We start from the raw sequence: 56,433 nt of genomic DNA on the forward strand, positions 1-56,433 counted from the left end.
GCCGCGGTCGCCCGCGCCGCCGAGGGCGGCATCGACGTCGTGCTGATGGACCTGCAGTTCGGCGCCGGCATGAACGGCGCCGAAGCCACCGCCGCGATCACCGGCCGGCCGGGTGGCCCGCGCGTCCTCGTCGTCACCACCTACGACACCGACGCCGACACCCTGCCCGCCATCGAGGCCGGAGCCACCGGCTACCTCCTCAAGGACGCCCCGCCCGAGGATTTGGCCGCCGCCGTGCGCACCGCCGCCGCCGGACGCACCACCCTGGCCCCCACCGTCGCCGATCGGCTCATGAACCGGCTGCGCACCCCCGACACCGCCCTGACCCGGCGCGAGACCGAGGTCCTCGTCCTCGTCGCCGAAGGCCTGTCGAACCGGGCTGTCGCGCAACGGCTGCACCTCACCGAGGGCACCGTCAAGTCACACCTGGCACGGATCTACACGAAGCTCGGGGTCGACTCACGCACCTCCGCCGTCGCCAGTGCCACCGGCCTCGGTTTCATCCGCCGGTGACACGGAGGAACCAGGGCCTAGGCTGGGTGGGGTGACCACGACGTCTCTCGCCACGACGATGAAGATCGGCGAACTGGCCCGGCGGACGGGGGTCAGCGCCCGCTCCCTGCGGTACTACGAGCAGCAGGGCCTGGTGCACAGCACGCGGTCCGCCGGCGGGCAACGGCACTACGCGGCCACGGAGGTCGAGCGGGTCGAGATCATCCGGCGGTTGTTCGACGCGGGCCTGAACAGCAAGGTGATCGCCCGGTTGCTGCCGTGCGTGGACAGCGACGACAAGAACGTCGCCGAGGACGCCTTCACCGCGATGCTGGGGGAACGCGACCGGCTGACCGCCGGCATCACGCAGCTCGTCGAGGCCAGGGCCGTCCTCGACGAGCTGATCGAGATCAACACCCGGTACCGGACGGGTGCCGGGTGAACGCGCTCAGAGACTCAGGTCGATGACGACCTTGCCCGTGGCGTGCCGGGACTCGACGAGTGCCAGCGCCTCCTGCGCCCGGGCGAGCGGATAAGTCCGCGTGATGTGCGGATCCAGCCGCCCGGTGACCATGAGTTCGGCGACGCGTTCAAGGCCCAGCCGGTCGAGGCGGCGGTGGACCGCCACGCCGCCGAGTTCGGTCACCGACGGGTCCCCGACCGAGACGAGCTTCGCTCCCAGCGGGGCGACCTCGCGCAGGGACTCGCCGCCGACGGTGTCGGCCACGGCGTCGAAGCCGTTCGGGGCCTGCGCGCGGAGCCGGTCCACGACGTCGCCCTCGGTGTAGTCGACGAAGGTCGCGCCGGTGGCCGTGACGAGGTCCCGCTTCGCCGCGCCGGCCGTGCCCGTCACGACCAGGTTCCGGTCCCGTGCGAGCTGGGCGAGGGCGATGCCGACGCCACCGCCGATCCCGTTCACCAGCAGCGACGCTCCGGCGGGCAGGCCGAGCTGGTCGAGCACGTCCAGCGCGGTGGTGGCGGCGACGGGGATGGTCGCCGCCCAGGTGTCCGGCAGCGCGTCGGGGATACGGGCCGTGGACTCGCCCAGCAGCAGCGTCGTTTCCGCGTACGTGCCCGCCCCGGTCAGCGCGAACCCGGTGACCCGGTCGCCGACGGCCAGGCCGGTCACGTCGGCACCTACCTCCAGTACCGTCCCGGCCGCTTCCATTCCCAGGACCTGAGGAAAGGGCAGATGGCCGTTCAGGGCGGCGGCGTGCCCGGACCGCAGCTTGTGGTCGAGCGGGTTGACCCCTGCGGCCGTCACGCGGACGAGAACCTCGGCGGGACCCGGCGAGGGGGCCGGCCGCTCGAAGAACTCCTGCACTTCGGGACCGCCGAAAGCCTTGTACCCCAACGCCTTGTTCATCGCGAACAGCTCCTTCACCGTCGTGTCTCAGACGGTTCGACGCTATTCGTTGACACCGGTGTCAGCTTCTACCCGATGTGACGGGCGACTCAGTTGCCGGCGTCCTCGAAGATCAGGAACGTCTTGGTCGACAGGACGCCGGGAATCGTCTGCAGCTGTTCGAGCACGACGCGCCGCAACGCGTTGTTCCCCTCCGCCCTGACGAGCAGCATCACGTCGAACTCGCCGCCCATGAGTGCCATGTGCCGTACCTCGGGGATCGCGCGGAGCTGCGTCTGCAGGTCGCGCCAGTTGTGCTGGCGCACCGTCATCGCGACGTAGGCCGACGTGGTGAGCCCGACCTTGACCGGGTCGACGCGCGCGGTGAAGCCGGTGATCACCCCGTCGGCCACCAGCCGTTCGAAGCGGGCGTAGGCGTTCGCGCGCGAGATCATCACTCGTTCGGCCAGGGCCCGCCCGGACAACCGGCCGTCCGCCTCCAGTTCACGCAGGATCCGGCGGTCGATCTCGTCCAGCTCCGTGTCCACGTGTCTCGCTTCCCAGGTCGAATGCGCCAGATGCCGAGCCAACTGGACCCGCTGAATCGGAGCAGTTGACCAATCGTCTCGCTCTCTCGCGTGGATATGGCCGAATGGCCATAACTCTAGGCAACATTCGGACCAACTGAAACTGCTCGCGGGAGGTGCGGATGAGTGCCGGTCAGCTCAAGGCGGCCATCACCCCGGCCCGGTGGCTGGACGAGTCCGGGCGCCTGGTCCGGGGTACGCCGGCACCCGACGCCGAGGCTCTGCTGGAGGGATACCGCAGGCTCGTGTTCGCGCGCAGGCTGAACGAACAGTGCGGGGCGCTGGTCCGTCAGGGACGGCTGGCCGTGTACCCGTCGTCGCGCGGTCAGGAGGCCTGCCAGGTCGCGTGCGCGTCGGTGCTCGCGGACGGCGACTGGTTGTTCCCGACCTACCGCGACACCGCCGCCATCGCCGCCCGCGGGGTGGATCCCGTCGAGGTGCTCACCCTGCTGCGCGGGGACTGGCACTGCGGCTACGACCCGGTGCGGCACAAGGTCGCCCCGCAGGCGACACCGCTGGCGACCCAGCTGCCGCACGCGGTCGGTGTCGGTCACGCGGCACGGCTCAAGGGTGAGGACACGGTGGTGATGGCGCTGTGCGGAGACGGCGCGACCAGCGAGGGCGACTTCCACGAGGCCTGCAACTTCGCCGCCGTCTTCCGCGCTCCCGTGGTGTTCTTCGTGCAGAACAACAAGTACGCGATCTCGGTACCGCTCGCCCGCCAGTCCGTCGCGCCGTCGCTCGCGGCCAAGGCGATCGGGTACGGCATGCCCGGTGTGCGCGTCGACGGCAACGACCTGCCGGCCCTCGAGAAGGTGCTCGGCGAGGCCGTCGCGCGGGCACGTGCGGGTGAGGGACCGACGCTGGTCGAGGCCGACACCTACCGGATCGAGTCCCACACCAACGCCGACGACGCCAGCCGCTACCGCACCGAGGACGAGGTCGCGGACTGGCTGCCGCGCGATCCGCTGCTGCGGGTGCGGACCTACCTGACCGGGATCGGCGCGCTCGACGACGACCGCGAACGGGAGATCGCCGCCGCCGCGGAGGCGATGGCGGCAGCGGTCCGGACCGGCGTCAACGCCGAGGCGACCGCCGATCCCGAGGAACTGTTCGCCCACGTCTACGCCACCCCCACGCCGCAGCTGGCCGGCCAGCGTGCGGCTCTGCGGGCCGAGCTCGACTTCGAGGAGGCGTGATGAGCTCCGCGACGACCCCGAAGATGACCATGGCGCAGGCGATCAACACCGCGCTGCGGGACGCGATCGCCGAAGACGACTCCGTCGTCGTGTTCGGCGAGGACGTGGCCCAGCTGGGCGGCGTGTTCCGCGTGACCGACGGGCTGCACCGGGACTTCGGCGAGAACCGGGTGTTCGACACCCCGCTGGCCGAGTCGGGCATCGTCGGTATGGCGGTGGGAATGGCCATGAACGGCATGCGCCCGGTCGTCGAGATGCAGTTCGACGCCTTTGCGTACCCGGCCTTCGAGCAGATCGTCAGCCACGTCGCGAAGATGGGCAACCGCACCCGCGGCAAGGTGCGGCTGCCCATCGTCATCCGCGTCCCCTACGCCGGCGGGATCGGCGGTGTGGAGCACCACTGCGACTCGTCCGAGGCCTACTACGCGCACACCCCCGGCCTGACCGTCGTCGCGCCGGCCACCAACGCCGACGCCTACGGCCTGCTGCGCGCGGCGATCGCCAGTCCCGACCCGGTGATCTTCCTCGAACCCAAGAAGCACTACTTCTCGAAGGAGGAGGTCGACGTGTCGGCCGCCGTCCCGCCGATCGGGCGCGCGGTCGTCCGGCGTCCCGGCAAGGACGCCACGCTGATCGCCTACGGCCCCTCGGTGCCGGTGGCACTGGCCGCCGCCGCGCAGGCCGCGACCGAGGGCCGGGACCTCGGGGTGGTCGACCTGCGGTCCATCGTCCCGTTCGACGACGAGACCGTGTGCGCCGAGGTCCGCCGGACCGGCCGGGCCGTGGTGGTCGCCGAGGCGCCCGGTTTCGCCTCCGTGGCCTCGGAGATCGCGGCACGGGTGGGGGAGCGCTGCTTCCACCACCTGGAGGCGCCGGTCCGCCGGGTCACCGGGTTCGACGTGCCCTATCCCCCGCCGAAGCTGGAGCACCACTTCCTGCCCGGCGTGGACCGGATCCTGGACGTCGTCGACACGCTGCAGTGGGAGGACGCCGCATGAGCCCCCGGGTGTTCGAGCTGCCCGACCTCGGCGAGGGACTGACCGAGGCGGTGCTGGTCCGGTGGCTGGTCAGGGCCGGTGACGCGGTCGCCGTGGACGAGCCCGTCGCCGAGGTCGAGACGGCCAAGGCGATGGTCGAGGTGCCCTCACCGTTCGGCGGTGTGGTGGCGCGGCTGCACGGAGAGGAAGGCGCCACCCTCCAGGTGGGCTCTCCGTTGATCTCGGTCGACGCCGTGCGGTCAGCGGTGGAGACCTACGCCGAGGAGGAGCGCGCCGGTTCCGGCAACGTCCTGATCGGCTACGGAACCTCCGGGGCGAGCACCTCCCGCCGCCGAAGGAGGGGCGTTCCCCGCTCCGCCGTGCGGTCGCCGGCGCGGAACGGGGAACGCCCCGCCGTGCAGTCGCCGATCGTGCGCCGCCTCGCCCGTGACAACGGCGTCGACCTCCAGGCGCTGACCGGCACCGGACCGGACGGCCTGATCACGCGCCGCGACGTCGAAGCCGCCGCCGCACCGGTGGCCGTCGTGAGCGACGTGGACCAGCGCACGGGCTTGCCGATCCGCACCCGCGTGCCGTTGACGGGCCTGCGCAAGGCGGTCACCGCGACCTTGACCCGCAGCCGCACCGAGATCCCCGAAGCGACGACCTGGGTGGACGTCGACGCGACCGCGCTGCTGGAGCTCCGCGCCGAGCTGAAGGAATCCGGTGCGGCACCAGGGATCCTGGCCATGATCGCCCGCTTCGTCGTGGCGGGGCTCGCCCGCTTCCCCGAGCTGAACTCCCGGGTCGACACCGGGCGCGGCGAGATCACCCACCTCGACGGGGTCAACCTCGGCATCGCGGCGCAGACCGGCCGCGGCCTGGTGGTCCCGGCGATCAAGGACGCGCACCGCCTGAGCATGCGCGGTCTCGACGCCGAGATCCGCAGGCTCACCGCCGCCGCCCGCGAGGGAACCGCCACCGCGGCCGAACTGGGCTCGGGTTCGTTCACGCTGAACAACTACGGCGTGCTCGGGGTCGACGGCAGTGCCGCGATCATCAACCACCCCGAGGTCGCGATCCTCGGCATGGGCCGGATCCTGCCCCGGCCGTGGGTGGTGGGCGGTGACATCGTGGTACGGCACATCGTGCAGCTGTCGCTCGTGTTCGACCACCGCGTGTGCGACGGCGGCACGGCGGGCGGTTTCCTCCGGTTCGTCGCCGACTGCGTCGAGGCTCCGGCGTCGGCGATGGCGGACCTGTGACAGTCCTAAGAGGACCATGGCGCGCGCCATGGTCCTCTTAGGACTGAACGATCAGATCTTGCCCACCACCACGTCGGCGAGGTTCACGCGCGACGACTTGTAGTTCGTCACCGAGGGCTTGCCGTCCGATCCCGCCGCCGGGATGACCTCGGAACGGATCGGCAGACCGTTGCCGGCGTTCACGGTCAGCACGTGCGAACCGGTCCCGCCCTGCAGGGAGGGACCCGCCGTGAGGGTCAGCGCGGACTGGCCCTCGGCGTCGGTCTTGCCGATGGTGACGTCCTTGATCGTGGCGAGCAGCTTCAGCACGCCCGAGCGGACCTCGGCGTTGGCCGCGCCGATGAACAGCGCGTACGTGGTGTTGCTCCACAGGGTGTTGTTGACGCCGTCCTCCAGCTCCTTGCCGGTCGGGCGCGGCTTGGGCGGGGGCACCGGCAGGCCCTTCATGCGGTAGACCTCGGCGGTCGCCTCCTGGCGCTGCGCCCACGCCTTCTCCTGCTCGGCGGCGCTCTGGCCGAGCGCCCAGCCGGTGGGCGAGGCGTTGACCATCGCGTTCCTGGCCTTCTCCAGGTCGCCGTTCGCGGCGAGACGGGCCGCCGCCATCACGTTCGCGTCGAACGGGGTGGCCTGGTTCTCCCCCTTGGCGACCGAGGCCGACACGGTCTTCACCGAGTCGCCGTGGAAGGTATGCCCGTTGTCGGTGTAGATGGTGTAGAAGACGTACGGCGAGTTGTCCGGCGCGGTCGTCGAGCGGATGATCAGCGACGCGTCGCCGGACAGCGCGCCCGCGTCCTTGACGTCGGAGGCCAGCTTCACCAGCGGGGAATCGACCGCCTGCGGGGCAGCGACCGGGGACTCGGCCGGGACGGTGCCGCCCGTCGTGCCCATCACCACCGCCGTCGCCACGGCTGCCGCGCCGACGGCGGCGATACCGGCCTTGGGCCAGGAGAACCAGCGCTTCGGTCGCACGACCGTGGCGGTGGGCTCGGCCATCGCGGTGCTCAGCGCCGTGCGAGCACGGTCGTACGCCTCAGGGCGTGGGGATGGCACGTCACGCATCTTCTTCATCAGATCCATCTCATCCATGGGGTGTCTTTTCACGTTGTCGGGACTTGCAGCAGTGCGACGACCTCTGGGGCGTCACGCAGTGCCTTGCGCGCCTGGTGCAGCAGACGACGGGCCGTGCCCGCCGGCATGTCGAGCACCCGTCCTGCTTCGGCGACCGTCAGGTCCTCCCAGGCGACCAGGCCCAGCACTTCGCGCTCGTCCGCCTTGAGCCGTGCCAGTGCCTGCCGCAGCAGTGCCTGCGTGTCCACGCGGGCGTCCACTTCGGGCCAGGGGTCCCACTCGTTCGCCAAGCGGGTGATGTCCGAGGCCGGCTCTTCGGCCGGTTCGGACCGCCAATGCCGCCGCAGCCTGTTCAGCGCGACGCCGTACAGCCACGGCCGGGCCTCGGGGTACGAGCGGTCGTAACTCGCCCGCGACTCGAAGGCCGCCACCCACACCTCACCGAGCACGTCCTCGGCGGTCTGACGTCCCACTCGGCGCGCGAGGTAGTTCCCGATCGCGGTCTCGTGCCGGCTGACCACTTCGACGAAGGCATCGGTGTCTCCGCTCAGCGATCTGCCGATCAGTTCCGCGTCTGACGACATGAAGCTCCTCGGGTTTCGCTTCGCCTTACACCCCGTCTTTGCCAACGCGCGCCGAAACCGTTCAGGTTGCTTCGGGTGTTGACGAAGATCGCAGGTGGAAGAGCCCGCGCGAGGGCTAGCCGTGCGCCCGCATTCGCCTGAGGAGATGCTGTTCGGCGACGTCGAAGTACTTCCGCAGCGCCTCTTCCGCCTCGCTGACGGCACCACCGTCGGCGAGTTCGAGGATGTCGCGGTTGAGCTGCACGTAGTTCTCGTAGAACTCGCGCTGGTCGCCCATGTGGTGGAACACCAGGCGCATCTCCGCGAGCAGCCGCCGCACCTCCTCGTCGAGGCGGGCGCTGCCGGCCAGGCCGGTGATCGCGAGGTGGAACCGCACGTTGCCGGTGGCGACGTCGCTCCAGCGCTCCGCCCGCGCCGACTCCCGCTGGAACCGCACGGCGTCGCGCACCGCCTGGCGCTTCTCCTCCGGCGCCGTGGGCCACGCGGTGAGCGCACCGCCCTCGATCACCCGCCGGGCGGCGTAGAGATCCACGATGTCCGCCGCGTCCGGCGTGCGCACGAAGACACCTCTGCTGTGCTCGTGCACCAGCAAACGTTCGCGCGTGAGGAGCCTGAACGCTTCTCGCAGCGTGTTGCGCGCGACGCCCAGCGCGGTGCGCAGTGCTTCCTCGGACAGGCGGGTGCCCGGCGGGAGGTCGCCCTCCATGACGCGGGTCCGGACGAAGTCGGCGACGCGTTCCGCCGTGCTGACCCGGCCGAGCGCGACGCCGTCGGCGGTCAGTGAGTCAAGCCAGTCCGCGCCCGTCATGCGATCACTTTATGGGCTCGAGGTGGTCGTCGCCTCAGGCGACGACCACCTCGACGCCCGCCGCGCGCAACCGGTCCAGTTCCGCAGCGGGTGCCGAGGAATCGGTGATCACGACGTGGACATCCGCGATCCCGGCGATGCGCGAGAACGCGCGCTTGCCCACCTTGGAGCCGTCCGCGAGCACCACCACGCGGTCCGCCGTGCGCAGCAGACAGTGGTCGGTGTGGGCCTCGACCTCGTCGTGGGTCGTGATGCCGCCGCGCGCGTCGATGCCGTCGACGCCGAGGAAGACCAGGTCCAGGCTGATGCCGGCGAGGGCCCGGTCGGCGATCGGGCCGACCAGTTCGTAGCTCTCCGGGCGCACGCCGCCGCCGGTGACGACGAGGTCGATCGTGGGGCGGGGGCACAGGTCCGAGGCGATGTTGAGGGCGTTCGTCACGACCTTCAGCTGCCTGGTGCCGGCGAGGAGGCGGGCGAGTTCGGTCGTCGTCGTGCCGCCGTTGAGGCCTACCGAGTGGACGGACTCGGTGACGAACTTCGCCGCTGCCTCGGCGATCTGACGCTTTTCCTCGCGGCGGCCCACCCGGTAGCGCAGCGGCAGTTCGTAGATGACCTCCGCCGCCACGGCGCCGCCATGGGTGCGCTTGAGCAGCTTCTGCTCTTCGAGCGACTGGAGGTCGCGGCGGATCGACGCGACCGACGTGCCCAGGTCCTCCGCGAGCCCGGTCACCGTCACCGAGCCCGCGTCCGCGAGCTTCCCCAGGATCGCCGCTAGGCGCTGCTCTTGACGCACACGATCAGCATAACGCACCGATCATGCTCGATTTGGCGCCACTTGAACCTGAATCAAGCATCCTGCGTGCTCGTTATCTCGACGGTCGACACGAACGCCGTCGCCTCGGCCCAGGACGGCTGTGTCGCCACTCCCCCGGCGCCGCGCGTCGACAGCGCCCCCGCCGCCGCGCCGAGTGCCAGCGCCGTGCGCAGGTCGCCGTCCCGCAGCCAGCCGGCCAGGAAGCCCGCGTCGAACGAGTCGCCCGCGCCGACCGTGTCCACCGGCTCCACGACCGGCGGACGGACGGTGATCCGTTCGCCGCCGGACAGCGCGACGCAGCCGTCCCTGCCCACCTTGACGACCGGAATCGTGCCGGTGGCGGCGAGCACGGGCAGCGGGTCCGCGGCACCGGTGAGCGCCACCGCCTCGGCGTGGTTCGGCAGCACGAAAGTGCACTGCTCCACCAGATCCGCCGGCAGCTTCCACTCTCCGGACGGGTCGTCGTTCGTGTCGAGCGAGGTCGTAAAGCCGTGAGCCCGCGCCGTCCGGAACACCTCGGACAGGCCGGCGGCGAGGTGGGGTTGCAGGAAGTACGACGCTGCGTGCACGTGCCGGGCCGCGACGGCCGGAACGTGCTCGGGACCGAAAGCGGCCAGGCATCCCGGCGCCGTCAGGATCGCCCGGTCTCCCCCGGCCTGGTTGAGGCACACCGTCAACGCCGTCGGCAACGACTCGTGCCGGACGCACGCGCTGATGTCCACGCCTGCGGACTTCAGTGCGTCCAGCACGAAGTCGCCCGCCGCGTCCCGGCCGACCATCGCGGCGAGACCGACCTCCAGCCCCAGGCGCGCGGCACCGTGCGCGACGATCGCCGCCGACCCGCCGAGTGCGAGAACTCCTTGGTCCACCAACGTTTCCGCCTGCCCGTACGCGGGAGCGGCGGGGGCGCCGAACACGAGCACGTCCGGATTCGCGTCACCGATCACGAGGAGGTCCATCAGGCGCCTCGCAGCGCGGCGGGCAGCAGGTCGCCGTGTGCGGCGGTCATCGCGGCGACGAGGTCGTCGATCTGGGTGACGGTGAGCGCGGCGGCCGTCGCCGGGTCGCACAGGGCCGCGTGCCGGACGTGCCGGGGGTCGCCCTCGACCGCCGCCGCCACGGTCAGGTCGACCACGGTGAGGAAGCTCCGGTTCAGGGCCGCGAGCTGGCGGGGCAGGGCGCCGACGCGGTGCGGGTGCACGCCGAGCCGGTCCAGCGTCGCGGGCACCTCCACGGCCGCTCCTTCGGGCAGGTTGGAGATCAGGCCGTGGTTCGCGACGTTCACCTGGATCGTCCGGCGCTGACCGGTGACCAGGCTGTGGATCACCTGCGGCGCGTACTCGACGGCGTCGTCGGACAGGGGCGGCGGCGGGTCGCCGGCGGCCAGTGCGGCACGGGTCTTCTCGTACGTGGCCACGTTCTCCGCGCTGATCGTCGCGTAGTCGCGGACGGGCAGACGCAGTCGCTCCACTTCGGACTGATGCCGCAGGTACCACGGCACGTACTCGGACGAGTGCTCGCTCGTCTCCGTCGGGTAGAAACCGAAGCGGCGGTACAGGTCGACGCGCACCCGCCGTGCCAGCCCCGGATCGGCCTCGATCGCGGCGTCGAGCGCCGGGTACAGGTCACGTCCCCCGTGCTGCCACCGCAGGATCCACGCCTGGTGGTTCACGCCGGCGGAGAGGAAGTCCACCTCGTCGTGCGGCACGCCGACCAACGCGCTGAGGTCGTGGATGGTCCAGTGCACCGAGTGGCACAGCCCTGCCACCTTGAGCCGGGGCGCGACGGTCGTGAGGTACTGGATGTTCATGGCCATCGGGTTGGTGTAGTTCAGCAGCCAGGCATCCGGGCAGACGGCGAGCACGTCCGCCGCGAGCCCGTCCAGGAACGGGAACGTCCGCAGCCCGCGGAAGATCCCGCCGATCCCCAGGGTGTCGCCGATGGTCTGACGCAGGCCGAACGACTCCGGCACGTCGAAGTCGGTCAGCGTCGCCGCGTGGCCGCCGATCGCGACCATGTTGACCACGACGTCGGCGCCCTCCAACGCTTCCCGGCGCGACAGCGAGGTGCGGACGTGCGCTCCGCCGGCCAGCCGGGCCAGTGCCGCCGCGACCTCCAGCCGTCCGGCGTCGATGTCGTGCAGCGAGATGGCGACGCCGGCCAGTTCCGGGAACGACAGCACGTCGCGCAGGAGCTGCCGGGTGAACTCGACGGAACCCGCGCCCACGAAGGCGATGGTGACCATGGATCAGCCTTTCAGTACGCGGATGAGCCGGGCGGCCTCGGCGGACACGGCCTCACGTCCGGCGCCGAGGTAGCGCCGGGGATCGACGAGAGCGGGGTCGTCGTCGAGTGCGGTCCGCACGCCGGCGGTGAAGTGCTTGTTGAGCTGCGTGGCTATGTTGATCTTCCACATCCCCGCTCGTACGGCCGCCGCGAGGTTCTCGTCGGCGACACCGGACGACCCGTGCAGCACCAACGGCACCGGCACGGCCTTGTGCAGCAACGCGATCAGCTCGAAGTCCAGCTGGGCGTCGCGGCTCAGCATCGCGTGCGACGAGCCCACGGCGACGGCGAGGAAGTCCACCGCTGTCGCCTCCACGTACGCGGCGGCGTCGTCCGGGTCGGTGCGCGCGCCCGGTGCGTGCACGCCGTCCTTGCCGCCGATCTCACCGAGCTCCGCCTCGACGCCGACACCGGCCTCGTGACACCAGCGCACGACCTCCGCCGTGCGGGCCACGTTCTCGTCGTGCGGCAACGCGGAGGCGTCGAACATCACCGACCCGAACCCGAGCTCGACGGCCTCGCGCACCAGTTCCTCCGAGGTGGCGTGGTCGAGGTGCACCGCGATCGGCGTGGTCGCCGCGGCGGCGACGGAGAGCACGGCGGCACCGATCGGGCGCAGAGAACCGTGGTAGCGCACGGCGTTCTGGCTGATCTGCAGCACGACGGGTGCTCCGGTCTCCTCGGCCGCGGCGGCGATCGCCTCGGCGTGCTCGACCTGGATCACGTTGAACGCGGGCACCGGCGCGGGTCCGCCGACCATCTCGCGAAGTTTCCCCAAGGGCATGTTCTAGTCCTCTGGAACTGGTCTGGGCGTGACGTCCGCCCGGTGCTGGTCGTAGAAGGCGCGGTCGAAGTCGCCGGCGAGCGGGGCACGTACCGCCGCCGCCGACAACGCCACCGCCTCGGCGAGACGCTCCGGCCACGGCAGGTGCCACCCGGCGACCAGCGCGGCGACGGCGGCGTCACCGGCGCCGGTCGGGTTCCCGGTGATCACCTCGGGCGGAGCCGCCGACCACACGCCGTCGGCGGTATGGGCGGTCATCCCGCGCGGGCCGTCGGACACAAGTGCCGCCGTGGCACCGAGAGCGAGCGGATCGTCCACTTCGGACGCTGTCGCGAGCTCGCCGCGGTTCGGGGTGATGACGGCGGGCCCGGCGGCGGCTCCGAGAGCCAGCGCCGGTCCGTCCGCGTCCAGCACCACCGGCACGGGCGCGGCGCGCACGAGCGTCGCGTAGGCGTCGTCCGGGAGCCCTTGCGGCAGTGAACCGGACAGCACCACGACGTCGGCGTTCGCGACGAGTTCCGCGTAGTGGGCCAGGAAGCCCGACCACTCCTCGGGTGTGACGACCGGTCCCGGTTCGGCGAAGAGCGTCGCCTGACCGGAATCGGCCACGACGGTGACCGTGCGCCGGGTCTCCCCCGCGATCGGGAACATCGCGTGCGGCACATCGGATCGGCTCAGGTCCTCCCGCAGCATCGCACCCGCCGATCCGCCCGCGAAACCGGTCGCGAGCACCGGCACGCCCAGCGCCAGCAGCATTCGCGCCACGTTGACGCCCTTGCCACCCGCGCGCACGGCCACGCCGGAGACGCGGTGCGTGTCGCCCGGCACGAGCGCGCCGACGCGGTAGGTGACGTCGAGCGCCGCGTTGAGGGTGACGGTCAACGCCCTCACGGCGTGCCGTTCAGGATCACCGACCGGGTGAGGTTGCGCGGGGTGTCGGGGGCGAGTCCGCGCAGCAGCGCCACTTCCACGGCGAGCCTGTGCACGGCGACGAGTTCGGCGAGTGGGTCGCGATCCCGGGCGATCCACCGGCCACCCGCCCCGGCGACGTCGAGGCCGAGGCCCTCTGGAGGGGTGCCGAGCACCCAGACCAGCGAGCTCTCGTCGGTGATGGCGATCGGCCCGTGCCGGTACTCGGCGGCCGGGTAGGACTCGGCCCAGCTCAGTGACGCCTCCCGCATCTTGAGCGCCGCTTCGGCGGCGAGACCGGTCGTCCAGGGCGCGCCGCCGAGGAACGTGAACTGGTTGCGCTCCACCAGGTCCGCGCCCAGCGGTTCGGCCAGGGCCTGCTCCGCGTCGAGGATCGCGCGGTCGAGCCGTTCGCCCAGATGAGCGCGCAGCAGCACGAGCGCGGTGGTGGCGAACCGCGTCTGCACGACCGAGCGCTCGTCGGCGAACTCCAGCGCGACCACGTGATCGGCCAGCTCGGTCACCGGGGTGCCGGGGGTGCCGACGATGGCCGTCGACGGCACGGTCAGCCGCCGCAGCACGTCGATCACCTCGGTGGTGGTGCCCGACCGGGTCAGCGCCACGACCCGGTCGTAGGTGCGGCCGAACGGGAACTCGGACGCGGCGAACGCGTCGGTCTCCCCCAGCCCCGCGTCCTCGCGCAGCCGGGCGTAGGCCTGGGCCATGAACCACGACGTGCCGCAGCCGACGACCGCGACGCGTTCGCCGTGCGCGGGAAGTGCGGCCACGACGCCAGGTTCGGTGGCGAGGGCGACCGCCCGGCGCCAGCAGGCCGGCTGGGACGCGATCTCGGCCGTGGTGTGCGGCTGCGCGGCGGAGGTGCTGTACATGGCGGATTCCTTTGGTTGTTCAGTCACTTGATGCCCGCTGCGGCCACCGACCGCACGAAGAACCGCTGGGCGAAGAAGAAGACGAGCAGGACGGGCAGCTGGCTGAGCACCGTGCCGGCCATGAGCTTCGGCCAGTTCGTGGTGTGCGCGCCCTGGAAGCTCTGCAGTCCCAGTTGGACGGTCATGGTGTCCGGGCTCTGCACGACGATGAGCGGCCACAGGAAGTCGTTCCAGGTCTGCAGGAACGTGAGCACCGCGAGGGTCGCGAGCGTGGGCCGCATCAACGGCAGCAGCACCTGCAGCAGGGTCCGCAGCCTGCTCGCCCCGTCGATCCGCGCGGCCTCCTCCAGCTCGCGGGGCAGCGTGGTGAAGAACTGCCGCATCAGGAACACACCGAACGCGGTGGCCAGGTTGGGAGCGATCAGCGCGCCGAGCGTGTCGACCAGTCCCAGCGACCGCATCATGATCAGCAACGGCAGCATGACGATCTGGAACGGCACCATCAGCGTCGCCAGCATCAGGAAGAACGCGACCCTGCCGCCGAAGAACCGGATGCGCGCGAAGGCGTACCCCGCCAGCGAGCAGAGCAGCAGGTTGCCGGCCACGCAGACGGCGGAGACGACGAAGCTGTTGACCAGCCACGAACCCAGTGGCGCGTCCCGCATCGCCGCGAGGTAGTTCTCCCACTCGATCCCGCTGGGCAGGCCGGGAGGGAACCGCCGCGACTCCTGCTGGGTGGACACCGACACCAGCAGCATCCAGACCAGCGGCGTGACCATCACGGCGGAGAGCGGTAACAGGACCAGGTGCAGTGCGCTGGGCCTTCTCATCGAACCTCGTAGTGGGACCGGCGGTTGAACCGCAGCTGCAGGAGGGTGAAGGCGGCGATCAGCACGAAGACGGCGCAGCCGATGGCCGCCGCGTAGCCGCCGTCGAAGCTCACGAAGGCCTCGTTGTAGAGGTGGTAGACGAGCACGGTCGTCGCGCGCAGCGGCCCGCCCTTGGTCGTCACGTACACGGCGTCGAAGAGCTGCAGGCCGTTGATCGTGAGCCACACCAGCAGGAAGCCGGTAGCGGGTGACACCAGCGGCAGCTCGACGTGCCAGAACGACCGGACGCGACCACAACCGTCCAAAGAGGACGCCTCGATCAGGTCCCTCGGCACGTTCTGCAGCGCCGCCAGGTAGATGATGACCGCGAACCCGAGCCAGCCCCACACCGTCATCGCCACCACGGCGAACAGGGCCTGGCCGGGATCGGCGAAGAAGCCCTGCTTCGGCAGGCCTGCGGCGTCCAGCGCCGCGTTGACCAGCCCGAACTGCGGGTTCGCCAGCCAGCTGAACATGATGCCGGTCGCGACCGTCGAGGTCACCAGCGGCACGGACACGGCGAGCCGGTACAGCACGACGCCGCGGATCCGCTGGTTCAGCATCACCGCGATCGGCAACGCGAGTGCGAGCGTGACCGGCACGAACAGCGCGACGTAGACGATCGTGCGGCGGGCGGCGTCCCAGAACAGCGGGTCGGCGACGAGCTTCGCGTAGTTGTCGCCACCCGCGAACGTCCCGGGTGAGGTGAGGTCGGTGTGCTGGAAGGAAAGCACGAACGACCACACGACGGGCACGAGCCCGAACACCCCGATCAGCACCACGGCGGGGGCGGCGAACCCCCACCCGGCCGCGTGGTCGGCGAGCCTGCGCCGGTCGAGCGTCATGAGCCCGCCAGCGCCTGGTCGACCTCGCCGCGGGCCTGGTCGAGCGCGGCCCGGGGTTCGGCCGCGCCGAGCAGGACCGACTGCACGGCGGTGCCCAGCACCTGCGAGATCTTCGGGTACTGCGGGATGTTCGGCCGGGACTTCGTCACGTTCTTCGCGAGGTTGTCGACGAACACCTTGGTGCCGGGGTACCTGGTCTCGAACTCGGCGTAGCCGGAGAGGTCCACTTCGGACTGCCGGATCGGCAGGTGACCGGTCTCCATCGCGAACTCGAGGTGGATCTCCGCGGAGAGCAGCCACTTCAGGAACGGCAGGGCGTTCGCGCGACCGTTCTCACCGAACACGACGAACGTGTCCGGGCCCGCGATCGTCGCGTGCGTGACCTTGCCCGGCAGGATCTGCACGCCGTACGACACGTCCTCGTTGATCGATCCGAGGTCCCACGGCCCGGTCCACAGCATGCCGATCCGGCCCGAGTTGAAGAGGTTGAGGTACTGCTGGTCGCCCGCGTCCAGGTACACCGACTTGTCCGTGACGGCCATGTCGCGCAACAGCTGCATGGCCTGCATGCCGGCGTCCGAGGCGAACGCGGCCTTCTTCCCGTCCGCGGACAACAGGTCGCCACCCGCCTGCCAGAGCAGCGCTAGGAACCGCCACACCGTGTCCTCGGTGCCGTCGTTGACGTACGCCCAGCCGAACCGGCCGTCACCGCTGAGTTTCCGCGCGGCCGACCGGAAGTCCTCCCAGGTCCACGACTCGGTGGGGTGGGCGATCTTCGCCTCGTCGAACAGTTTCTTGTTGTAGACGAGCGAGAGGTTGTCGACGAGCGCGGGAACGCCGTAGATCCTGCCATCGACCGTGGCGGCCTCGCGGCCCGCCGGGAAGAGGTCGTCCCAGTCGAACGCCGCGTCGCCGCGCAGCAGGTCGGTGAGGTCCTGCGTCTGCGGGCGGCCGGTGAGCCCGGTGATCGAGGAGCCGTACTGGTAGGCGACCTCCGGCGGGTTGCCCGACGCGAACGACGCCAGCGTCTTCTGCAGCGCGTTGTCGTTGCCACCGTTGAACACCAGCTCGACCTGCTGGCCGGGATGCGTGGTGTTCCAGCGCGCGGCGAGCTTGTCGAACGCGGCGGCCTCCCTGTCGGTGTAGCCGTGCCACACCTTCACCTTGCCGTCGCCGCCGGAGCCCGTTCCGCAGGCCGCCGTCATGACGAGTGCGGCGCCCATCGTCAGCACCGTCCGGCGACTCAGCCCTCTGCCGTGTGCCATGTCGACTCCTCAGGGGTGGGTGTGGTCGGGGACCCTAAGCGGAAATCGCTCAAACAAGCAAGCATTCTGACCGATTGAGATTGCTTTCTGGCCTTGAAGGCGCCTTTTCGCTACAGTCGCTCAGACCCAATCACCGCTCGTGAGCGATCAAGGAGTCTGGCGCTGATGACCTTCCCTGCGCGCGCCCTCACCGGAACCGCCCTCGCCGCACTCGCCCTCGCGGCCTGCGTCACCGGGCCACTGGCCTCGTCCAGTCAGGCCGGCGATATCTCGGCCGCGGCCGTCGAGCTGCCCCCTGCCGGCGCGGTGCTCGACTACCAGCTCGGTGCCGCGTACACGCCACCGCAGGGCGTGACCCTGGTGACCCGCGACAGCACCGCCTCACCCGCCGCCGGCGTCTACAACATCTGCTACGTCAACGGGTTCCAGACCCAGCCCGCGGACCGCGACGTCTGGCTGAACCAGCGCGGCCACCTGGTGCTCAAGGACTCGTCCGGACAGCCGATCATCGACCCGAACTGGCCGGACGAGTTCCTGCTCGACACGTCGACCGCCGCGAAGCGGACCGAGCTCGCCTCGATCATCGGCCGCACCCTCGACCAGTGCGCCGCCAAGGGATTCAAGGCCGTCGAGGTGGACAACCTCGACTCCTACCTGCGTTCCCGCGGCAAACTGAGCGTCGACAACAACCTCGCCTACGCGAAGCTGCTCGCCGACCGCACGCACGCCAAGGGCCTGGCGATCGGCCAGAAGAACTCCGCCGAAGAGGCCGCCCGCGGACGCTCCGAAGTCGGCTTCGACTTCGCGGTCTCCGAGGAGTGCCACCGGTGGGAGGAGTGTTCGTCCTACTCGGACGTGTACGGCTCACACGTGATGGACATCGAGTACACCGATGACCTGCGCGGCACGTTCGAGGACGTGTGCAACGACCCGGACACCCCGGCCACCACGACGTTGCGCGACCGCTACCTCGTCGGGCCCGGCCAGTCCGAGTACGCGTTCGACCACTGCTGACGGGACCGGGGTGGCGGTGCGCGCCGCCACCCCGGAGCTCAGCCGGTCAGCACTTCACCCAGTGGTTCGGCGAGGTCTGCCGGAGGGTGCTGGTGGTGAAGGTGTTCCACAGCCCGAGCGGCTGGTTCGAGCCCAGCGCGTAGGTCTGCCCGAGCGTGACGTAGGCGCGCCCGGCGACGGTGTGGGCGTAGTTGCTGGCGGTGACGCACTCGGAGACCGGCGGCGTCGTGGTGGGCGGTGGTCCTCCGGCGCTCAACGCCTTGACCATGTTCACGACGGCGGCCATCTGCGGGCCGGTCTTCAGCGCGTACTGAGGCGACTGGTAACCCCACCAGTCCCAGCAGCCGCGCGGGTTTCCGGTCATCGTGGTGGCCTGCGGGTAGAGCACGATCATGTTGTTGGTGTCGGCGTACTCGTTGAGGTACGCCTTGTCCATCAACGCGTTGCCGATCAGCCCGAAGTACTGGTAGCAACCGTGGAGCGTCACCATCAGCTTGCACGGCCCCGTCTCGCACGACCGTGGCACGTAAGCGAAACCCTCACGGCCCATGCTGATCGACGCCGCGTTGCCGCCGGGCGCGTAGGCGTTCTGGTCGAACTGGACGAGCTTGCCGGACAACGCCGAGGCGGCCGCGTTCACCGGACCGGCCAGGTGCGCCAGCATCTCCCTGACCACGTCGGTCTCGCACCTGTTGACGTACGGCGAAGCCGTGGCACCGCAGGCGTTCGGGCCGATCGGGCTGATCCAGGCGTGCCCGGCCGCGGTGGTGTTGTGATAGGCGACCCGTGCGCCGAAGTCGCGGTAGTAGGTGGCGAGATCGTCGTTCACCACGCGGGCGACGGTGTCGTCCGCGCTGCCGTGGAACAGCCAGACCGGGTCGCCCGAGAGGTTCCGCGGCGGATCGACGCTGCCCGCCGCCGCCCGGTTCCTGGTCAGCTGCTCCAGTTCGGCCGGTGACTTGCGTGCTTGGAAGGTGTCCATGCACGCGAACAGCGCGGTGTTCACGTTGTTCTGCGCGCAGTCGTAGGGGCCGGCGGAGAAGATGCCCGCACCCTGGAACACGCTGGAGTACGCGACGTGGAGCTGGTTGGCGAGGTAGCCGCCGGACGACACGCCGCTGACGTAGGTACCGGTGATGTCGTACTTGGTGAGCGTGCCGGGCTGCGGTGGCGGGACCGCCGCGAGCGAGATCGACAGGGATGCCGCGGCCAGGCCGGTGGCCGCCGCGAGTGCCACGAGCGCGTTCCTCAATCGCATGTGTTCGCCTCCGTCATTGCAGGCAGGACATGTGATCGAGGTTAGGAGCCGGTAACTGGACGGCACCACGTGTGAGGTCACCACCTCGCGTGCTCGCCAGACGTCGACCCGCACCATTGACTAGCTTGGCCTCATGCGGACGTTCAGCCAGGTAGACGTATTCACCGACGAGTTCACGAAGGGCAACGCGCTCGCGGTCGTGCACGACGCGGAAGGCCTGACCACCGAACAGATGGCGGCCTTCGCGAACTGGACGAACCTCGCCGAGACGACGTTTCTCCTCCCACCGGAGAACCCCTCCGCCGACTATCGGCTACGGATCTTCACGGTGAGCCGCGAGCTGCCGTTCGCGGGCCACCCGACGCTCGGATCGGCCCACGCATGGCTGGCCGCCGGGCAGACCCCGCGCGACCCGGACCGGCTGGTGCAGGAGTGCGGCGCCGGGCTGGTGGAAGTACGTCGCGACGGCTCGCGGCTGGCGTTCGCCGCCCCTCCGCTCCTGCGCGGCGGGCCGGTCGAGGACCACGCGGCCCTCGCCGCGGCGCTGGCGATCGCGCCGGAGGAGATCGCCGGCGCGCAGTGGGCCGACAACGGGCCGGGCTGGGTCGCCGTGCTGCTGCACTCCGCCTCGGCCGTGCTGGCGCTGCGACCCGACTACCAGCGGTTCGGTGAGTTCACCGGCATCGGGGTGGTCGGGCCGCATCCCGCCGGGGGCGAGGCGGCGTTCGAGGTGCGGGCGTTCGTCAACGAGGGCGGGCGGTTCGAGGAGGACCCGGTGACGGGCAGCCTCAACGCCTCGATCGCGCAGTGGCTCATCCCGGCGGGGATCGCCCAGCCGCGCTACGTCGCGGCTCAGGGCACCGCGCTCGGCCGCCGGGGCCGGGTGCACCTCTCGCTGGAGGACGGCGAGATCTGGGTCGGTGGGGACTCCGTGCTCGGCATCACCGGCCGGGTGATGTGGTGATGGGTCCTCTGAGGACTGCTTGCCACGCAGACGCACGGTAGTCCTTTGTGGACGGTTTCGGTGCACTGCGCGTACCCGGCCGATCGCCCTTCGTGTTAGTGGATTTCATTGTCCACGACATCCTTGTGTCCAATAGATTTGAAATGTTTTCATCTCCCTCATGGACATGGGGACGTACACGCCGCTCGCCGCCTACGCCGTGGCGTTCCTCGGGTCCGTCCTGGGTCTCCTGTCCGCGGAACGGGCGCGGCACGCGTCCAGGACGACGCGCAACTGGTGGATCGGCGTCGCCGCGGTGTCGATCGGCGGGCTCGGCATCTGGGGCATGCACTTCACCGCGATGCTCGGCACGTGGATGGGCGCGAAGGTCTCCTACGACATCCCCATCACGGTGCTGAGCATGATCGTCGCCATCGTGGTCGTCGCCGCCGGACTGTTCCTCGTGCGGCGCTACGGCATCAACGGCGACACGCGCTTCTGGCCACTCGCCGCGGGCGGGCTCGTCACCGGGCTCGGCGTCGCCGCGATGCACTACACCGGCATGGCCGCGATCGTGATCAACGCCGACGTCAGCTACCACCCCGGCCTGGTGGCGCTGTCCGTCCTCATCGCCGTGGTCGCCTCGACCGTCGCGCTGTGGTTCACCCGCAAGGTCAGCGGCCTGCTCGCCGTCATCGGCGCCGCCGTGGTGATGGGCGTCGCCGTCACGGGCATGCACTACACCGGCATGTACGCCATGAGCATGGCGCACGACCACAGCGCGTCGATCGTCGTCGGCAACTCGCAGGAGCTGATCACGTCGTTGATCATCGGCGGGGCCGGTGTCAGCGTGATCATCATCTTCCTGCTCGCCCTCACCTCGTCCGACGAGGAGAGCCGCGAGGAGGCCGAGCTGCTCGACCGTGTCATGCGGCGCACCAGCCAGGGCTGAGCCCTACTGCACCGCCTGAGCCGCGCGGGGCATCACCGCGAGTCCCGCCAGCGCGCCGCCCGCGGTGACCATGCAGGCGACCACCACGGCGGCGGACAGCGACACCATCTGTGCCAGCAGCGGTCCCGCCAGCGCGCCGATCAACGTCGCCAATGCCTCGGCGGTCAGGAACACCGCGCTGATCCGGCCGAGTGCGTCGTTCGGCACGGCGCGTTGCAACGCCGTTTGTGGTGTCACGAGCGTCATCGAACCGAACACGCCGATCGCGACACCGGCGGGCAACGCGACGATCAACGAGGTCGAGCTGAAGAGCACGAGGAACGCCACGGCGGTCGCCAGCTGGCTCGCCGCGAGCAGCAACCGCGGCTGCACCCGGTCGACCAGCCGCCGGATCACCACCGCGCCGAGCAGAAACCCGATGCCGAGTGCGGACACCACGAGCCCGATCTGTTCGCTGCCACCGAGTTGCCGGATGCCGAACGGCACGAGCAACGCGCTGAGCGAGGCGTTCGCCGCTAGGAACACCGCCGTCAGCGGCAGCAGTGCCAGCGCGATCGGCAAGTCCCGCAACACCTTCCAGCCGGCGGCGAGGTCGGCGAGCACCCGCTTGCGCACCGCCTGGGCCGTGGTACGGGTGGTCGCCGCGATCGCGGCCGCCGAGACGAGGTAGCTCGCGACGTCGATCCAGATGAGCGTCTGGAAGCCGGCGAACGTCAGGATCACCGCGCCCAGTGGCGGCGCGACGAGGCGGACCGTGCCGTCGACGGCCGCGTTCAGCGAGTTCGCGCTGCTCAGGCCACCGCCGGTGCCGACGACGGCCGGGATGTGCGCCTGCGCGGCCGGGCGGAACAGCACGGCGCCGGTGCTCTCCGCGACCAGCGCGGCGTAGACCAGCCAGAGCGAGTGCCCGGCCGTCGCGAACAGCATCAGCGCGACCGCGGCGGCGCGGAACAGGTCGGCGGTGATCATGACCCGCCTGCGGTCCCAGCGGTCGGCCACCACGCCCGCGAACGGGCCGAGCAGCAGCGGCGGCAGGTACTCGGCGACCAGGGTGAGACCGGTCGCGAGCAGGGAGCCGGTGAGTGCGTAGACGTGGGCCGGGATCGCGATCACCAGCAGCCACGAGCCCAGCAGGCTCACCGTTCGTCCGGTCCACAACAGCCGGAAATCGCGGACCTTCAGCGCTTCGAGCACCGCCCACCCCCAAGGTATAGTCTTGAGAGAATAAGAGCGTTGATCGAAGTGTTCTGTCAAGATAGGAGTGGCCGTGCCGAACGAGCCCATCGGGCCGAGGCTGCGCGCGCTGCGGCAGGCGTCGGGCCGTACCGTCGCCTCGGTCGCCGCCGACGCCGGGCTGTCCGTGCCCTACATCGCGAACCTGGAGAACGGCAGGGGGAACCCGACGACGAACGCGCTGGGCAGGCTCGCGTCCGCGCTCGGCACCGAGCTGTCGATCGGGTTCTCGTCAGACCAGCCGGCGACGGCAGGCCCGGCGCCGCAGAGCGTGGTGAAGCTGAGCAGGAGCAAGCGTTTCCGGGCGACCGCCGCCGCTCTCGCCGAGAAGTCGGGTCAGGACCCCCAGGACGTGGCCGCGCGGCTGATCAGCGCGTGCGTCCTGCTCACCGAGGCGCTCGGGCAGGAGGCGAGCGAACACGACTGGTGGCGGGTGCTCGACGCGCTGGTGCTCATCGCGGAGCACCCGGCGTGATCACCGATGCGGTCCGGCACGCAACGCCGCGTCCAGGTCGAGGTACAGGTCGAGGGTCTCGGTCAGCGTGGTGGCCTTCAGCGCGCGCAGCACGCTGCCCCTCGGCGACACCAGGCGCAACGGAATGCCGCGGTCCTCACCGAGCAGGTGGTACTCCACGAGCACCGAGAGACCGGCCGACGCGAAGAACTCGACGGCGCTGAGGTCCAGCACCACGGGAAGTCCCGCGCCGAACGCCTCGGAAAGCTTGTCGCGCAACAGTTCCGCGGAGTAGGAGTCGACCTCGCCGTCGGCGCGCAGCACGACCGCGCCGGAGAGGTTCTCGGACCTGACCTGCAACGGCGTCTCTTCCACCTCACGCCTCCCAGGCCTGCGTCAACGCCCGCCCGAACAGTTCGGCGGGCTGCGCACCGGCCACGGCGAGACGTCCGGCGACGACCACGAACGGGACGCCGGAGACCCCGATCTCACGAGCGCGCTGCTCGTCTGCCCGCACCTCGTCGGCGTACATCGCCGGATCTTCGAGCACGGCCTTCACGTCCGCCGCGTCGAGCCCGGCCCCGGTGGTGATCTCGGTCAGCGACTCGGGTGTGAACAGCGACCGCGCCTGCCCGAAGTTGGCGTGCAGCACGGCGTTGAGGACCTCGGCCTGGACGCCGCGCTCCCCCGCCAGGTGCAGCAGCCGGTGCACGTCGAACGTGTTGCCGACCTCGCGGTCCAGCCGGTACTCAAGGCCTTCGTCGCGCGCGAGCTGCGCGACGGAGTCCTCCATCTCGGCGGCGCGCGGACCGAACTTGGCGGCGAGCATGGCCTGCACGGACTCGACGCCCTCCTTGTGCGGATCCAGCTCGAACGCGCGATGCACCACGGTGACCTCGGCGCGGTGCTCGAACCCGGCCAGCGCCTTGTCGAAGCGCGCCTTGCCGATGTAGCACCACGGACAGATGACGTCAGCCCACAACTCGACCTGCATCGTTCGATCATGTCACGCCCGCGCTACCACGTCCGTTCAGAAACGATAATCGTTGTCATGTAGGCTGCGGGTCATGGCAGCACGGGTCGTATTGGTAGCCGGGTTCACCCGCCACGACGTGGCCGACGAGCTCTGGCGGGCAGCACCGGAATCGTCGCTGGTCAGGCATGATCTCAGCAGCCTGGCCGAGGGAGTGGTGCGGCGCTGGGCGGACGGCCGGCTCACGGTGCTGGAACTCGCGCACGGATGCGTCTCGTGCACGTTGCGACTGGACCTCGTGCCGTTGCTCGAAGGGCTCGACGGACGGGTGATCGTGCAGCTCGACCCGATGCTCGAACCGGAGGCCGTCTGCTTCGCGCTGAGCGAGACCGAGGTGGAGGTCGAGGCCGTGGTGACGGTGATCGACACCGCCACCTGGCTCGACGACGCGACCGGCGCCGACTCGCTCGCCGACCGCGGCATGCGCGCGGCCGACGGCGACGAGCGGACCGTCGCGCAGGTCGTGGTGGGGCAGGCGGAGTTCGCGGACGCGCTGGTGCTGACCGGGCCGGGCGACCCGGTGCTCACCGCCGTGCTGGACCGGCTCACGCCCGGCGCGCCACGCCGTCAGTTGGACGCTCTCGACGTCGTCGAGATGCTGGCGGCGATTCCCGCCGGCGCGCGCCGGGGCGAGATCGACGACGGGTTCGGCTCGCTGCTGTTCGGGCGGCCGGCGCTGGAACCGGCGCACGGCGTGTCCGTCGTCCACTTCACCGACCGGCGCCCGTTCCACCCCATGCGGTTGCACAACTGCATCGACGTGCTGCTCGACGGCGTGGTTCGGGTGCGCGGCCGGGTGTGGGTGGCGAGCCAGCCCGACGCGGCGCTGTGGCTGGAGTCCGCGGGCGGCGGGTTGCGCGTGGGCAACCTCGGGCCGTGGGAGGGCGACCGCGACCAGGAGGTCGTCGTGATCACCAGGTCCGCCGACGCCGCCGGGATCGCCGCGGCGCTGCGGTCGGCCCTGGTCACCGACGAGGAACTCGCGCTGGTCACCGAACTCGACTTCGCGGACCCGTTCACCGAGTGGCATGAGGAGATGGAACTCTGACCGCGCGGAACGCCAGCGCTCCCAACGTGATGACCGTCAGCCACACGTAGGTGTCGAACTCGTGCAGGCGGGTCACGAACACCAGGAACACGGCGGCGAAGGCGGGCCAGGCGTTGCCGCGCAACGCGAGGAACACCAGCACCGGCACGCACCACACCCAATGGTGCAGCCACGAGACCGGTGACGCCAGCAGCCCCGCACCCGCGACGACGAACAGCGCGACGAGGTCGTCGCGGGTCTTCCGGGCCACGAAGAACGCGGCGGCCACGACGACCGCGGCAAGCGCCGCCCACAGCAGCGTTTCGACGCCGGGCGCGAGGCCGAAACCGCGCAGAAGGCCCCGGATCGACTGGTTGGTCGACAGCGACATGTCGCCGATGCGGTCCGGGTTCAGCAGCGAGTGCAGCCAGTACTGCAGCGAATCCCTTGGTGTGATGAGGAATCCCGCGAACGCGAGACCGGTGAACGTGGCCACCGTCGTGATCGCCGCCCGCCAGTCGCGCCGGGCGATGAAATAAAGCACGAAGATCGCGGGGGTCAGCTTGATCGCCGCGGCGATGCCGATCAGCACGCCCCGCCGGCGCTTGTCCTTCAGCAGCACCACGTCGATCACGACCAGCCCCAGCAGGAACAGGTTGATCTGGCCGTAGCCGTACGTCGTCCACACCGGGTCCAGCGCCAGCGCGCCGATCGCCGCGAGCAGTCCGGCCGTCCACTTGAGATCGGGACGGACCTTGCCGGCGACCGCGACGCACACCGCGGTGAGAGCGACGAAGCCGGACGCGACCACCAGCGGGTTCCGCAGCGCGCCCGGTACCAGGCTCAGGCCGCTGAACAGCATCGCCGCGATCGGCGGGTAGGTGAAGGGCAGCTGGGGGTCGAGCGGCGGGCCGGTGAACCCGACGTAGAGAGACCGGCCCTCGAGCCAGGCCAGGCCGCCGAGCCGGTACACGTCCAGGTCGATCGGGTAATGACCGGACCACGTCGCCAGCAGCCACACCAGGGCGGCGAGCCAGAGAGCAACGGCCAGTCGGGAGACAAATCTTCGCGGAACCAGATCGGTTTTCCGCGTCAGGGAAGCTGTTGACACCTATTCGAAATTAGCGACGGCGCACGTCGTTCACCTTGCTGAACAACCGGCAGAACCACCGGCAGAAGTGCTCTTGCCAGCAACGACGAGCGCGCCCGGACGTCTGTCAGAACGGATAATGCGCAGGAACGAAGAGGGGGTGCGCAGTGAGCACATCAGCGTTCGGGGACTTTCTCCGCTTTTACCGATCGCGTGTTCCGCTGACGCAGGAAGAACTCGCGGAACACACCGGCTTGAGCACACGCGCGATCAGCGACATGGAACGCGGCCGCACGCTCAGCCCGCAGTTCCGCACCGTGCAACTGCTCGTCGGCGGGCTCGGGCTGCGCGACGAGGAGGCGGCGGAGTTCACCGCCCTCGCCCGCGCCGGCAGGGTCGTCTCGGTGCGGGAACGGCCGGACGCGCCGTTCGTCGTGGCGTCGTCCTCGCTGCCGCCGGTGCTCATCGAGCTCACCGGCCGGGAGGCCGAGAAGGAACTGCTGGACGGGTTCGCCGCGGATGCCGCGTCGTCGTCCCGGCTGCAGATCGCGGTGGTCCACGGCGCACCCGGTGCGGGCAAGACCGCGCTGGCCGTGGACGCGGGCCATCGGCTGGGCGCGCGGTTCGCCGACGGTTGCGTGTTCCTCGACCTGCGCGGCACGGACACCGAACCGCTGACGCCGGAGAAGGCCGCTCATCGGCTGCTGCGATCGTTCGGAGTGGACGAACGCCAGATCCCGGACGACCCGGACGACAAGCTGTCGCTGTACCGGTCGCGGCTGCGCGACCGGACGGTGCTGCTGGTGCTGGACAACGCGGCGAACGAGGCGCAGGTGCGTCCGTTGCTCGCGTCCAGCCCCGGCACGCTCGTCCTGCTGACCAGCCGCCGCATCCTGACCGGCCTGGACGCCCGGCATCGCCTCGCCCTGGCGTTGCTGCCGCTGGACCGTTCCGTCGAGCTGTTGCGGGCCGTGACGGGGCCCGACCGGCTCGACGCCGAACCCGAGGCGGCCGAGCGGGTCGCCGAGCTGTGCGGCGGCACGCCGCTGGCGTTGCTCATCGCGGGCAACCGCCTCACGAGCAGACCACAGTGGACGATCAGCCACCTCGCCGAGCAGCTGGAGGACGAGGGTCGTCGTCTCTCCGTGCTGCGGGCGGGCGACCTGCAGGTGCGGGCGGCGTTCGAGATCTCCTACGACCAGCTCAGCGCGGGTGCCGCCACCCTGTTCCGCAGACTCGCCCTGGTGCCGAGCCCCGACACGAGCGCGGCGCTGGCCGGTGTCCTGGTCGACGACGCCGAGGAGGCGCTGGACGAACTGGCCGACGCGAGCCTGCTCGGCATCAGCGACACACCCGGCCGCTACACGCGCCACGACCTGCTGCACGTCTTCGCCGCCGAACGGCTGGAACTGGACGAGGACCCGGCCGCCGTGCGCGAAGCACGCACACGTTTGCGCCACTGGCTGCTCGGCACCGCGACCAGGGCCGCCCTGTTCTTCGACCACGACGTGCCGGCCGAGCGGTCGGGTCCCGTGCACGACAGGGAGTCCGCGTCCCGGTGGCTCGAACTCGAGCTCGACAACTGGCGCACCGCCGTGAAAGCAGGCGTGGAAGCCGGCGAACACGAACGCGTTCTCGCGCTGGCCCAAGCGATGCACTGGTACTCGGACATGCACGGCGTCGGCGAACTGTGGCGCGAGATCTTCGCCGCCGGAGCCCACTCGGCCCGCCGGCTGGGCAACGCCAAGGACGCCGCGCAGCAGCTGAACTACCTGTCGTGGGCGCTCTACGCGTTGTGCGGCCAGCCGCACGAAGCACTGTCCGTGCACGAGGAAGCCGCGGCGGTACCGGTCGACGACACCGTCACCGAGGCGTGGACCTGCTACTACGGCTCCGCGATCCGGCGGCGCGTCGGCGAACCGGACAAGGCGGTGTGGCTGGGCCGCCGTTCCGTCGGCCTGTTCGAGCAGGCGGGCTACCGGATCGGCGAGAACCTCGCGCTCTCCCTGCTGGGCGTCATGCTGCACACCACCGGTGACCTCGCCGAAGCCGTCGAGGTGCAGCAACGCAGCGTGGACCGGCATCGCGAGGCCGGTGGCGACGACGAACTGCTGTCGATGCTGCTGATCCGGCTGGCGACGACGCTGGCGGCCGCAGGCCAGGTGATCGCCGCGATGGACCTGCTCGACGAGGCGGAGTCGGTGTTCCGCAAGTATTCCAACACCGCCGGAACCGCCCGCGTGCAGCACAACCGCGGCCTGGTGCTGATGGACGCGGGCCGCCACGGCGAGGCACAGGAGCAGCTGCTGGCGGCCCTCGGCGAGGTGCGGCTGTCCGACCAGCGGGTCGAGATCATGACCCGGCTCGCCGACCTCGCCGACGCCGCGGGGGACGCGGCGCAGGCCCGCGAGTACCGGGTGCGGGCGCTGGCGGAGTGCGACCGCTACGACACACCGGCGGTGCGCGTCGCGGCGGCGAAACTGGTGGCAGCACTGGGATGACGCGGCTGGTGCCTTGGCAGCGCTGGCATGACGCGCCCTGTGCCGTGGCAGCGCTGGGATGACGCGGCTGGTGCCGTGCTATCGCCTCTTCGGCCAGGGGATCAGCAGCATGACACCGGCTCCGGCGCACAGCAGCCCGATGGTCGTCCACAGCTGCTGACCGGTCATGAAGCTGCCCTTGAGGTAGCCCAGCCCCTGCGCCGTCCACACCCCGCCGAGCAGGAGCAGCACGACGCCGAGTCCGACCAACAGTTTTCTGCTCATGCCGGCGCAGCCTACCGCCGGCGTGTTCGCTGGTCGCCCATCCAGCCGGCTCCGCACGTCGAAAAGATCGGCGAAGTTTCCGTTATCGCCGCGCGCCCCAGGCATCTCCTGGTCAGAAGACCCCTGTGCCAGTCCTGCCCGAAAGGATCTCCATGCCTCACGTCCCCAGTGCACGGTCGCGGAGGCGCGTCTGGATCGCCGCCCTCGCCGTGGCGGGCGTCGCGGCGTCCGCGGTGACCGCGAACGCGATGTTCTTCACCCCGCCCGCACCGCCCCAGGCGAGCCGGACCTCCTCGCCCGCGGCGCCGGTGACCGCGGACACCACGACACCGCCGCAGACCGGCACGACCGAGACGACGAAGGCCGCCGTGGTCGCGCAGCCGAAAGCCCAGGAGCCGATCCCGCCGAACGCGGTGCGCGTCGCGGAGTTCGTCGCCGAGTGCCCGTTCACGCACAGGCTGCCGGACGACCCGATCGTCCTGCCGAACCTCCCCGGCGCCTCGCACCTGCACAGCTTCTTCGGCAACGCCTCCACCAACGCCCACTCGGACGTCACGAGCCTGAGCAAGGCGACCAGCACGTGCAGCCCGAAGGTCGACCTGTCGTCGTACTGGGTGCCGACGCTGCTGGTCGACGGTCAGCCCGTCGAGCCGACCGGCACGACGTTCTACTACCTCGGCGAGGGCGTGCGCGACGACGTGACCGCGCGGATCCAGCCGCTGCCGTACGGGCTGCGCATCGTCGCGGGCAACGCCAAGGCCACCGCCGCGGACAACACCACGATGTCACGCTGGTCGTGCCTGCACGCCGGTCACGTCGAGGCGTCCAAGGACTTCGTGAACTGCCCGGCGGGCACGATGATCGAGTCCTATCTGGACTTCCCGCAGTGCTGGAACGGCAAGGACCTGGACTCCGCGGACCACAAGAGCCACATGTCCTACCCGGTCGCCGGCGACTGCCCGGCGACGCACCCCGTGCCCGTGCCGAAGCTGCGCCAGGTGCTGCGGTACCCCGCGAGCGGCGACCCGGCGCGGTTCACGCTGTCGTCAGGTCCCGGCTTCACGATGCACGGCGACTTCTTCAACGTCTGGCCGGAAGCCGAGATGGCGCAACGCGTGCGCGACTGCATCAACCGCATCGTCAAGTGCGGACCGGACGGCCGCCCGTAGTGCGAGCCCTCCTCATCGCGGCCATCCTGGTGGCGACGGGCTGTGGAGCACCGGCCGGCTCCCCGCCGGACAGTCTCAGCGCCACCGACCTGGCGTTCATGGACCTGGTGATCCCCCAGAACGAGTCCACGCTCGCCGCGCTCGATCTCACGGCGACCCGGCCCGGCTCCGCGCTGCGCCCGGTGGCCGCCTGGCTGCAGGCGCGCTACCGGGCCGAACTGGCGCAGGTGCGGGAACTGCTCGCCCGGACCGGCAGGCAGGAGAGCGACCAGCACGACGGGCACGACATGCCGGGCATGATCACGGCCGCCGAACTCGCCGCCGTCGGGTACGCCGAGGGCACCGCCTTCGACCAGCAGTTGACGGCGTTGCTGCGCACGCAGTTCGAAGAGGCGCGCACCGTCGCCCGCGCGGAACTGGCGTCGGGCACGAGCACGCCGGTGGTGGAACTGAGCGCACGCATCGACAGCACGCGTGCGGAGTTCCTGGCGCTCCTGGAAGACGCCTCGTGAAGAGGTGCCGTCACCATCGCTGGTGACGGCACCGACCCGCTCACTACGCCTGCTCGGCCTCGGCCTGCGCCGCGGGCGCCTGGCGGTTCTCCAGCTTGATCCCGCACTTGCCGACCAGCGCGACACCGGCTCCGATCGTCGTGGCCACCGGAGCGGCGAACGCCGCGACCAGCCCGAGAGCCAACGGCACCTCGAGCACCACGTCGTCCTTGCTGTCACGCACGACAACACGACGGTTGATGCCCTCGTTCACCAGCCCGCGCACGGCGTCGACCACCGAGTCGACGGCGGTACGGGCGGACTCGGACGTGGATTCGCTCATGACTCTCCTAGAACTGCGGATCTCCTTGACGACTCCAGCTTGCCCGCGGCCGGACGCCCTGCCATCAGGGTTTCCCCTGACCCCTACCTGATCTGCCCCTCGGAGAACAGGGTACTCAGAGCTACCAGCCCGAGTTGCCGGTGCCGCGCTGGACGGTGTAGCGGCTCTCGTCGTTGGCCATGCCCTGGCTGCCGCTGCCCTTGACGCCCGCGACGGTGACGCGGTCGAAGCGCCCGGTGCCGGTCACCAGGTTGAGGTGCATGCCGTGGGAGCCGGCGTTGGAGACCGCGACGCCCTTGTCGTCGGTGAACGCGTCGGTCGCGCCGCCGGTGCCGTTGATCCTGACGTTGTCGACGGTGACGTTGGTGATCGCCTTGTTCCAGCTGAAAAGCAGGCCGTGGTAGCCGGCGTCGGTGATGTCGAGGTCTTTCAGCACCAGGGCTCCGGTGATGTCGGCGCGTTCCGCGAACAGCCAGACGGCGCCGGTGTGGCTGTTCCAGTCCCAGTTGCGGGTGCCGGCTCGCGTGAGCGTGGTGCGCTGCACGGCGGTGGTGCCGGCGAACGGTTTGGCCTCGTGCCAGCTGGACACCATGATCCCGGCGCCGTTGAACACCGTGTCGCTGATCAGCGAGTCCTCGATGCGGTTGTCGGTGCCGCCGTAGATCGCGGCGCCGTTCGCGAGGATCGGCAACGCGATGGTGTTGAAGGCGAACACGCTGCGGCTGACGGTGTTGTTGCGGTCCCAGGACCACATGGCCATGCCGTCGTCGCCGGTGTTGCGGAACGTGCTCTGCTCCACGCGGACGTTGGTGGTGGGGCCGTTGTTGCCGTTGATGTTGAGGCCGTCGGCCATGGTGTTGCGCACCCGCAGGCCCGCGGCGAAGAAGCCGTCGGCCTGCTTGAGCCACAGGCCCGTCTTGGCGTGGTTGGTCGCGACGTTGAACACCGTGGCCGCGGAGCCGGACTCCACCTCGATGAACGAGTCGGAGTTCGGTGCCTCGTCGGGGTCGCGGGTGGTGACGTCGCCGTCGAACGTGAGGTCGGCGATCGTGGTGCCGGCGCCGGTGATGGCGAAGCCGCCACGGCGGTTTACTCCATTGAGGACGGTGTGCCAGATGCCGGCGCCGCGCACGTCCACGCCGCTGACGTTCACCACGCTGTTCAGGTTGTACGCGCCCGCAGGTAGCCACACGCCCTTGGCCGGGGTGCCCTGGGCTGCCGCGATGGCCGCGCGGATCCCGGCGCTGTCGTCGGCCCCGTCGCCGGGGTTCGCGCCGTGGGTGCGGGCGTCGACGTAACCGGCGGGTGCGGTCGTGGCGGTGGCGACTTCGGCGTCGACCAGGTCGACGGTGATGTAGCCGGTAGCCGCGGTGTCCTTGGCCAGACGGATCACGGTGCCCGCGGGATAGGTCTGCGGGAGCAGAATTCGCGCGTCGTCGAAGTAGCGGTGCGGGCGCACTCCGCCCGGGCCCTCGGCGAACGGGTACGCGCCGTACATCCAGCTGTACTTCGAGGTCAGGGACAGGTCTCCGACCTTGGAACCGCCCGCGTGGACCGCCAGCGGCGCGGAGGTGCCGTCGGGGACGCTCGCGCGGACGGTGAGGGCGTTGGCGGGCCGGGTCAGGGTGATCTGCACGTACTGGCCGACGCCGGTGAGCTTGACGGCGCTGCGCCCGGAGGCCTCGGCGGCGTCGGTCGTGTACTGGCGGGCCGGGGTGAGCCTGGTGCCGGTGGTGGTGCCGGCCTCGGCCTCGTAGGTGGTGAACGGGACGGTCGCGCCTCGTGCGGCCAGGGCGGCCGAGCCGGTCACGGCGATGTGGTCGAGCTGGACGCCGGTCGCGTCGCCGTAGCCGACGATGTTCAGGCCCGCCCTCAGCACGGCGGTGTGAGTGGCGGTGCGCCAGCCGCTGCCGCCGGTGAGCGACAGCTGCGCGCCCTTGACGCCGTTGACGTAGGTGGTCACGGCGCCGTTCGCGGATGCCGTGTAGCGCAAGGTGATGGTGGCGGTGCCCGCGGCGGTCTGGTTGATCGTCCGGATGACCCGCGCACCAGTGCCGGGCAGTGAGACCGCGCCGGTTCCGGTCGCGCCCGCCGTGGTGGCCGGCACGGCACCTCCGCCGAGGAAGCCGCTTTCCAGCTCGGCGGTGCCTTCTGGGGCAGGGGTCGTGTCGTCCGCGGTGAGGGCGGCGTTGTCGAGGTTGACGTTGCCGTTGTCCGCGCTGCCGTAGGACACCGCGACGGTGTTGGACCCCACGACGGTGGTGACCGTGACGTTCGCGGTGGCCCACTCGCTCCACGACGCGGTCGCGGGCAGCGACACCTGTTGCGCCGCACCGTTGACCGTGACGGTCATGGTGCGCGGCGAGCCGGTTCCGTTGGCGTAGCGCAGAGCCAGGCTCGACCTCGTCGCGGTACCGGCGACGGTGAACGTCACCGCCGAGCCGCGATTGGCGTCGACGAACCCGCCGACGTATCCGCTGCCGGTGTGCCCGCCATGTTCGGACTCGGCTCGCGCGCCACCGGAGAGCGTCCCGGACTCGGCCTCCACGACCCCGGCCGCGGGCACCACGGGCTCCACCGACAGGCTGTCGATGTTGACGTTTCCGTTGTCGCCACTGCCATAACGCACGGCGAGGGTGTTGGCGCCCGCGTTCAGGGTGACGTTCTGGCTCACCGTCCCCCACGACGCCCAGCCCGCGGTGGCCGGGAGCGAGAGCTGCCGGGTGCCGCCGTTGACGGCCAGGGTGACGGTGCGGGTGCCGCCGGTTCCGTTGGCATAGCGCAGGACCAGCCGGTTCGCACCGGCGGTCGACCCGCTCGTGGTGACGGTGACCGCGGCGGTACCGCGGTTCGCGTCGGTGAACCCGCCGGCGTACCCGCTTCCGGTGTACCCGGCGTGTTCGGTCTCGGCGCGAGCGCCGCCGGAGAGCGCGGCGGACTCGGCCTGGTAGGTGGCAGGTGCGGCCGAAACCGGCCCGGTGGCGGCGACTGCGCCCGCCACGACGGCAGCGGCCAGCACGGCCGCGCGGATCTTCCACAACATCGTTGTTGTCTCCTAGGCGAGGGATTCGGTACAGGGCCTAGCCTTTGACCGCTCCTTCAAGCGCGCCGCTCTGCAGGAACAGCCGTTGGAACACCAGGAACAGCGCCACCGGGATGACCGACGAGATGGCGAGCGCGGCGAGGAACACGTCGAGCTCGACGTAGCGCTGCAACGCGGGCAGCCGCACGGACAGCGGCTGCACCGCCGGGTCGGGCAGCACGAGCAGCGGCCAGAGGAAGTCCTTCCAGCTGGCCACCACCGCGAACACCGACACCACGCCCAGGATCGGGCGGGAGAGCGGCAGCACCACCGACCAGAACACCCGCACGGGCCCGGCGCCGTCGACCCGTGCGGCCTCCAGCACCTCGCGCGGCAGGTTCGCGAAGAACCGTTGCACCAGAACGACGTTGAACGCGCTGGCACCCGCGGGCAGCCACACCGCCCAGAACGTGTTGATCATCCCGGCGCGCACGACCGTCAGGTACAGCGGCACCAGCAGCACGATCGCCGGGACGAACAGCGTGCCGAGCACGACGGCGGTGACCAGCCGCCCGTAGCGGGGCCGCAGGATCGCCAGCGCGTAGCCGGCCGTGGTGGCCACGACGAGTTGCACCAGCCACGACCCGGCGGCGATCACCACGGTGTTGAGGAAGTACTTGTCGATCTCCACCCTGGTCCACGCGGTGAGCAGGTTGGTCAGGTCGACACCGGTCGGGAAGAGCGACAACGGTGTGCGCAGCGTGTCCTGGGTCGGCGTGACCGCCGCCTTGGCCAGCCACAGCATCGGCCCGAGACCGGTGAGCAGCAACGCTCCCAGCAGCAGGCCCTGCACCATGCGCAACGTCCGGCGGATCGCCGGGGTGGCCCGTTCCGACGGGGAGATCAGCCCGCGCTTCACGACGCGCTCCACGACTTGGTCACCCGCAGGTAGAGGGCCGAGAGCACGGCCAGCACGGCGGCGAGCATGATGCTCAGCGCGGTCGCGGCGCCGTAGTCACCGCCGAGGCTGCTGGCGAAGGCGTAGTCGTAGATCAGCAGCAGGACGGTCATCGTCGAGTTGGCCGGGCCGCCACCGGTGAACAGGAACGGTTCGAGGAACACCTGCGCGGTACCGATGATCTGCAGGATGAACGTCACCAGCAGCACCCCGCGCAACCGCGGCAGCGTCACATGCCAGATCTTGCGCCAGATCCCGGCGCCGTCGATCTCGGCGGCCTCGTACTGCTCGGCGGGCACACCGGCCAGCGCGGCCAGGTAGATGATCACCGTGCCGCCGGCGGCCGCCCACGTCGCCTCCAGCACCAGCGCGGGCATGGCGCTGCCGGGGTTCTGCAGCCACTGCCACGGTCCCAGCCCGGCCCAGCCGAGCACGGTGTTGAACACACCGGACGGACTGGCGTCGTAGAAGAACTTCCACAGCAGCACCGCGACCACCGGTGGCACCACCACCGGCAGGTAGGCCAGCGCGCTGAAGAGGCCGCGGCGGGCCCGGACCTCGCTGATCAGCACGGCGGCGACCAGCGGGATCGGGTAGCCGAACACCAGCGCCAGCACCGCGAACCACAGCGTGTTGCCGACCGCGGTCCACAGTAGAGGGTCGCCGAGCACCTGGGCGAAGTTGTCCAGGCCGACGAACCGCACCGGCCCGACGAGGTTCGTCTGCTGGAAGCTCATCACCACCGACTGCGCGATCGGCGCCCACGAGAACACCCCGAACACCAGCAGCAACGGCAGCAGGAACAGCAGGGTGGTCAGCCCGCCGCGGCGGACCCAGGTGGACGGTGTGCGCCGGCGGGGTGCCGGTGGCGGCGGTACGACGACCGCCGCCACCGGAGCCTGGGACTGGAGGACCACCGCTCAGCCCCGGCCGATCGTGTGCTGCGCCTCGGCGTCGGCGGCCTTGAGCAGCGCGGCGATGTCGGCACCGCGGTCGGTGAGCAGCTTCTGCACGGTCGTGTCCAGGATCTTGTAGACCTCCTGGGTGGACTTCGTCGGCTCGGTGACCAGCGGCTGGTCGAACATCGCGTCGGTGTAGGGCTTCATCTGCCCCAGCGGCACGTTCACGTACTGCCTGACCCACTCCTGCTGCTTGTCGTAGGTGGCGCGGTCCACCACCGGCAGCGCGGGCACCCCGACGGGCTGCTTGGTCTCGGCCAGCGTCTTCGCGTCGGCGACGGCGGCGTCCTGGGCGGTGAGCTTGCCCATGTAGTAGAAGTCGATCCACTTCACGGCGGCGTTCTTGCCGCGGTCGCCCGCGTTCGGGCTGACGACGGCGAGCGTGCCGCCACCGAGCACACCGGCCTCGGGCTTGTCCGCCAGCGGCAGCGCGGCGACGCCGTAGTCGGCGGGCTTGAGGCCGTTCTGGGTGAGCAGGTTGCCATAGTTGCCACCGCCGGAGACGTACATCCCGATGCGGCCGGCGGCGAAGTCCTGGTTGATGCCCGCCCAGTCGTAGAGGAAGTTCGCGCCCATCGAGTTGTCGTCCCACCGCATGGCACGCAACGCGCTGAGGACCTCGGTCATCTCCGGGGTGTCGATGGTGGCCTCGGCCTTCTCGCCGTCGACCTTCTCGGTGCGCCCGCCGAAGGCGTAGTCCAGCGTGGTGAGGATCCACCCGCCGGTGTTGCCCTGGGTCATCTGCGCGTAGCCGGCCTGGCCGGTGCGTTCGGTGATCTGCCTGGCGGCACTGCGGATCGCGGCCCACGTCGCCGGCGGCTTGTCGGGGTCGAGCCCGGCCTGGGTGAACAGGGTGCGGTTGTAGTGCAGGGCCTGGCCGTAGGCGGCGATCGGGACCGCCCACTGCTTGCCGTCGGCGGCCTGGCCCGCCTTGGCGACGGCCGGGTTGAGCGACGAGGCGTAGGGCAGGGCGGCGACCTGGCCGCTGATGTCGGCGATCTGGCCGCGTTCGATGAGCCCGCGGCCGTCGGTGAACGGCACCGTCAGCACGTCCGGCACGGTGCCGCCCGCGAGCTGCGCGGTGAACGTCGCCGCCGTCCACGTGTACTCCTGGGGCTTCACATCGATGTCGGGGTTGGCCTGTTCGAACTGCGCGACGCGGGCGTTGAAAGCCTCGACCGCCTTGGCCTCCAGCCCGGCGTCCATGGCCACGGTGAGGACGACCTTGCCGTCGGCGGTGACCTCGTCGGGGGTGGCGCCGCACGCGGTCAGTGCCAGCGGCAACACGAGAGCGGCGGCGACTCTTGCACGGTGGGACTTCATTGTCTCTCCAGGGGAACTACGCGCGCAGCCACGCGGCGGCGTCGGTGGGCAGGCTTGCCCCGTCGAGCGGGGCGCTGGTGAGCAGGACCTCCCGGTGCGGGGGCAGCGGGAGCGGGCCGGGGCCGAAGTTGACCACGCACACCACGTCGTCGCGGCGGAAGGCGATCGTGTCCGGTCCCAGGTCGACCCAGGCGAAGGACTCCCCGCGCAGGCCCGCCTCGGCGCGGCGCAGCGCGAGTGCGGACCGGTACAGCGCGAGCATCGACGCGGGGTCGTCGTGCTGCGCCTGCACCGACCGGCTCCCCCAGCCGGTGGGCTGCGGCAACCAGGGCGGCTGCCCGTCCTCCGGCCCGAAGCCGTGCGAGCTGCCCTCGCGGGTCCACGGCAGCGGGACGCGGCAGCCGTCACGGCCGGGGTCGACGCCTCCGGAACGGAAGTGCATCGGGTCCTGCAGCACCTCCAGCGGCAGGTCCTCGACCTCGGGCAGGCCCAGCTCGTCACCCTGGTAGAGGTAGAGCGCGCCGGGCAGGGCCGCGGTCAGCAGCGCCGCCGCCCGTGCCCGCCGCTCCCCCAGCGCCAGGTCGGTGGGCTCGCCGAAACGCTTGGCCAGGAACGAGAACGACGTCTCGGCGCGGCCGTATCGGGTCACCGGCCTGGTCACGTCGTGGTTGGACAGCACCCACGTCGCGGGCGCGCCCACCGGGGCGTGGGCGTCCAAAGTGGACGCGATGGACTCGCGCAGTTCCTTGGCGTCCCAGGGACGGCCCATGAAGTCGAAGTTGAACGCCGAGTGCATCTCGTCGGCGCGCAGGTAGCGGGCGAAGCGCTTCTGGTCGTCCAGCCACACCTCGCCTACCAGCACCCGCGGCTCGGCGTAGGAGTCGGCGACGGCACGCCAGCCCCGGTAGATGTCGTGCAGCTCGTCGCGGTCGATGAACGGGTGCTCGCCCGCGGCGTAGGTCTCCGGCACCTCGGGCAGTTCCGGGTCCTTGACCGGCATGGACGCCGAGTCGACGCGGATGCCCGCCACGCCGCGGTCGAACCAGAACCGCAGCACGTCCTCGTGCTCGCGCCGCACCTCGGGGTGGTTCCAGTTGAGGTCGGGCTGCTCGGGGGCGAACAGGTGCAGGTACCACTGGCCGGGCCGGCCGTCCGCCTCGGTGACGCGGGTCCACGTGCCGCCCGCGAAGCTCGACCGCCAGCTCGTCGGGGGCAGTTCGCCGTGCTCGCCCTTGCCCTCGCGGAACCAGAAACGCTCGCGCTCGGGCGAGCCGGGACCCGCCGCCAGTGCGGCCTGGAACCAGGTGTGGTCACTGGAGACGTGATTGGGCACCACGTCGACGATCGTGCGGATGCCGAGCGCGGCGGCGTCGGCGATGAGCGCCTCGGCGTCGGCCAGGGTGCCGAAGGCGGGGTCGATGGCGCGGTAGTCGGCGACGTCGTAGCCGCCGTCCGCCATCGGCGAGAGGTACCAGGGGGTGAACCAGATCGCGTCGACCCCCAGGTCGCGCAGGTGGCCGAGCCGGGCGCGCACCCCGCCGAGGTCGCCGATCCCGTCGCCGCCCGAGTCGGCGAAGCTGCGGGGATAGATCTGGTAGATCACCGCGTCGCGCCACCAGGGCGCGGGCGGCGGCAGGTCCGTCGTCACGGTGCGATTCCCCTCGTTCGATCCCGAAGCACGGCAGGCTGCCGATCGTCGCTGATCAGGTTAGGTGTAGCGTTAAATCTCTGTGGCGTGGGACGCTAGCCTGCGGGCACAGAGGGTGTCAACGACGGAAATCGGAGGGGCTGCACCGGCGATGCGGGTCACCTTGAAGGACATCGCGGAAGCGGCGGGCGTCAGCGTGATGACCGTGTCGAACGTGATCAACGGCAAGAGCGCGCGGGTCTCGGCGGAGACCGTCGAGCGGGTGCGCCGGATCATCGACGAACGCGGGTACGTGCCCAGCGCGTCGGCCCGCAGCCTCGCGGCCAACCGGTCCCGGCTGGTCGGGCTGCTGGTGCCGGCCGCCAGCGAGGACAGCCTGGCGATCAGCCCGCACAACATCGCGATCATCGGCCAGATCGAGCGCAGGCTCCGCAAGCGCGGCTACCACCTGCTGCTGCGCGGGGTCTCCGACACGGCCGAGATCGGCGAGGCGCTGCGCTCGTGGAGCCTCGACGGCGCGGTGCTGCTGGGTTTCCTCGACGAGGAGATCGCCGCCCTGCACCGCCGGGTCACCGGCGCGACCCCGGTGCTGGCGATCGACAGCTACGCCGCCGGCCCGCTGACGACCGGGGTGCGTTCCGACGACTTCACCGGCGCCCGCCTGGCCGCCGCGCACCTGCTCTCCCTGGGACACCGCAGGATCGTCTTCGCCGGACCGTCGTTCACCGACGTCGGTGTCGTCCACGAGCGCTTCCTGGGCTTCCAGCAGGCGTTCGAAGATGCAGGTCTGTCCATGGCGGACTGTCCGGTCGAGACGCTGAACACCACGCACGAGAACGGCGTCGCACTGGGCAGGCGCTGGCTCGGCGCGCACCCGGACGCGACCGCCGTGTTCGCCACCGCGGACATCCTGGCGATCGGCATCATCGAGGGCATGCTGCAGGCCGGGATCGGCGTCCCGGACCGGGTGTCGGTGGTGGGCTTCGACGACCTGGACATCAGCGCGTACATCACGCCGAAGCTCACCACCATCGCCCAGGACATCGTCGGCAAGGCCACCCACGCCGTCGACCGCCTGCTCACCCTCGTCGAAGGCGGCGAGCGGCCGGCCGGCCCGCTGGTGCTGGACGTGCGCCTGGTGACCCGCAACTCGACGGCACCCCCGGCGCGCTAGCGGCTACTTCGTCGATCCGGCCAGCACGCCCTGCACGAAGTACTTCTGGAACACCAGGAACACCGCCAGCGGCACGACCATCGACAGGAACGCGCCCGTCGAGAGCATGTCGATGTTCGTGCCGAACTGCCGCAGCTGGGCCCGTAGCGCCACCGTGATCGGCGCCGAGTCCTGGTCCGCGAACACCAGCGCCACCAGCAGGTCGTTCCACACCCAGAGGAACTGGAAGATCGTCAGGGAGGCGATCGCCGGCTTGGCCACCGGCAGGATCACCCGCTTGAAGATCACCCACTCGGTTGCGCCGTCCATCCGCGCGGCCTCGATCAGGTCGCGCGGGATGCCGGTGAAGAAGTTGCGCAGCAGGAAGATGGCGAACGGCAGTCCGAACGCGACGTGGAACAGCACCACGCCGGTGATCGTGCCGAACAGCCCCAGCGCGCCGAACAGCTTCGCCACCGGGATGAGCGCGACCTGGATCGGCATGACCAGCAACCCGACGACGACCACGGTCAGCGTCTCGCGGCCGGGGAACTCGATCCACGCCAGCGCGTACGAGGCCAGCGACGCCAACACGACGACCAGAACCGTTGCGGGAACGGCGATGTAGAAGGTGTTCAGGAACGACTGCCACACCGCCTGGTTCGCGACGAGCTCGGCGTAGTTGGCCAGCGTCAGCTCGGCGGGCTTGGTGAACACCGTCCACCAGCCGTTCGCGGTGTTGGCCGACTCGTCGCGCAACGACGCGATCAGCAGGCCGAACACCGGCACCAGCCAGAACACCGCCACCAGGGCGAGCACGACCTGCACGACACCGTTGCCGAGCCGGGCGACGAGCCTCGTCAGCACACTCCGTCTGGGCGCGCCGGACACCGGCACGTCGATGCGGACCTCTTCGGCCACCAGGGTCATGACCGCTCCCGTCGGAATCGGCGGATGTTGAACAGCATCGCCGGGGCCACCAGCAGGAACAGGATCACCGCGAGCGCGCTGCCCGCCCCCTGGTCGCCGCCCGTGCCGAAGGACACCTGCCACATCTGCAGGGCCAGCACGTTGGCCTCGGACTGCACCGAGCCCGGCGCGATGACGAACACCAGCTCGAAGATCTTCAGCACGTTGATCACGAGTGTCACGAACACCACCAGCAGCACCGGGGAGAGCAGCGGGATGGTGACGCGCTTGAACACCTGCCACTCGGTCGCGCCGTCGACCCGCGCGGCCTCCAGCGCGTCCCGGGGGATCGCCGAGAGGCCCGCCGCGATGAACGTGATCGCGAACCCGGTCATGATCCAGATCCAGGACGAGATGATCACCGGGGTGATCAGCGACGCCCCGAGCCAGGTCAGGCCGCGGAACGGCAGCGTGAAGTTCTCCGCCGGCAGCCGCACGGTCACGCCGCCCGCGCCGAGGTCGGGGAACGTGAACCTGCCGTCGTCACCGGTCGTCGTGCGGGCGACGACCTGGCCGTCCCGCACGGCCTCCACCGCGATGCCGGGCAGGCCGCGCTCGGTCGGGTCGACCGCGCCGGCCCTGCCACCGAGCGACACGTCGAGCCACAGCACGCCGCGCAGCTCACCGGTGCCCGCGGCCGGCGGGGAGGCCGGAAGCGCCTGCGGCGGCACGTCCTGCGGCGAGTACCCGATGAGCGGCAACGAGATCGTGTCGCCCGCCTGGGCCGGCCGGATCGAGGCGAAGCCCGCTTCCGTTGCGGCGTAACCGTCACGGGGCCGTGCGCCGGGGTACTGCGACGCCGGGCTGAACATGTCGTGCACGCCGACGACGACCGCGTTCACGACGCCCTGGTTCGGCGCCTCGTCGTACACGAGCCGGAAGATGATGCCCGAGGCGAACAGCGAGATCGCCATCGGCATGAACAGCACCAGCCGGAACGCCGTGGCCCACCGGATGCGTTCGGTCAGCACCGCGAGGATGAGGCCGATGCCGGTGACGGCCGCCGGGGCGACCACCACCCAGATCACGTTGTTGCGGAACGCGGTCAGCGTCCGCGGGTCGGTGAAGGTGTCGACGTAGTTGCGCAGACCGACGAACTCGTCCCCGCTCGCGTCGAAGAAGCTGCGGATCAGCGAGAACACCAGCGGGTAGAGCACCAGCGCCGCGAGCAGGACCAGCGCGGGGAGCAGGAACGGGATCGCCTGCCGGGGCGAGCGCCCCGGCGCGGCGTCCACGTTCGGCCGAAGCCTCATTTTCCGAAGGCCTTCGCCGCGTTGGCTTCCAGGCGCGCCATGATGCCGTCCACGTTCTTCGGGTCGGCCAGGAAGTCCTGCAGGTCCTTCCACTCCCCCGCGCCCTTCGTGCCGCCGAACGCGGCCGGCGCGAGGTCGGACATGTCGAACCGGACGTTGTCGCCCGCGTCGACGATCCGCTTGGCGAGCTCCTGGGTCACGGCGTCGGGGTACGCGGTCTCCGGGATGTCCTTGTTGGGCGAGAGGAATCCGCCCAGGCCGGCCCAGACCTTGCCGGATTCGGGCGAGGCCAGGAACTTCATCAGCTCGGTGGTGGCCTTGTCGTCCTTGAACTGCACGGCCATGTCACCGCCGGCGACCACGGCGTCCTTGCTGCCCGCGACGGACGGGAACGGGAAGAACCTGGCGTCCTCGCCGACCTTCGCCTTGGTGTTCGTGGTGATGATGCTGGCGACGAAGTCCGCCTCGAACACCATCGCGGCCGTGGAGGGCTCGCCGAAGACGTTGGTCACGGACTTCGGGAACTCGGTCTGCAGCGCCCCGCCCGCGATCAGCGTCGGGTCGCCCCAGAGCTTCGCCAGTTCCTCCAGCGCCTTGCGCACGGTCGGGTCGGTCCACGGGATCTCGTGCTTCGCGAGCTTGTCGTAGTTGTCCGGGCCCGCGGTGCGCAGGTAGACGTTCTCGAACCAGTCGGTGAGCGTCCAGCCGTCCGCGCCGCCGACCGACACGGGGGCGAGTCCGGTCTCGGAGATCGCCCTGCTGGTCTTGATCAGATCGTCCCACGTGGCCGGCGGCGTGGCACCGACCTGCTGGAAGGCCTTCTCGCTGTACCAGAACGCGGACTTGTTGGCGGTCTTGAAGGCGAAGCCGTAGAGCTTGCCGTCGACGCTGCCGAGCTGCTTCCACACCGCCGCGTTGTGGTCGGTGACGGCCTTCTCGACGTCGGCGTTCACCGGCTTCAACGCCCCGGCCCTGGCGAACTGCGCGACGAGACCGGGCTGGGCGATCAGGGCGACGTTCGGTGGTGTGCCGCCCGAGATTCTGGTCTGCACCACCGTCGGCAGCTCGTCACCGGCGGGTGTGTACCTGACCTCGGCACCCGTCCTGTCGGTGAACACCTTCAGCACCTGCTCGAAGCTCTTCTGCTCGTCGCCGGTCCACGGGCCGACGACCTCGACGGTCTGGCCCTTGAGGTCCTCGGTGGTCCCGGTTCCCGCCGCACCGCCTGAGCACGCGGCGGCGGTGAGCGCGAGCAACGCGATCCATTGCTTCCTCATTGAAGCTCCTGCTTCCAGATCGAGGACCCGGTGGCCGGGTCGAAGAAGTGCAGCCGGGAGGTGTCCACCCAGGCGGCGACGGGTTGTCCTTCGTAGATGCGGGTGCGCGGGCTGAACCGTCCGACGAGGACGGTTCCCTTGCCGGCCTTGGGCAGGTCGTCGGTGCCCGCGTCCTTCGCGAGCTCGCGGGTGTCGTCGGTGACGACAGGCGGGACGTCGACCGGGAAGTGCACGAGGACGTCCGAGCCCATCGCCTCGACCAGGTCGGCGACGGAGTGCAAGATCTCGCCCTCGCGGGCGTCGGCGAGGGCCGTGTCCTCCATGTCCTCGGGGCGGATGCCGACCACGACGTCGCGGCCGACGTACTGCCTGAGCGCGGGCCGTTGCTGCGGCACGGACTCCGGCAGCAGCAGCGCGTCGGAGCCCAGCGAGACCCAGAACCGGCCGCCGGAGTCCTCGTCGAGCTTCGCGGACACGAGGTTCATGCCCGGCGAGCCGATGAACCCGGCGACGAACAGGTTGACGGGCCGGTCGTAGAGCTCCTGGGGCGGCCCGACCTGTTGCAGCACACCACGGCGCATCACGGCCACGCGGTCGCCGAGCGTCATGGCCTCGGTCTGGTCGTGCGTGACGTACACGGTCGTCACGCCGATCTCGCGCTGGATGCGCGCGATCTGCGCCCGCATCTGCACGCGCAGCTTGGCGTCCAGATTGGACAGCGGCTCGTCCATCAGGAACGCCTGCGGGGCCCGCACGATCGCCCGGCCCATGGCGACGCGCTGGCGTTGCCCGCCGGAGAGGTTGCGGGGTTTGCGGTCGAGGTGCTCGGTCAGTTCGAGGACGTCGGCGACCTCGCGGACGCGGTGGTCGATCTCCTTCTTCGCGAGCTTGCGCAGCGTGAGGCCGAACGCGATGTTGTCGTAGACGTTGAGGTGCGGGTAGAGCGCGTACGACTGGAACACCATCGCCACGTCGCGGTCACGGGACGGCACGTCGTTGACGACGTTCTCGCCGATGTGGATCGTGCCCTCGGTGATCTGCTCGAGCCCGGCGATCATCCGCAGCGCCGTCGTCTTGCCGCAGCCCGACGGGCCCACGAGCACCAGGAACTCACCGTCGCGGATCTCCAGGTTGAGGTCGGTGACCGCACGGGTGCCGTCACCGTAGGCCTTGCCCAGCCCCGTCAGAACGACTTCTGCCACGCCAACTCCCTGCTCCGGTGTGACTGCAGACCGTAGGCCCGCCATCCCTAAGGGAGATTTAAGGACGAAACACGATCTCGATAAGCTCGCGACACCTCTCCCCATCGACGGGTTCGCTGCTTACGCTGCGTGCATGTCGAAGGTGCTGGTGGTCGAGGACGACCCGGTGGTCCAGGCGGCGCTGGTGCACGCGCTGACCGACCTCGGGCACGTCGTGCAGGCCGTCGGCACCGCCGTGGCCGCACTGCGCGAGGCGGGGACCTCCGACCTGGACCTGGTGATACTCGACCTCGGGCTACCGGACCTGGACGGCGTCGCGGCGCTGCGGATGCTGCGCGGGGTGAGCAACGTGCCGGTCATCGTGGCGACCGCGCGGGGTGCCGAGGCCTCGGTCGTGAGCACGCTGAACGCGGGCGCGGACGACTACATCGTGAAGCCGTTCTCGGCCGAGCACCTGGCCGCGCGGATCAACGCGTTGCTGCGCCGCACGGGTGGTTCCTCGGTGCCGTCCGAGGTCGTGGAACTCGGTGGGCTGCGCATCGACCTCGCCCAGCGGGCGGCGACGCTCGGCGACTCCGCTCTCGCGCTGAGCAGGCGGGAGTTCGACCTGCTGGCGTATCTGGCGCAACGGCCGGGGCGCGTGGTCTCGCGACGGGAGATCATTCAGGCCGTGTGGGGCAATCCGTACGTGGGCGACGACAAGACGATCGACGTCCACGCGTCCTGGTTGCGGCGCAAGCTCGGCGAGACCGCGGCGCATCCCCGTTACCTGCACACGGTCCGGGGCGTCGGGTTCAAGCTGGCGGCGCCCGAATGAGGGCGGTCATCACCCGCGCCCTGCTGCTCGCCGCCGGCCTGGTCGCCCTGGTTTTCGTGGCCACGGCTGGGTTCCTGGCCTATTCACACGCCGCGGCCACCGCCGCCGAGGCCGATCGGCGGGATGCGGCCGTCGTCGCCGGGGTGCTGGCGGTGTCCGCGGATCCCGACGCCGTCCGGGGAACGATCGCGCGCACGGCCGCCGGTGCCGAGGGCCGGTTGTCCGTGGTGCTGCGGGACGGCACGCGCCTCGGGGCCGGTGGTGGCGCGCCGGTCGCTTCCGTTGACGGGGCCGTGGTTTCGGTGGCACCGGCCGCCGTGCCGTTCCCGTTCTTCGCGGTGTTCCTGGTCGCCGGGGTCGCGCTGGTGAGCTTGGGCGCGGCGGTGTGGTTGGGCCACAGGCCTTTCACGCCCGTGCTGGCGGCACTGCGGGAGCTGACCACGTCGGTCGGGCGGCGGGTGCGGTTGCGCGGGCCGCGCGAACTGGAGGCGCTGGCCTCGTCGATCGACGAGGCCTCGTCGCGGACCTCGCAGCTGCTCGCGAAGGAACGCGAGATGATCGCGGACGTGTCGCACCGGCTGCGGACCCCGCTGGCGGCCCTGCGACTCGACGCCGACGCGGTGGGGTCAGGACCCGTCGCCGACCGGATCCGCAGCGCTGTCAGCACACTGGGGCACGACGTCGACCGGATCATCCAGTCCCTGCAGCCCACCGAGGGCGAACAGGCCGGCACGTGCGACGTGGCGTCGGTCGTGCGGACGCGGATGGTGTTCTGGTCCGCGCACGCCGCCGACCAGGGCCGGATGTGCGAGATCGACGTGGGCGAGCCCTGCTGGGTGCCGCTGGCGCCCGACGCGCTGGGCGCCGTGGTGGACACGTTGCTGGAGAACGTCTTCCGGCACACGCCTCCCGCCGCACCGGTCGGGGTGTCGGTCGTGCGGCACGGCGGGTGGGTGACGCTGGTGGTCGAGGACGGCGGCACCGGGGTGGCCGATCCGTCCTCGGCGTTGCACCGCGGCAGCAGCGGGGGCGGGTCGACCGGGCTGGGCCTGGACATCGCCCGTGCCGCCGCGGAGGCGACCGGCGGGACCATCCACCTGGAGCGCGGGCGGCTGGGCGGCGCCAGGGTGCGGTTGCGGTTCGGGGAGGCCGACAGCCACCACGAGCCGGCGAGCCCGCGCGCGTGGCGGCTGTGGCACGGCCACCCCTGACCCCCTCGGTCAGGGCACGTCGATCTTGAACGGGTCGTGGTCGGTGAGCAGCTTGTCCAGCCGGGCTCTGTCCACCCGGCTGGTGATGTAGGTGTCCTCCTGCCGGTCCCTGAGCACCTTCGCCAGCGTGAACGCGGAGGTGACCGTGTAGAGCATCGCGATGCCCAGGAACGCGCGTACCCAACCGTCGACGGGCAGGAACACGACTCCGATGCCGACGGCGGTCAGCGAGAGCCCGAACGAGAGGACCGCCTGCACGTAAAACGCGGCGGTCGTCGGTGTGTGCGAGGGCGTGGCAGAGGTCATGATCCGAGAGTCCTGCGTCACACTCTGGCTGTCATGAGTACGGCTACTCATGTCCGGGTCACGTTCCGTGCAGCAGCCGGGCGCAGCGAATCAGGCCCAGGTGCGAGTAGGCCTGCGGGTGGTTGCCCAGCGCCTGTTCGGCGATCGGGTCGTACTCCTCCGACAGCAACCCCGTCGGGCCCGCGAGCCTCACGAAGCTCTCGAACAACTCCTCGGCGTCGGCGCGCCGACCCGCCAGCAGGTAGGCCTCGACCAGCCAGGTCGTGCAGAGGTGGAACCCGCCCTCGTCGCCCGGCAGGCCGTCGTCGCGCAGGTAGCGGTAGACCGTCGGCCCGCTGCGCAGCACCTCCTCGACCGCGACGACGGTCAGCCGGAACCGTTCGTCCGCCGGATCGAGCAACCCCGACAGGCCCACGTGCAGAGAGGCGGCGTCCAGGTCGGTGCCGTCGTACGCGGTGGTGAACGCGCGCACGCCGGGATTCCAGCCGTGCGTGAGCACGTCGGCGGCGATCGCGGCACGAAGCGATGGCCAGGCGGGATCGACCGGACGGCCGAAGCGTTCGGCCAGGGCGATGGCGCGATCGACGGTCTGCCAGCACATCACGCGCGAGTAGACGCGGTGGCGCGGGACGTGCCGTTCCTCCCAGATGCCATGGTCGGGTTCGTGCCAGCGGCGCGTCACGGCACGCACCATGGCCGTGACGACGTCCCAGTCGCGGTCGGCGAGGGTGCCACGGGCCAGGGCGAGCGTGTGGACGAGGTCGGCGATCGGGCCGAAGACGTCGAGCTGCACCTGCTGGTCGGCGAGGTTGCCGACGCGGACGGGTCCCGAACCCGCGTAGCCGGGGAGATCGACGACGATCTCGGGGCCGAGCGTGGTGCCGTGCACGGTGTAGAGCGGGTTCAGTTCCTCCGGGCCCTGGGAGGTGGCGAGAACCCGGTGCAGCCACTCCAGGAAAGCGCCTGCCTCGTCCGTCGATCCCAGCGACACCAGTGCCTGCACGGTGAGGGCCGCGTCGCGCAGCCAGCAGTAGCGGTAGTCCCAGTTGCGGACGCCGCCGATCTGTTCGGGCAACGAGGTCGTGGCGGCGGCGAGCACGGCGCCGGTGTCCCGGTGGCACAGGGCGCGCAGCGTGAGGGCGGATCTTCGTACCAGTTCGCGGTGGCCGTCCGGAAGGCGCAGGCCGGAGGACCAGTCGTGCCAGTCCTCTGTGGACGGCGGAGCGCCCAGCGCAGTTCGAGGACGGCCGGTGGGGTGATCACCGCGGTGGCCGTGCCGCCGGAGATCCGCCAGTCCACACCGGGCGAGTGCAGTTCGATCGGCGTGCCCGCCACCCGCAGGCCGTCGGTGACGGGTTCCAACCGGACAACTTTCCGGCCGAAATCGGGACGTGGCGCGAACTCCACCACGGCGGGCACCCGTCCTTCGACCGAACGCACCAATCCGCCGGACAAGCTGTCGGTAACCTGAAGGCCGGTCCAGCGGGTTCGCACGGACATCGTGCCGGATGCGTACCGTTGGCCCAGCGGAAGCTGGTTCCTTTGGGGCCGCACCGAGAAATGCCCGTCGCCGCCGATCAGTTTCGCGAACAAAGCGGGCGAGTCCGGTGCCGGCTGGCACAGCCAGGTCACGTCCGCGTCCGGTGTGACCAGGGCGAAGGCGCGGCGGTCGGAGAGCAGGCTGTGCCGTTCGATCGGCACGGCCGCGCGCACCGGAACCAGCTGGGTCGGGAAGTCCACGCAGGGAAGGTAAGTAAGCGCCAGGGCCATCAGTCCTGTGTTGGGCAAGACTTAGACGAGTCCTAAACCTCTTTTATTACATCGGGTTCGGATGCGTGGATTGTTCGCGTTGAGTCATGTCGATAGGGTCCGCGTATCAGCACAGGGCATCACGTTAAGAGGCTTTCTTTGATCGGGCAGCGTGGACGACCGTCGTCGGATGCCGACCTGATCGATGCCGTGAGAGACGGCAGGGTCGAGGAGTACGGCAAGCTCTACGAACGGCACGTGCGCTCGGCGACCATCCTGGCGATGCAGCTGTCCACGTCGTCCTCGGACGCCGACGACCTGGTGGCGGAGGCGTTCGCCAAGGTCCTCGCCGCGTTGCGCGGCGGCGGTGGTCCCGGAGCCTCGTTCCGGCCGTACCTGCTGACGGCCGTGCGGCACGCGGCCTATGACCGCACGCGCAAGGAAAAGCGGCTCGAGCTCGCGGGGGACATCGAGGAGGTTCCCGGCGCCACCAAGGCGACCAGCGTGCCGTTCCGCGACAAGGCGGTGGAGGACCTCGACCAGGCGATGGCCGCGACGGCGTTCGCGACGCTGCCCGAACGGTGGCAGACGGTCCTGTGGCACACCGCGATCGAGGGCCAGTCGCCCGGCGAGATCGCGCCGTTGCTCGGCTTGACCGCGAACGGCGTCTCCGCGATGGCGTTCCGTGCGCGCGAAGGCCTGCGCAAGGCGTTCCTGCAGGCGCACATCAACCAGGAGCCGACGGAGAAGTGCCGTGCCACGGTGACGAAGCTCGGCGCCTGGACGCGCGGCGGGCTCAAGGGCCGGGACGCCGTCCAACTGGACGCGCACATGGACGACTGCGCCGAATGCCGCAAGCTCGCCGGCGAACTGTCCGACGTCAACGGCGCGCTGCGCGGGCTCGTCGCCCCCATCGTGCTCGGCACGGGCACCGCCGGGTACCTCGCCGCCGCCGCGACCGCGACCAAGGGCGCCGCGGTGACCGTCAGCCTCACCTCGTGGCTGGGCGTCGCCGCCTCCGCCGCGGCCGTCGTGGTCGTCGCCGCCTCCGGAGTCGTCAGCACCGACGGCGGGCCGTCCTCGACGATCCCCGGCGCGGCGCCGGCGATCGGCACGAGCACCTCGGAGGGCGTGCCGCAGACCGGTCAGCCCGGCTCGACCCAGAGCTCCGGCAGCGTGCCGGCGGGCACCTCCGCCGGATCGGCGGCGCCGGGCGCGGGGACGAGCGGCTCAGCCGGACCGGCGACCACGACGAACAACACGGTCGCTCCCGGGGCGGCCACGCTGTCCGGGTCGGCGCCCAAGGGCGTCGCCATGACCACCGAGGGCCCGCCCAACGAGATGAACATCAGCATCACCAACAACGGCACGGCACCGACCACGGTGCCAACGTTGACGCTGACCATGCCCGACAAGATCAAGACGGTCGGGCCGGGCAAAACCTCGGCGGACATGATCGGGTGTCCCGCGGGCAAGGGCACCGTGACGTGCGAGGGCGGTCAGACGCTGGCGCCCGGCCAGACGATCACGTTCCGGGCCCGGCTGCAGGCCGATCCCAAGGCCGGGGACGGGGTCATCACCGGGGTGGCGGGGCCGGTGCAGGTGAGCATCCCGGTCACGATCGCCCAGGCGCAGGCCTGAGTCCACTTCGGACAGCGAGATCGGCCCGGGCACCGCACCATGGGCGGGTGGAGGAGCTCACGGCGGCGTTGACGGAGCTGGAGGCGCCGTTCCGCACGCTCGTCGACGACTCGGAGTGGGCGCACGCGAGCGTGGAGGGCCTGGTCCTCGACCTCGGCACCTGGTGGTCCGCCGACGCCCGGACCAGGCTGCAGCCGCAGGTGACGTTCAGCGACGCCTTCAGCGAGGCAAGCCGCCACAACGGCGGAACGTACGTCGAGGGGTACGTCTGGACGGACGGGCTGGCCGTCGCGGCCGCGTGGTGCGGGCTCAGCGGCGCGGTCGTCTACGGGCCTCGGGCCGAGGCCTATCTCGGCGTGGGGCTGTCACCGCACTTCTGCCGCCGGATCCAGCAGCGCAACGGCACGGCCGCGGTGCTCATGAGCAAGCACCCCAGGCTGTTGCCGTTGCTGCGGGACGGGCTACCGCGTGGCGCGGTGGTGCCCGGTGGCAGGCCGGGCCCCCGTTCACTCGGCGCCTAGCGCCGCGAACCTCTCGTCCGCCTCTTTCCGGTGCCGGTCCGCCTCGGCGGGATCCGCGACCGCGCGGGCGAGGTGCTTGTGCGCGTTCGCGGCCTCACGCCGGTCGTCGATGCGTTCGGCCAGTTCCAACGCCTCACGCAACGGCGCGATGGCCTCGGCAGGACGTCCGGCCGCTGTCAGCACCTCACCGAGATAGTTGAGCACCACGGTCTCCGTCGTCACGTCGCCGATCGCGCGCACGGCGGCCAACGCCGATTCCAGCGCCTCCAACGCTTCGGCGTGCCTGCCCATGGCGTGCAGGATCATGCCCAGCGCGCTCCGGGTGTCCGCCTCGTCGCGGCGGCTGCCCATCTCCCGCATCAACGCGAGCGCCGACGTGCACGCCTGCAGCGCCTCGTCGTACCGGCCCAGCGCGCTGTAGATGTTGCTGACGTTGCTCATCGCCTGCGACTCGAGGTGCCGGTCGCCGAGCTGACGTGCCACGGTGATGGCCTGTTCGAGCAGTTCAGCGGCCTCGGCGTGCCGGCCGAGGGTCCGGTAGACCAGCGAGAGGTTGTTCAGCGTGCCCGCGACGCCCTGCAGGTCGCCCAGCTCGCGGAGCATCTCGATCGCGCGCTCGTTGTAGTGGATGGCCGTCGGGTACTGCGCGGTCTGCCAGAACACCATCGCGTAGTTCTTCGTGGTGATCGCGAGCGCCACCGGCTCGTCCTTCGCGGCCTCCAGCGCCAGTTCGTTGATCGTGGCCCAGTCACGCGTGTGGCCGCGCACCATGCAGAAGAACGTCAACGCGCGCGCGAGCTGCCACGTGTGTGTGCGCCAGTCACCGTCGAGCGACAGTGCCACGGCGGCCACGAGCGTCTGGCGTTCGGTCTCCAGCCACTCGACCGCGTGGTCGTAGTCGCGCAGCACGAGCCGCGACTCCGGCCGGTAGGTGATGTCGACCTCGTACTTGCGCGCGGCGGGCGACATCAGCCGCGTCGCCTGGTTCGCCGTGTCCAGGAAGTGGTCGAGCAGCCTGGTCAGCGGCGCTCGGGTGCTGTCCACCCTGGACTGCGCGTACTGCCGGAGCAGGTCGTGCATCCGGTACCGGCCGAGCGTCGCGGACTCCAGCAGGTGCACGTCGACAAGGTCTTCGAGCATCCCGTCGGTCTCCAGCAGGTCGAGATCGCCCAGCGCGGCGGCCTGGTGGACGTCGAGGTCGGTGCCGTGGTGCAGGCCCAGCAGGCCGAAGAGCCGCTGGTGGGCGGCGGGGAGCTGACTGAACGACAACGCGAAGACCGCGTCCAGTTCGGATAATCGTCCCTCGCGCAGCCGCGTCGCGAGGTGGGCGGTGGTCCAGGTGGGACGGCTGCGGAGCCGTCCGGCGGCCAGGCGCACGGCCAGCGGCAGCCGTCCGCACAGCGCCACGACCTCGCGGGCCGCGGCGTCGGTGCCGCGCTCGTCGCCGACGATCGTGGCGAACAGCTGCAACGCCTCCGCCTCGGACAGCACGTCCAGCGTGAGCGTCGAGGTGCCCTCCAGCTCGACCAGCCGCGCACGGGACGTGACCAGCACCAGCGAGCCCGGCACGCCCGGCAGCAGCGGACGGACCTGGTCGGCGCTCACCGCGTTGTCGAGCACGACCAGCAACCTGCGCCGGGACAGCTCGGCCCGCCACATGGCGGCCCGTTCGTCCAGGCCGACCGGGATCTCCTCCAGGCCGAGCGCGCGCAACAGCACGTCGAGCGCGTCTGTCGGTTCCACGGGCGCACGGCCCGCAGTGTGCGCGTGCAGGTCGATGAACAGCTGACCGTCCGGATACTCCAGACGGTGCGCCAGGTGCACGGCGAGCGTCGTCTTGCCCACGCCCGGCATGCCGTCGATCGCGGAGATCACGACGGCTGATCTGCCGGTGACCGCCCTGGTCAGCCGGTCCATCTCGGCGGTGCGGCCGGTGAAGTCCGCGACGTCGCGGGGCAGTGTGTTCAGGGCCGGTCGCGGCTGGTCGCCGCGCAGCAGCCGGGCGTGCAGTTCGCGCAGTTCGCCGCCCGGATCGGTGCCGAGTTCGTCGGCGAGCAGCACCCGCACGTCGTCGAACACCCGCAGCGCCTCGGCCGGCCGGTTGGCCCGCTGCAGCGCGTGCATGAGCTGCAGCCACAGCTGTTCCCGCAACGGGAACTGCTTCGTCAGCCGTCGCAACTCGGGGATCAGCCGCTCGCCCTGACCGAGCTCGATCGACAGCCGCGCGTGCTGCTCGGCGACGGTGAGCCGGCGTTCCTGCAGCAGCGTGAGCTCGGCTTCGAGCCGCGGCCCCACGGTGAGGCCGTCCAGCGCCGGGCCACGCCACAGCGCCAGCGCTTCCGCGTACTTGCCGACCGCCGCCCGGTGATCGCCCCGCTTCAACGCCTCGTCGCCGGCCGCGCACAGCTCTGCGAAGACGCCGACGTCGACCTCTCCGTCCGGCACCTTGAGCCGGTATCCACCTGGAACGGTGACGAGGTCGTCCAGCACGAGCTTGCGCAGGGCGGCGACATAGGTTCGGATGTTCGATTCAGGAGCCGCGGGTGGAGATTCCCACACCGCCTCGCTCAGGTGTTCAAAACTGACCGTCTGGTTGGCGTGCAGTGCCAACGCCGCGAGCAACGCCCTTTGCCGGGGCCCGCCCAGCCGCAGTTCCACGCCCCCACGCCAAATCTGCAGCGGCCCAAGAAGCCGATACCGCACTAGCCCTCCTCGGGGGGCATGGTGCCAGAACTCGGGGGTGCTGTGCGGAATTTGTGCGGACGATCTTGGAAACTGGGCGCACGCCGCCGTGACGAGGGGGAACGAAGATGGACCTGAGCAGATCATGGTCCGGCCAGGCAGCCTAGGATGGCCGGATGACCGAGACGGCGAAGCGACGTCCCGGCCCCCGGATCGAAGAGGTCGCGCGGGTCGCCGGAGTGTCCAAGTCGACCGTCTCGCGCGTGATCAACGACGAGCAGTACGTCAGCGCGAAGGCCAGGGAGGCCGTCCACGCCGCCATCGCGCAGCTGGGCTACTCCCCCAACCAGGCCGCGCGCTCCCTCGCCGGCAACCGGGCCAACGCCATCGCCCTGGTCGTCTCGGAACCGACCGGCCGCGTGCTGTCCGACCCGTTCTTCGCGGGTGTGCTGCGGGGCATCCACTCCGAACTCGCCGGCCGCCACATGCAGCTGCTGCTGATGATGAGCCAGCCGGCCGACACCGGTGACCTCGTCACCTACCTGAGCAGCGGGCACGTCGACGGCGCGTTGCTGGTCAGCCTGCACGGCGACGACCCGCTGGTGCCGATGCTCGCCGAGATCGGCCTGCCCGTGGTGTCCGGCGGGCGGCCACTGGGCACCACGGTCCCGTTCGTCGACGCCGACAACTTCACCGGCGCCCTGGAGGCCGCGCGGCACCTGGCGTCGCTGGGCCGCAAGCGCATCGCCACCGTCGCCGGCCCGAAGGACATGGCCGTCGGCGCCGATCGCCTGAGCGGGTTCAAGCGCGGCCTGAGCGAGGCCAGGCTCTCCGCGGACCTGGTGGAGCACGGCGACTTCACGCCGGAGAGCGGTGCGAAGGCCATGGAACTGTTGCTGCGCAAGGCTCCCGATCTCGACGCGGTGTTCGTGGCCGCGGACATCATGGCGCTGGGGGCGTTGCAGGTGCTGCACGCACAGGGCAAACGTGTGCCCGAGGACGTCGCCGTGGTCGGGTTCGACGACTCGGTGTTCGCCGCGACCGCCACGCCGCCGCTGACGACGATCCGGCAGGACGTCGAGGAACTCGGGCGCACGATGACGTGGCGGCTGCTCGCGGAACTGGCGGGCGAGCAGGGCCTGCCCCCGTCGCTGCTGCTGCCCACCTCGCTCGTGGTGCGTTCCAGCGCCTGATCAGGTCGCCCGAAGGGGACTTACATCGGCGATCGTCGACCGTCCGTGACGAATCGACCCGATTTTCACCCGTTCAGCACAACTCCGAGGCACTGTCGGTAACACCGCGAGCAGGTTCTCGATGGTGAGGCGTACAAGCCCACCTCCGAGGGAGTTGCGACAGTGATCGAGAACTCGGCCGCCGGTCTGGTCATGGTTCCCGGCGACGTGACGGTGACCGTCACCGGCGAACAGCACCACCAGGACGTGCTGTCGCGGTACGCGGTTCCGGACGGCGTGACGCGGCACGTCGCCGTGAACCTGACGTGGTGCGTGATCGCCGCCGGCAAGCACCGCGGTCTGCGCGGCATCGAGGTGCGACTCGACGGGTACCGCGTGGGCGAGCTGACTTTCCTGATGTCGCAACGGTATGCGCCCGTGCTGATGCACGTGGAGTCCGGCGGCGGCGCGACCGGCTGCGCCGCGTTCGTCCAGCGCGGCGGCAACGGACTGCTGCAGATCTCGCTGCGCATGCCGCGCGAGATCCCCCGTGCCGCGGTCGTGCCGGCGGCGCGCAGGCCGGGGATGGCGCCGGTGGCCATCGGCGTGGCCGGCCTGCTCGGGATCTTCTTCGTGATCGGCATCGTGGGAGCCGCGCTCAGCGGCCCAACTGACGTGAACAACGCAGCGGCAGGGCTCTCCACCACAACCGCCGCACCTACTACGACGACGACCGTCGCACCGCTGACCAGCACCACCACCACGACGACCACCACGACGACGACTACGACCACCACTCCCCCGGCCGCCCCGCAGCCGAAGCCCCAACCCCAGCCCCAGCCTCAGCCCAACCCGCAGCCGAAGCCGCAGCCGATTCCCCAGCCCGCGCCGAAGCCCGCGTGCGACCCGAACTACGGCGGCTGCGTACCGATCGCGACCGACGTGGACTGCGCCGGCGGCAGCGGCAACGGGCCCGCCTACGCGGCAGGCCCGATCCGGGTCATCGGCACCGACATCTACAGCCTGGACCACGACAAGGACGGCACCGCCTGCGAGTGACGTCAGCTTCCCTGTTCCCCGAGTGGAAGCGAGGGCGTCGCCGAGGTCGGTGCGCGCGTAGACGACGCTGCGGCCGTGCCGTTGCGAAGCCAGCAGCCCGGCGTCGCGCAACGCCCGCAGGTGCTGGTTCACCGCCGAGGCCGTGACGCCCGTGAGACGCGCGATGTCCGTGGACGAACGCGGTTGTGCCAGTTCGGCCAGCAGATCCGCGCGCACCTGACCAAGGACACCGGCGAGAGCCGCGGGCCCACGGCTGCGGCCCTTCTCCCACACCGTGCCGGCGCCACGGGCCGAGTAGATGAGCAAACGGCGGTGCGCCAGGGTGGACGCGGTGATCGCGGCCGGTGCGGGCCTGGACGAGTTCGACCTGGCGTGCCTGCCGGTGCTCGTGGAGGAGGCGGGCGGCCGCGTGACGGTGGTCGAGGAGGACGTCGTGCTGGCCACCAACGGTGTCCTGCACGACGCCTTCCTCGCCCTCCTGGTCGCGCGTCCTGGTGTCGAACCAGGCACCCCAGGCTTATGAGGCCTGGGTGATCGCCGGATCCCGCGCGCTGGAGTGACCGACCGGACTCGCACCGGCTTCGACCAGGACCACAACCTGGTGCCTCGACTGCTTCGGCTTCGGTCACGGCTGCCCGTCGAGGACTCGAACCTCGATCTCCGCGTTCAGAGCGCGGTGTCCGTGCCAATTGGACCAACGGGCATCAAAAAAGCCGCCTCGTCGCTGAGTGCGACGGGACGGCTCCCCGGAG

The 56,433-nt window shown here is 70.6% G+C and carries 52 protein-coding genes, 2 tRNA genes and 2 pseudogenes (1 of these 56 running past the window's edge); 20 read left to right on the forward strand and 36 right to left on the reverse strand.

Going from position 1 to position 56,433, the window contains the following annotated elements:
• Nucleotides 1-513, forward strand: the 3' portion of a protein-coding gene (locus tag BLR21_RS11030; protein ID WP_090005741.1) for a response regulator. Its footprint begins 123 nt before the window's first position; only the last 513 of its 636 coding nucleotides appear in the window; the start codon falls outside the window, past its left edge; its stop codon occupies nt 511-513.
• 31 nt (nt 514-544) lie between these two features.
• Nucleotides 545-934 carry a MerR family transcriptional regulator gene (locus BLR21_RS11035; protein WP_338061040.1) on the forward strand — a complete coding sequence of 130 codons (390 nt, stop codon included), beginning with the start codon at nt 545-547 and terminating at the stop codon, nt 932-934.
• Nucleotides 935-940: 6 nt separating this feature from the next.
• Here BLR21_RS11035 and BLR21_RS11040 read toward each other — a convergent pair whose 3' ends face one another.
• Both BLR21_RS11040 and BLR21_RS11045 read right to left on the reverse strand, forming a co-directional pair.
• Entirely contained in the window at nt 941-1,858 is a 918-nt protein-coding gene (locus tag BLR21_RS11040; protein ID WP_090006035.1) for an NADP-dependent oxidoreductase, read from the reverse strand.
• A gap of 89 nt (nt 1,859-1,947) precedes the next feature.
• On the reverse strand, nt 1,948-2,385 hold the full coding sequence (locus BLR21_RS11045) for an Lrp/AsnC family transcriptional regulator (RefSeq protein ID WP_090005742.1): 438 nt from the start codon (nt 2,383-2,385) through the stop codon (nt 1,948-1,950).
• Between the two features lie 161 nt (nt 2,386-2,546).
• Here BLR21_RS11045 and pdhA point away from each other — a divergent pair, with 161 nt between their 5' ends.
• Genes pdhA through BLR21_RS11060 form a run of 3 tightly spaced genes read left to right on the forward strand, consistent with a single transcriptional unit; the run spans nt 2,547 to nt 5,865 of the window.
• The gene (gene pdhA / locus BLR21_RS11050; RefSeq protein WP_090005743.1) at nt 2,547-3,623 is read left to right on the forward strand and encodes a pyruvate dehydrogenase (acetyl-transferring) E1 component subunit alpha; all 1,077 of its coding nucleotides are present in this window, start codon (nt 2,547-2,549) and stop codon (nt 3,621-3,623) included.
• Nucleotides 3,623-4,621: an alpha-ketoacid dehydrogenase subunit beta gene (locus BLR21_RS11055; RefSeq protein WP_090005744.1), complete on the forward strand. Its 999-nt coding sequence runs from the start codon at nt 3,623-3,625 to the stop codon at nt 4,619-4,621. Before pdhA ends, BLR21_RS11055 begins: the two co-directional genes overlap by 1 nt.
• Nucleotides 4,618-5,865, forward strand: a complete 1,248-nt coding sequence (locus tag BLR21_RS11060; protein WP_090005745.1) for a dihydrolipoamide acetyltransferase family protein — start codon at nt 4,618-4,620, stop codon at nt 5,863-5,865. The genes BLR21_RS11055 and BLR21_RS11060 overlap by 4 nt, the downstream gene beginning before the upstream one ends.
• Nucleotides 5,866-5,916: 51 nt before the next feature.
• On the opposite strand, the gene BLR21_RS11065 is transcribed toward BLR21_RS11060, so the two are convergent.
• The 12 genes from BLR21_RS11065 to BLR21_RS11120 all read right to left on the reverse strand — a co-directional run bounded on the left by BLR21_RS11065 (nt 5,917) and on the right by BLR21_RS11120 (nt 16,987).
• The gene (locus BLR21_RS11065) at nt 5,917-6,951 is read right to left on the reverse strand and encodes a hypothetical protein (protein WP_256334626.1); all 1,035 of its coding nucleotides are present in this window, start codon (nt 6,949-6,951) and stop codon (nt 5,917-5,919) included.
• 11 nt (nt 6,952-6,962) lie between these two features.
• Nucleotides 6,963-7,517: an RNA polymerase sigma factor gene (locus tag BLR21_RS11070; RefSeq protein WP_090005746.1), complete on the reverse strand. Its 555-nt coding sequence runs from the start codon at nt 7,515-7,517 to the stop codon at nt 6,963-6,965.
• Between the two features lie 115 nt (nt 7,518-7,632).
• On the reverse strand, nt 7,633-8,325 hold the full coding sequence (locus BLR21_RS11075; protein WP_090005747.1) for a GntR family transcriptional regulator: 693 nt from the start codon (nt 8,323-8,325) through the stop codon (nt 7,633-7,635).
• A gap of 34 nt (nt 8,326-8,359) precedes the next feature.
• Nucleotides 8,360-9,118 (reverse strand): DeoR/GlpR family DNA-binding transcription regulator, encoded by a 759-nt coding sequence (locus BLR21_RS11080; protein ID WP_090005748.1) that lies wholly within the window; start codon nt 9,116-9,118, stop codon nt 8,360-8,362.
• 53 nt (nt 9,119-9,171) lie between these two features.
• Nucleotides 9,172-10,098 carry a carbohydrate kinase family protein gene (locus BLR21_RS11085; RefSeq protein WP_090005749.1) on the reverse strand — a complete coding sequence of 309 codons (927 nt, stop codon included), beginning with the start codon at nt 10,096-10,098 and terminating at the stop codon, nt 9,172-9,174.
• Entirely contained in the window at nt 10,098-11,384 is a 1,287-nt protein-coding gene (gene melA, locus BLR21_RS11090) for an alpha-galactosidase (protein WP_090005750.1), read from the reverse strand. The genes BLR21_RS11085 and melA overlap by 1 nt, the downstream gene beginning before the upstream one ends.
• Before the next feature lie 3 nt (nt 11,385-11,387).
• Nucleotides 11,388-12,209, reverse strand: coding sequence for a class II fructose-bisphosphate aldolase (locus BLR21_RS11095; protein ID WP_090005751.1), 822 nt, complete (start codon nt 12,207-12,209; stop codon nt 11,388-11,390).
• Between the two features lie 3 nt (nt 12,210-12,212).
• Nucleotides 12,213-13,100 (reverse strand): 1-phosphofructokinase family hexose kinase, encoded by an 888-nt coding sequence (locus tag BLR21_RS11100; RefSeq protein WP_256334627.1) that lies wholly within the window; start codon nt 13,098-13,100, stop codon nt 12,213-12,215.
• Nucleotides 13,097-14,008: an SIS domain-containing protein gene (locus tag BLR21_RS11105; RefSeq protein WP_090005752.1), complete on the reverse strand. Its 912-nt coding sequence runs from the start codon at nt 14,006-14,008 to the stop codon at nt 13,097-13,099. Before BLR21_RS11105 ends, BLR21_RS11100 begins: the two co-directional genes overlap by 4 nt.
• Before the next feature lie 23 nt (nt 14,009-14,031).
• Nucleotides 14,032-14,838 (reverse strand): carbohydrate ABC transporter permease, encoded by an 807-nt coding sequence (locus BLR21_RS11110; RefSeq protein WP_090005753.1) that lies wholly within the window; start codon nt 14,836-14,838, stop codon nt 14,032-14,034.
• Nucleotides 14,835-15,722 (reverse strand): carbohydrate ABC transporter permease, encoded by an 888-nt coding sequence (locus tag BLR21_RS11115; protein ID WP_090005754.1) that lies wholly within the window; start codon nt 15,720-15,722, stop codon nt 14,835-14,837. Before BLR21_RS11115 ends, BLR21_RS11110 begins: the two co-directional genes overlap by 4 nt.
• A complete protein-coding gene (locus BLR21_RS11120; RefSeq protein ID WP_090005755.1) occupies nt 15,719-16,987 on the reverse strand; it encodes an ABC transporter substrate-binding protein in 1,269 nt (422 codons plus the stop codon). Before BLR21_RS11120 ends, BLR21_RS11115 begins: the two co-directional genes overlap by 4 nt.
• A 165-nt stretch (nt 16,988-17,152) precedes the next feature.
• Here BLR21_RS11120 and BLR21_RS11125 point away from each other — a divergent pair, with 165 nt between their 5' ends.
• Nucleotides 17,153-18,001 carry an endo alpha-1,4 polygalactosaminidase gene (locus BLR21_RS11125; protein ID WP_090005756.1) on the forward strand — a complete coding sequence of 283 codons (849 nt, stop codon included), beginning with the start codon at nt 17,153-17,155 and terminating at the stop codon, nt 17,999-18,001.
• A gap of 46 nt (nt 18,002-18,047) precedes the next feature.
• Here the strand turns inward: BLR21_RS11125 and BLR21_RS11130 are convergent, their stop codons facing one another.
• On the reverse strand, nt 18,048-19,259 hold the full coding sequence (locus tag BLR21_RS11130; protein ID WP_176929584.1) for an extracellular catalytic domain type 2 short-chain-length polyhydroxyalkanoate depolymerase: 1,212 nt from the start codon (nt 19,257-19,259) through the stop codon (nt 18,048-18,050).
• Nucleotides 19,260-19,392: 133 nt separating this feature from the next.
• Here BLR21_RS11130 and BLR21_RS11135 point away from each other — a divergent pair, with 133 nt between their 5' ends.
• Nucleotides 19,393-20,223 (forward strand): PhzF family phenazine biosynthesis protein, encoded by an 831-nt coding sequence (locus BLR21_RS11135; protein WP_090005758.1) that lies wholly within the window; start codon nt 19,393-19,395, stop codon nt 20,221-20,223.
• A 160-nt stretch (nt 20,224-20,383) separates the two neighbouring features.
• Complete coding sequence (locus BLR21_RS11140; protein WP_090005759.1) at nt 20,384-21,154, forward strand: MHYT domain-containing protein; 771 nt, start codon at nt 20,384-20,386, stop codon at nt 21,152-21,154.
• Nucleotides 21,155-21,157: 3 nt separating this feature from the next.
• Here BLR21_RS11140 and BLR21_RS11145 read toward each other — a convergent pair whose 3' ends face one another.
• Nucleotides 21,158-22,348 carry an MFS transporter gene (locus BLR21_RS11145; protein WP_176929585.1) on the reverse strand — a complete coding sequence of 397 codons (1,191 nt, stop codon included), beginning with the start codon at nt 22,346-22,348 and terminating at the stop codon, nt 21,158-21,160.
• A 73-nt stretch (nt 22,349-22,421) separates the two neighbouring features.
• Here BLR21_RS11145 and BLR21_RS11150 point away from each other — a divergent pair, with 73 nt between their 5' ends.
• Nucleotides 22,422-22,862, forward strand: coding sequence for a helix-turn-helix domain-containing protein (locus BLR21_RS11150; RefSeq protein ID WP_176929586.1), 441 nt, complete (start codon nt 22,422-22,424; stop codon nt 22,860-22,862).
• Here BLR21_RS11150 and BLR21_RS11155 read toward each other — a convergent pair whose 3' ends face one another.
• Complete coding sequence (locus BLR21_RS11155) at nt 22,863-23,216, reverse strand: STAS domain-containing protein (RefSeq protein WP_090005762.1); 354 nt, start codon at nt 23,214-23,216, stop codon at nt 22,863-22,865.
• 1 nt (nt 23,217) lies between these two features.
• A complete protein-coding gene (locus BLR21_RS11160) occupies nt 23,218-23,835 on the reverse strand; it encodes a DsbA family oxidoreductase (protein ID WP_090005763.1) in 618 nt (205 codons plus the stop codon).
• A gap of 73 nt (nt 23,836-23,908) precedes the next feature.
• Between BLR21_RS11160 and BLR21_RS11165 the strand changes: the two genes are divergently transcribed.
• Complete coding sequence (locus BLR21_RS11165; protein ID WP_090005764.1) at nt 23,909-24,922, forward strand: GTP-binding protein; 1,014 nt, start codon at nt 23,909-23,911, stop codon at nt 24,920-24,922.
• Here BLR21_RS11165 and BLR21_RS11170 read toward each other — a convergent pair.
• Complete coding sequence (locus BLR21_RS11170; RefSeq protein WP_143027682.1) at nt 24,891-26,012, reverse strand: glycosyltransferase 87 family protein; 1,122 nt, start codon at nt 26,010-26,012, stop codon at nt 24,891-24,893. The two genes, BLR21_RS11165 and BLR21_RS11170, sit on opposite strands and share 32 nt — an antisense overlap.
• Before the next feature lie 146 nt (nt 26,013-26,158).
• On the opposite strand from BLR21_RS11170, the gene BLR21_RS11175 reads away from it, so the two are divergent.
• A complete protein-coding gene (locus tag BLR21_RS11175; protein WP_090005766.1) occupies nt 26,159-28,492 on the forward strand; it encodes an ATP-binding protein in 2,334 nt (777 codons plus the stop codon).
• A 78-nt stretch (nt 28,493-28,570) separates the two neighbouring features.
• Here BLR21_RS11175 and BLR21_RS11180 read toward each other — a convergent pair whose 3' ends face one another.
• Complete coding sequence (locus tag BLR21_RS11180; RefSeq protein WP_090005767.1) at nt 28,571-28,756, reverse strand: hypothetical protein; 186 nt, start codon at nt 28,754-28,756, stop codon at nt 28,571-28,573.
• 152 nt (nt 28,757-28,908) lie between these two features.
• On the opposite strand from BLR21_RS11180, the gene BLR21_RS11185 reads away from it, so the two are divergent.
• Together BLR21_RS11185 and BLR21_RS11190 are read left to right on the forward strand one after the other, a co-directional pair.
• Complete coding sequence (locus BLR21_RS11185; RefSeq protein WP_218130841.1) at nt 28,909-29,925, forward strand: DUF1996 domain-containing protein; 1,017 nt, start codon at nt 28,909-28,911, stop codon at nt 29,923-29,925.
• Nucleotides 29,925-30,437, forward strand: coding sequence for a DUF305 domain-containing protein (locus tag BLR21_RS11190; RefSeq protein ID WP_090005768.1), 513 nt, complete (start codon nt 29,925-29,927; stop codon nt 30,435-30,437). Before BLR21_RS11185 ends, BLR21_RS11190 begins: the two co-directional genes overlap by 1 nt.
• Nucleotides 30,438-30,480: 43 nt before the next feature.
• On the opposite strand, the gene BLR21_RS11195 is transcribed toward BLR21_RS11190, so the two are convergent.
• The 6 genes from BLR21_RS11195 to BLR21_RS11220 form a co-directional block, all read right to left on the reverse strand.
• A complete protein-coding gene (locus BLR21_RS11195; RefSeq protein ID WP_090005769.1) occupies nt 30,481-30,759 on the reverse strand; it encodes a DUF4342 domain-containing protein in 279 nt (92 codons plus the stop codon).
• A gap of 121 nt (nt 30,760-30,880) precedes the next feature.
• Complete coding sequence (locus BLR21_RS44390) at nt 30,881-33,802, reverse strand: carbohydrate-binding protein (RefSeq protein WP_090005770.1); 2,922 nt, start codon at nt 33,800-33,802, stop codon at nt 30,881-30,883.
• 37 nt (nt 33,803-33,839) lie between these two features.
• A complete protein-coding gene (locus BLR21_RS11205) occupies nt 33,840-34,712 on the reverse strand; it encodes a carbohydrate ABC transporter permease (RefSeq protein ID WP_218130842.1) in 873 nt (290 codons plus the stop codon).
• Complete coding sequence (locus tag BLR21_RS11210; protein WP_256334628.1) at nt 34,697-35,656, reverse strand: carbohydrate ABC transporter permease; 960 nt, start codon at nt 35,654-35,656, stop codon at nt 34,697-34,699. Before BLR21_RS11210 ends, BLR21_RS11205 begins: the two co-directional genes overlap by 16 nt.
• 3 nt (nt 35,657-35,659) lie before the next feature.
• Complete coding sequence (locus BLR21_RS11215) at nt 35,660-37,021, reverse strand: ABC transporter substrate-binding protein (RefSeq protein ID WP_090005771.1); 1,362 nt, start codon at nt 37,019-37,021, stop codon at nt 35,660-35,662.
• A gap of 16 nt (nt 37,022-37,037) precedes the next feature.
• Nucleotides 37,038-38,669 (reverse strand): glycoside hydrolase family 13 protein, encoded by a 1,632-nt coding sequence (locus tag BLR21_RS11220; RefSeq protein ID WP_090005772.1) that lies wholly within the window; start codon nt 38,667-38,669, stop codon nt 37,038-37,040.
• 151 nt (nt 38,670-38,820) lie between these two features.
• On the opposite strand from BLR21_RS11220, the gene BLR21_RS11225 reads away from it, so the two are divergent.
• Complete coding sequence (locus BLR21_RS11225) at nt 38,821-39,843, forward strand: LacI family DNA-binding transcriptional regulator (protein ID WP_090005773.1); 1,023 nt, start codon at nt 38,821-38,823, stop codon at nt 39,841-39,843.
• 3 nt (nt 39,844-39,846) lie between these two features.
• On the opposite strand, the gene BLR21_RS11230 is transcribed toward BLR21_RS11225, so the two are convergent.
• Genes BLR21_RS11230 through BLR21_RS11245 form a run of 4 tightly spaced genes read right to left on the reverse strand, consistent with a single transcriptional unit; the run spans nt 39,847 to nt 44,523 of the window.
• Nucleotides 39,847-40,752: a carbohydrate ABC transporter permease gene (locus BLR21_RS11230; protein WP_090005774.1), complete on the reverse strand. Its 906-nt coding sequence runs from the start codon at nt 40,750-40,752 to the stop codon at nt 39,847-39,849.
• The gene (locus tag BLR21_RS11235) at nt 40,749-42,044 is read right to left on the reverse strand and encodes an ABC transporter permease subunit (protein ID WP_090005775.1); all 1,296 of its coding nucleotides are present in this window, start codon (nt 42,042-42,044) and stop codon (nt 40,749-40,751) included. The genes BLR21_RS11230 and BLR21_RS11235 overlap by 4 nt, the downstream gene beginning before the upstream one ends.
• Nucleotides 42,041-43,321, reverse strand: coding sequence for an ABC transporter substrate-binding protein (locus tag BLR21_RS11240; RefSeq protein ID WP_090005776.1), 1,281 nt, complete (start codon nt 43,319-43,321; stop codon nt 42,041-42,043). Before BLR21_RS11240 ends, BLR21_RS11235 begins: the two co-directional genes overlap by 4 nt.
• Entirely contained in the window at nt 43,318-44,523 is a 1,206-nt protein-coding gene (locus BLR21_RS11245) for an ABC transporter ATP-binding protein (protein WP_090005777.1), read from the reverse strand. Before BLR21_RS11245 ends, BLR21_RS11240 begins: the two co-directional genes overlap by 4 nt.
• Nucleotides 44,524-44,656: 133 nt before the next feature.
• On the opposite strand from BLR21_RS11245, the gene BLR21_RS11250 reads away from it, so the two are divergent.
• Both BLR21_RS11250 and BLR21_RS11255 read left to right on the forward strand, forming a co-directional pair.
• Nucleotides 44,657-45,340: a response regulator transcription factor gene (locus BLR21_RS11250; protein WP_090005778.1), complete on the forward strand. Its 684-nt coding sequence runs from the start codon at nt 44,657-44,659 to the stop codon at nt 45,338-45,340.
• Nucleotides 45,337-46,551: a sensor histidine kinase gene (locus tag BLR21_RS11255; RefSeq protein ID WP_090005779.1), complete on the forward strand. Its 1,215-nt coding sequence runs from the start codon at nt 45,337-45,339 to the stop codon at nt 46,549-46,551. The genes BLR21_RS11250 and BLR21_RS11255 overlap by 4 nt, the downstream gene beginning before the upstream one ends.
• Before the next feature lie 9 nt (nt 46,552-46,560).
• Here BLR21_RS11255 and BLR21_RS11260 read toward each other — a convergent pair whose 3' ends face one another.
• Together BLR21_RS11260 and BLR21_RS11265 are read right to left on the reverse strand one after the other, a co-directional pair.
• A complete protein-coding gene (locus tag BLR21_RS11260; protein ID WP_030477227.1) occupies nt 46,561-46,857 on the reverse strand; it encodes a YiaA/YiaB family inner membrane protein in 297 nt (98 codons plus the stop codon).
• A 58-nt stretch (nt 46,858-46,915) separates the two neighbouring features.
• Nucleotides 46,916-48,561, reverse strand: a pseudogene (locus tag BLR21_RS11265) (glycoside hydrolase family 15 protein); the annotation flags it as partial.
• Between the two features lie 255 nt (nt 48,562-48,816).
• Between BLR21_RS11265 and BLR21_RS11270 the strand changes: the two are divergent.
• Together BLR21_RS11270 and BLR21_RS11275 are read left to right on the forward strand one after the other, a co-directional pair.
• On the forward strand, nt 48,817-50,247 hold the full coding sequence (locus tag BLR21_RS11270) for a sigma-70 family RNA polymerase sigma factor (protein ID WP_143027683.1): 1,431 nt from the start codon (nt 48,817-48,819) through the stop codon (nt 50,245-50,247).
• Nucleotides 50,248-50,294: 47 nt separating this feature from the next.
• Complete coding sequence (locus BLR21_RS11275; RefSeq protein ID WP_090005782.1) at nt 50,295-50,768, forward strand: hypothetical protein; 474 nt, start codon at nt 50,295-50,297, stop codon at nt 50,766-50,768.
• Here BLR21_RS11275 and BLR21_RS11280 read toward each other — a convergent pair.
• The gene (locus BLR21_RS11280; RefSeq protein ID WP_176929587.1) at nt 50,754-53,426 is read right to left on the reverse strand and encodes an AfsR/SARP family transcriptional regulator; all 2,673 of its coding nucleotides are present in this window, start codon (nt 53,424-53,426) and stop codon (nt 50,754-50,756) included. The genes BLR21_RS11275 and BLR21_RS11280 overlap by 15 nt on opposite strands.
• Nucleotides 53,427-53,626: 200 nt before the next feature.
• Between BLR21_RS11280 and BLR21_RS11285 the strand changes: the two genes are divergently transcribed.
• The gene (locus BLR21_RS11285) at nt 53,627-54,643 is read left to right on the forward strand and encodes a LacI family DNA-binding transcriptional regulator (RefSeq protein WP_090005784.1); all 1,017 of its coding nucleotides are present in this window, start codon (nt 53,627-53,629) and stop codon (nt 54,641-54,643) included.
• 162 nt (nt 54,644-54,805) lie between these two features.
• Nucleotides 54,806-55,681, forward strand: a complete 876-nt coding sequence (locus tag BLR21_RS43695; RefSeq protein WP_256334629.1) for a hypothetical protein — start codon at nt 54,806-54,808, stop codon at nt 55,679-55,681.
• A 96-nt stretch (nt 55,682-55,777) separates the two neighbouring features.
• Here the strand turns inward: BLR21_RS43695 and BLR21_RS44670 are convergent.
• From BLR21_RS44670 to BLR21_RS11310, 3 genes and pseudogenes are all read right to left on the reverse strand, one after another.
• Nucleotides 55,778-56,191 (reverse strand): annotated as a pseudogene (locus tag BLR21_RS44670) (ArsR/SmtB family transcription factor); the annotation flags it as partial.
• Nucleotides 56,161-56,232, reverse strand: a tRNA-Ile gene (locus BLR21_RS42395). The pseudogene BLR21_RS44670 and the gene BLR21_RS42395, both read right to left, overlap by 31 nt.
• An 80-nt stretch (nt 56,233-56,312) precedes the next feature.
• Nucleotides 56,313-56,385: transfer RNA gene (locus BLR21_RS11310), tRNA-Gln, on the reverse strand.
• Nucleotides 56,386-56,433: the final 48 nt, after the last annotated feature.

Origin of the sequence: Lentzea albidocapillata subsp. violacea (genome assembly GCF_900100275.1) — a bacterium.
Classification (GTDB): Bacteria; Actinomycetota; Actinomycetes; order Mycobacteriales; family Pseudonocardiaceae; genus Lentzea; species Lentzea violacea.

Excerpts from the sequence above, each read along its gene's own strand:
- melA (WP_090005750.1), bottom strand. The coding sequence starts at position 11,384 with ATGGTCACCATCGCCTTCGTGGGCGCGGGTTCCGTCGAGTTCACCCGG.
- BLR21_RS11250 (WP_090005778.1), top strand. The coding sequence starts at position 44,657 with ATGTCGAAGGTGCTGGTGGTCGAGGACGACCCGGTGGTCCAGGCGGCG.
- BLR21_RS11160 (WP_090005763.1), bottom strand. The coding sequence starts at position 23,835 with ATGCAGGTCGAGTTGTGGGCTGACGTCATCTGTCCGTGGTGCTACATC.
- BLR21_RS11110 (WP_090005753.1), bottom strand. The coding sequence starts at position 14,838 with ATGAGAAGGCCCAGCGCACTGCACCTGGTCCTGTTACCGCTCTCCGCC.
- BLR21_RS11215 (WP_090005771.1), bottom strand. The coding sequence starts at position 37,021 with ATGAAGTCCCACCGTGCAAGAGTCGCCGCCGCTCTCGTGTTGCCGCTG.
- BLR21_RS11255 (WP_090005779.1), top strand. The coding sequence starts at position 45,337 with ATGAGGGCGGTCATCACCCGCGCCCTGCTGCTCGCCGCCGGCCTGGTC.
- BLR21_RS11195 (WP_090005769.1), bottom strand. The coding sequence starts at position 30,759 with ATGAGCGAATCCACGTCCGAGTCCGCCCGTACCGCCGTCGACTCGGTG.
- BLR21_RS11235 (WP_090005775.1), bottom strand. The coding sequence starts at position 42,044 with ATGAGGCTTCGGCCGAACGTGGACGCCGCGCCGGGGCGCTCGCCCCGG.
- BLR21_RS11095 (WP_090005751.1), bottom strand. The coding sequence starts at position 12,209 with ATGCCCTTGGGGAAACTTCGCGAGATGGTCGGCGGACCCGCGCCGGTG.
- BLR21_RS11055 (WP_090005744.1), top strand. The coding sequence starts at position 3,623 with ATGAGCTCCGCGACGACCCCGAAGATGACCATGGCGCAGGCGATCAAC.
- pdhA (WP_090005743.1), top strand. The coding sequence starts at position 2,547 with ATGAGTGCCGGTCAGCTCAAGGCGGCCATCACCCCGGCCCGGTGGCTG.
- BLR21_RS11180 (WP_090005767.1), bottom strand. The coding sequence starts at position 28,756 with ATGAGCAGAAAACTGTTGGTCGGACTCGGCGTCGTGCTGCTCCTGCTC.
- BLR21_RS11060 (WP_090005745.1), top strand. The coding sequence starts at position 4,618 with ATGAGCCCCCGGGTGTTCGAGCTGCCCGACCTCGGCGAGGGACTGACC.
- BLR21_RS44390 (WP_090005770.1), bottom strand. The coding sequence starts at position 33,802 with ATGTTGTGGAAGATCCGCGCGGCCGTGCTGGCCGCTGCCGTCGTGGCG.
- BLR21_RS11070 (WP_090005746.1), bottom strand. The coding sequence starts at position 7,517 with ATGTCGTCAGACGCGGAACTGATCGGCAGATCGCTGAGCGGAGACACC.
- BLR21_RS11040 (WP_090006035.1), bottom strand. The coding sequence starts at position 1,858 with ATGAACAAGGCGTTGGGGTACAAGGCTTTCGGCGGTCCCGAAGTGCAG.
- BLR21_RS11240 (WP_090005776.1), bottom strand. The coding sequence starts at position 43,321 with ATGAGGAAGCAATGGATCGCGTTGCTCGCGCTCACCGCCGCCGCGTGC.
- BLR21_RS11285 (WP_090005784.1), top strand. The coding sequence starts at position 53,627 with ATGACCGAGACGGCGAAGCGACGTCCCGGCCCCCGGATCGAAGAGGTC.
- BLR21_RS11185 (WP_218130841.1), top strand. The coding sequence starts at position 28,909 with ATGCCTCACGTCCCCAGTGCACGGTCGCGGAGGCGCGTCTGGATCGCC.
- BLR21_RS11130 (WP_176929584.1), bottom strand. The coding sequence starts at position 19,259 with ATGCGATTGAGGAACGCGCTCGTGGCACTCGCGGCGGCCACCGGCCTG.
- BLR21_RS11140 (WP_090005759.1), top strand. The coding sequence starts at position 20,384 with ATGGACATGGGGACGTACACGCCGCTCGCCGCCTACGCCGTGGCGTTC.
- BLR21_RS11230 (WP_090005774.1), bottom strand. The coding sequence starts at position 40,752 with ATGACCCTGGTGGCCGAAGAGGTCCGCATCGACGTGCCGGTGTCCGGC.
- BLR21_RS11105 (WP_090005752.1), bottom strand. The coding sequence starts at position 14,008 with ATGTACAGCACCTCCGCCGCGCAGCCGCACACCACGGCCGAGATCGCG.
- BLR21_RS11120 (WP_090005755.1), bottom strand. The coding sequence starts at position 16,987 with ATGGCACACGGCAGAGGGCTGAGTCGCCGGACGGTGCTGACGATGGGC.
- BLR21_RS11135 (WP_090005758.1), top strand. The coding sequence starts at position 19,393 with ATGCGGACGTTCAGCCAGGTAGACGTATTCACCGACGAGTTCACGAAG.
- BLR21_RS11260 (WP_030477227.1), bottom strand. The coding sequence starts at position 46,857 with ATGACCTCTGCCACGCCCTCGCACACACCGACGACCGCCGCGTTTTAC.
- BLR21_RS11085 (WP_090005749.1), bottom strand. The coding sequence starts at position 10,098 with ATGGACCTCCTCGTGATCGGTGACGCGAATCCGGACGTGCTCGTGTTC.
- BLR21_RS11115 (WP_090005754.1), bottom strand. The coding sequence starts at position 15,722 with ATGACGCTCGACCGGCGCAGGCTCGCCGACCACGCGGCCGGGTGGGGG.
- BLR21_RS11225 (WP_090005773.1), top strand. The coding sequence starts at position 38,821 with ATGCGGGTCACCTTGAAGGACATCGCGGAAGCGGCGGGCGTCAGCGTG.
- BLR21_RS11065 (WP_256334626.1), bottom strand. The coding sequence starts at position 6,951 with ATGGATGAGATGGATCTGATGAAGAAGATGCGTGACGTGCCATCCCCA.
- BLR21_RS11125 (WP_090005756.1), top strand. The coding sequence starts at position 17,153 with ATGACCTTCCCTGCGCGCGCCCTCACCGGAACCGCCCTCGCCGCACTC.
- BLR21_RS11165 (WP_090005764.1), top strand. The coding sequence starts at position 23,909 with ATGGCAGCACGGGTCGTATTGGTAGCCGGGTTCACCCGCCACGACGTG.
- BLR21_RS11075 (WP_090005747.1), bottom strand. The coding sequence starts at position 8,325 with ATGACGGGCGCGGACTGGCTTGACTCACTGACCGCCGACGGCGTCGCG.